Below are 55,155 nucleotides of genomic sequence, written 5' to 3'. Positions count from 1 at the left end.
GTGCCTGGGCGGCGCAGGCCGTGGTCGGGCCCCACGCTGCGGCGTAACGCAGCGTGGCGTGCTCGTGCCGGCCCGGCTCATCCTCCGCCTGCTTCATAAGCGGGATGACCATGTGGGGCTCTTTCGTTGTTCACCACTCGTGACCGATTGCCGCTCTTGCGGCTACCCGTGCACAGGCCACGTACACAGCCCCACACGATCCCGGCTGCCGCCGGGTGCGGGGCGCGGTCGGCGCGGAGGAGGGCGTCCGCCGGCCTACCACCGGTGCGGCCGGGACAGTGCGCCGGGTTGGGCGCGGCGGTAGCGGTCGTACACCTCTTCAAGCAGTTCGCCGCACGCGGCCCGCGCGAAGGCGCCGCGATGGAGGCCACCGGTCGGCCCGCTCGCGCACGGTGGTCACCATCCGGTTACCCAGTCACCGAAAAGTGCGTTCTTCCACGTCAGCGCCCACTCTCTTATGGTTGCCGAGTAACCGGAAGAGACCACGAAGGTCTGACATGAAAGGCGGACAGCATGACCATCACTCTCAGGAATCCCGAAGGACTGCCGAAGATCGACGTCTACCGCCAGGTGGCGATCGCCTCCGGTTCGCGGCTGGTCTTCGTCGCCGGGCAGGTCGCCTGGGACGCCGAGGGGACGACCGTCGGCAAGGGAGACCTCGCCGCGCAGGTCGAGCAGAGCTATCTCAACGTCGCCACCGCCCTGGCCGAAGCCGGGGGCTCCTTCGACGACGTGGCGAAGCTGACCTTCTACGTCGTCGACTGGAACCCCGACAAGATGCCCCAGCTCCTGGACGGCATCTCGCGGGCCACCGCGAGGCTCGGGGTCACTCCGGTCCCGCCGACCACACTGATCGGGGTCGCGGCACTGGACGTCCCCGAGCACCTGGTCGAGATCGAGGCGACCGCGGTCCTCGACTGACTGTGCCGGCCCTGAGCAACTGGCCCTCGGGGCCCGGTTGTTGCCCCGACCACGTCCCGGCATGATGGATGTCGTACGCCGTGAGTCACCACCGGCCGCCACCCCTCCGGGACGGCGCCCGGCCGGGGTCCATGTCGCGATATAGCGTTAGTCTTCTCGTCGCGTCGCTGCTCGCGTCGCACCAAGACGTCGGATGACGTTCGACAGGACCAGGACGGAAGCATGTCGGGAGAGATGTCGCCCACGCCGAAGGGCTCCGAGCTCGGGTCGCCGCCCGAGCTGCGAGCCTCCCACGCGGACCGGGACCGCGTGGTGGACGTGCTGCGCATCGCGGCGGGGGACGGCCTGCTGACCTCGGACGAGTTGGACGAGCGTCTGGAGGTCGCCCTGTCGGCACGGACCCTGGGCGAACTGTCCGCGCTCACCGCCGACCTGCCGAACGTGTCGGCCGAGGCGGAGGCCAAGGACGTCGTCCGGATCGAGCAGGTGCACAGCGGCGCGATCGAACGGGCGGGGCGCTGGGTGGTGCCGCGGAGAATGGAACTCGCGGTGTACTGGTGTGATGTGACGCTCGACTTCACCGAGGCCGTGATCACGCACGACACCTTGCGGATCGACCTGGAGACGGCGGGGAAGACCCTGACGCTGATCACGAGGCCGGGCGTCGTCGTCGACACCGACGGCCTGCGACTGGTCCACAGCAAGCTCACGTACCGTCGGGCTCCGGCTGACCAGGACGCTCCGGTCACCCTGCGCGTGGAGCTGGTCGGCCAGAAGGCGCACGGCCGCGTGGTGGTACGGCCGCCTCGGCGGACGTTCGGTCAGTGGCTGCTGCGCAGGCCCACGCCCCCTGCCGCGGGCGCTTGATCCGCTCCCGCCGGGGCGGCGGTCGGCGTCGGCGCGACGTCAGCGAGAAGCCGTACCGACCCAGCGGTGGTACGCGTCCATGTCGACGTTGCTGCCGCAGATGACGGTCACCACGTGCCGGCCGGCGAAGCGGTCCCGGTTCTCCAGAAGCGCCGCGACGCCGAGCGCCGCCGACGGTTCGACGACGAGGCCGGCGTGGTGGAGGAGCATCCGCAGGCCGGCGACGATCGACGCCTCCTCGACCAGCAGCGCGTCGTCGGCGACCAGGAGGAGGTCGTCCAGGACGGCCGGGATGGGGTACCGGCCCGCGACGCCGTCGGCGATCGTGTCGGTCGAGTCGGTGGTGACCACGCGCCGGCTGTGCCAGGAGCGGGTCATCGCCGGCGCGCCCAGCGGCTGGACGCAGATCACCTCGGTCCCGGGCGCCAGGTCCTTGACCACGTGCCCCACACCGGTGGCGAGCGCCCCGCCGCCGAGTGCGATCAGGACGGCGTCGAACGACGGCTCGGCGTCCACGAGTTCCAGGCCGATGGTCGCCGCGCCCTCGCAGGTCTCGATGTCCAGGCTGTCCTCGACCAGCCGGACGCCCTGGTGCCGCGCGACGGCCGCCGCCCGCTCACGCGCCGACTCGTGGTCGCCGTCCACCAGTTCCAGCCTGGCGCCCAGCGCGCGGATGCGATCGAGCTTGGCCACGGTCGCGAAGCGCGATGCCACGACGGTGACGTCCAGCCCACGCCCACGGCCGGACCAGGCCAGCGCCTGGCCGAGATTGCCCGCGCTGGCGCACACCACGGCCCGCGGACCGTGCTCGGCGAGCCGGCTCGCGACCACCTCGGTGCCGCGTGCCTTGAAGCTGCGGACGGGGTTCGCCGTCTCCAGCTTGACGCTCACCGCGCAGCCGAGGTGCGGCTCCAGTGCCTCGCAGCGGTACAGCGGCGTGTCGAGGAACACCGGGTCGATCACCCGGCGGGCCGCCCGGATCCGGGCGGTGTCGAGGCGTGTCTGCCGCACGACGCATGAGCGTACCGGTGACGGCCGGGACGGCGACCGTCACCGATGTGCGGGCCGGGTCACAGCGTCGCGGTCGTCTGCTCCCCGGCCCCGCTGCCCGCGAGCCACTGGCTCCAGGAGAGGTTGAAGTCGGCGTAGCCGTTGTCGGCCGGGGCGTTGCCGCGGGGCGAGCCGGTGATGGTGACGGGGTCGCCCTGCTTGATCTGGCCGTAGAACCACTTGGCGTCCGCCATGGACAGGTGGACGCAGCCGTGCGAGCCGCGGGCGCTGCCGCTGCCCGGATAGGGGTCACCGGTCGAGTAGTGCACGTACGTGCCGGACTGGGTCAGGTGCACGTCCCAGGGCAGCGTCAGGTCGTAGTAGTTGGGGCTGCCCTTGTCGCAGCTGATGCCGACGCTGCAGGAGGTCATGTGGACCTTCTCCTGCTTGTCGATGACGGCCATGGTGCCGTCCCACGTCGGGTACTGGGCGCTGCCCGCGTTGATGGACAGGGTGCGCACCAGCTTCCCGTTGCGGGTCACCTTCATGGTGTGGCCGGTGACGGAGACGTCCGCGCGGACGTCGTCGCCGATGGTGAAGGTGTGCGTGTAGCCGTGCACGCCGTAGCGTCCGTTGCCGTTGCTGACGCCCTTGAGGTCGGCGTCGATCTTCACCTTCGTACCCGAGGGCCAGAAGGTCTTGGGCCGCCAGTCGGCGCGTCGGTCGCCCATCCAGTGCCAGGCGCCGGCCACCGGCTGGGAGGCGCTGACCTTCATGTGCTTCTCGACCGTGGCCCGGGCCTTCTCCGCGACGGGGTTGGTGAAGATCACCGAGATCGGCATGGCCACGCCGACCGTGGTGCCCGTCTGGGGGGTGATGGTGTCCAGCAGCATCGGCGGGCCCGCGGGCTTCGTCGGCGTCGGCGAGGCACTCGCGCTCGCCTTCCCCGACGCCTTCGCGTCGGTGCCGCTCGCCTTGTCACCGCCGCCCGCGCCGCAGGCGCTCGCGCCCACGAGCGTCGCGACCGTGACGAGTGCGATCCCTATGCCACTTGTGCGCCGTCCCACGACCTGTCCCGTTCTCTCCAACTGCCCAGCCCCTGCGGGCCCCGACTCCTAGTCAGATGACTACGGCATGCGTCGCAGTTGCGTGCGGTGGGCAGATTTTTGGTGATCCATATCACTCCTCGGTCCCGGATGTCACCTCTCCGATCAGCGCGCGGACGCGGCTCTCGATCTCGTCGCGGATGGGGCGTACGGCCTCCACGCCGCGCCCGGCCGGGTCGTCGAGCCGCCAGTCGAGGTACCGCTTGCCGGGGAAGACGGGGCAGGCGTCGCCGCATCCCATGGTGATGACGACGTCGGAGGCCTGGACGGCCCCGGTGGTGAGGATCTTCGGGGTCTGCGCGGAGATGTCGATGCCGACCTCGCTCATCGCCTCGACGACGGCGGGGTTGACGGCGTCGGCGGGGGCGGACCCGGCCGAACGGACCTCGACCCTCTCGCCCGCGAGGTGGGAGAGGAACGCGGCCGCCATCTGGGACCGGCCGGCGTTGTGCACACAGACGAACAGCACCGAGGGGCGAGGGACGGAAGTGCTCATGACGGGGCTTTCTCGGAAGGTGAAGTGAGGTCAGGACGAGGCGGGTTCGGCTTCCGCGGGCGGGACGGAGGCGGGCGACATTCCCGCGAAGGAGCCGATGCCGGTGATCGCCTCCCGCGTGAGCCGACGGCCGAGGGAGGACTTCACACCGTGGTCCCGGCGGGTTGCGGGATGGCCAGGAAGGCGGAGAGCCGGTCCAGGGCGCCGGGCAGCACCCAGTAGTACACCCAGGTGCCGCGTCGCTCGCAGTCGATGAGCCCGGCCTGCCGCAGCAGCTTGAGGTGGTGGGAGATCGTCGGCTGGGACAGGTCGAAGGCGGGGGTCAGCTCGCACACGCAGACCTCGCCGCCCTGACCGCGCGAGGCGATCATCGACATCAGCCGCAGTCGGACGGGATCACCGAGCGCCTTGAAGACCTTGGCCAGGTCGGCGGCCCGGTCCTCGTCCAGCGGCGCGGCGGACAGGCCGGCGCAGCAGGCGGCGTCCTGCCCGAGCACCCGGAGCTCTTGTTTCGACATTCCTCTATGTTGACGTCTTTCGAATCAAGGCGCAAGCTTGCATCAATGACCATCAATACAAGCCGTTCCGGGCCTGTGCTGAGGCCCGTCACCCGGGAGTGCGTCATGAGCGAGCAGTCCACCGACCTGCGCGAAACCGTCCGTCAGCGGTACGCGGCGGCAGCCACCGAGGTCGCCGAGGGCGGTAACGCGTGTTGCGGGCCCGAGCCCGTCGATGCCGACGAGAACTTCGGCTCGGCCCTGTACGCCGCCGACGAGCGCGAGACCCTGCCCGCCGAGGCCCTGGCCGCCTCCCTCGGCTGCGGCAACCCGACGGCCGTGGCCGAACTGCGCGAGGGCGAGCGCGTGCTCGATCTCGGTTCCGGCGGCGGGATCGACGTCCTGCTGTCCGCCCGCCGAGTCGGTCCGACCGGCAAGGCGTACGGGCTCGACATGACCGACGAGATGCTCGAACTCGCCCTGGCCAACGCCGCGAGGGCGGGCGCGACGAACGTGGAGTTCCTCAAGGGCACCATCGAGGCGATCCCCCTGCCCGCGGGCACCATCGACGTCGTCATCTCGAACTGCGTGATCAACCTGTCGGTCGACAAGCCCGCGGTGTTCGCGGAGACGTTCCGTGTCCTCAGGCCCGGCGGCCGGATCGGCGTCTCCGACGTCGTCGCCGACGACACGCTCACCGTGGAGCAGCGGGCCGAGCGCGGCGACCACGTCGGCTGCATCGCCGGCGCGCTGTCCTTCAGCGAGTACCGCGCGGGCCTGGAGTCCGCCGGGTTCTCGGACATCGAGATCACCCCGACGCACGCGGTCGCCGACGGCATGCACTCCGCCGTCGTCCGTGCCACCAAGCCCGCCGCCGTCACGGACGCCGCCGTCACCGTGAGCCGGGCCAAGAATGCCGCCGGGTGCGGGTGCGGATACGGGCACTGACATCGCCGTCAGGGCCTTCGTATGCGGCTCAGGTCCACGGCGAGATGCGCGTACGGCTCAGGTCCACGGCGTGGCCGTGGTCGGCCAGGGCGCGGGCAGATCCACGGTCGGGGCCGGCGGCGCCTCGTGGCAGGAGAAGCCGAGGCGGACCAGCGCCCTGCGGACCTCCCCCGCGGTGAAGTCACGACGGTCCTGCCGGGTGATCACCTCGCCGACCTGCATGACGGGGTAGGTGCGACGGCCGATGGTCACGGACACGCCGGTGACGTCCTCGGGCTTGATGCCCCGCATCGACTGCTCGACCTCGCTCTTGGTGAGGTCGAAGGGGTAACGGGCGATGACACAGCGCATGGTGCCTCCACAGGGCTGAGACGGAGCCGCCGGGCGGGCCGACGACGTACGGGCGGTCAGGGCAGATGGCGAGGACGCCCGGGGTGTGGCCGCGTTCGTCCGATCACGGGTGACGGGGCGCACGGGGAGATCAGGTCTCATCCGGTCCGTCGGGCCCGGGCGGGCTGCCCGGCTCGGCGGCGCCCGGAGGAGCGGGCGCGTCCCGGTGCGGCGGTGACCGGGCCGGGGAGCGTGACGGGCGTGCCGGAGGGCGCCCGGGCTCCGGTGATACGGCTGAGCTCGGCGTCGCCCGACCGGGTGCGGACGGTGCGCGCGGTGACGCCGGCGTCGGCCAGCAGGCGGCTCATCGCACGCCGTTGATGCCCGAGGACCATGGTGACGACGGTGCCGGACGCCCCGGCCCGTGCGGTACGGCCGCCGCGGTGCAGGTAGTCCTTGTGGTCGCCGGGCGGGTCGACGTTGACGACGAGGTCGAGATCGTCGACATGGATGCCGCGGGCCGCGACGTTGGTGGCGACCAGGGCCGTGACCTGGCCGTCCTTGAACTGGGCGAGCGTGCGGGTGCGCTGCGACTGGGACTTGCCGCCGTGCAGCGAGGCGGCACGCACCCCGACCGCCAGCAGCTTCTTCGCCAGTCGGTCCGCCGCGTGCTTGGTGTCGAGGAACAGCAGGACCCGCCCCTCGCGGGCCGCGATACGGGCCGCGGTGGCGTGCTTGTCCTCCTCCTCGACGTGCAGCACGTGGTGCTCCATCGTGGTGACCGCGCCCGCGGCGGGGTCGACCGAATGCACGACGGGGTCGTGCAGGTACCTCCGCACCAGGCGGTCGACGTCCCGGTCGAGGGTGGCTGAGAACAGCATCCGCTGGCCGTCGGCGGGCACCTGGTCGAGCAGGGCGGTGACCTGCGGCATGAATCCCATATCGGCCATCTGGTCGGCCTCGTCGAGGACGCTGACGGCGACCTGGTCCACACGGCAGTCGCCCCGGACGATGAGGTCCTTGAGCCGCCCGGGTGTCGCGACGACGACCTCGGCGCCGGCGCGCAGCGCGCTCGCCTGCCGGCCGATGGACAGACCGCCGACCACGGTCGTGAGCCGCAGCCGCAGCGCCCGGGCGTAGGGGGTGAGCGCGTCGGTGACCTGCTGTGCCAGTTCTCGGGTGGGGACCAGGACGAGGGCCAGCGGCCGGCGAGTCTCGGCCCGGCGACCGTGGATGCGGACGAGCAGGGCGAGCCCGAAGGCGAGCGTCTTGCCCGAACCGGTACGTCCACGGCCCAGCACGTCACGGCCTGCCAGCGAGTTCGGCAGGGTCGCCGCCTGGATGGGGAACGGCGCCGTCACCCCCTCGGCCAGCAGCGCGGCCCGCAGCGGCTCGGGCAGATCAAGGTCGGCGAAGGAGTCGGCAGGAGGCAGAGACGGGGTGGCGGCCGACGGCGCGGTCTCTTCGCCGGACGCGGCGGAACGAGACGTGATGGAGCGGCTCCTGCGGCCGCTCCGCCCGCTCTCGTCCGGACGGGAACGAGTGTTGCGGTGCGCCGGCTTCTCGCGCTGGGAGCGGGCGGCGTCATCACTCGTGCGACTTTTGCGGTTCATGCGGAACCTTCCTCGATGCGGCACGTGTCGAGGAATTCCGGGAGGCGGCGCGGTGCCGTACCGAGATTCGCAAGAATGGGCCTGCCCGGGTGCCGTGGATCTGGCGTGGTCTGCCGTGAAAATGCAACGAATCGGGGCCCGCACCCAGGGTGCGGGCCCCGATCACGTGGAACGCGACGCGTGTGTGTCAGGCGGGAACGATGTTCTCGGCCTGCGGGCCCTTCTGGCCCTGCGTGACGTCGAAGGTAACCTTCTGGCCTTCCTGAAGCTCGCGGAAGCCGCTGGTGGCGATGTTCGAGTAGTGGGCGAACACGTCAGCGCCGCCACCGTCCTGCTCGATGAAGCCGAAGCCCTTTTCCGCGTTGAACCACTTCACGGTGCCAGATGCCATATTGAATCTCCCTTTGGGGGCAGTGCCGGGTTCCGCACTTTACGGAATCCGAGTCGCCGCGATGATCACCCCTCCGGAAAGATCCGGAAAGCTCTGCAAAGAAACAAGTCTCTGGCAACCAAAACTGCAACCGTAGCCACGCTAACACAGGTGGAGCGGGGACACGTCCCGGGTTTTGGCGGGCATCCAGGTATTCTCACCCTGCCGCGACCCGCATTTCTGTTCCGGCGGTACTAGATATTCGCGCCGTCCTCATCCAGCTTGCGGCGCAGCTCCCGGTTCAGCCGGAGGGCGTCGTCGAGCTGGTCCTCGAGGGAGACGATGCGGCAGGCGGCCTCGATGGGCGTGCCCTGGTCGACGAGTTCACGCGCGCGGGCTGCGGTGCGCAGCTGGCGGCGGGAGTACCGGCGGTGACCGCCTTCCGACCGCAAGGGAGCGATCAACTCGGCTTCACCGACGGCACGCAGGAAGGCGGGGGTGGTGCCGAGAACGTCGGCGGCGCGCCCCATGGTGTACGCGGGGTAGTCGTCGTCGTCGAGGTTCCCGGCGACAGGGGCGTTCTCAGCGGGCATAGCCGCCTTTCGTTTCGGGGGCTCCGAAGGAACCGGCACGGAGGGCCGAGGGAATCGGCGCCAGGTTCCTGGTACCCCCAACCCTAGTCCCGCAGCCCCGAAGATCTGGCTTCGCCGTGACAGATTTTCCCCACGAGGAGGAGCCGGCCGCTGACGCCCCGTCGGGGATCCTCCGGTCAGGTGAAGTGAAGCTGCTCGCGGGTCAGTCGGTGGACGGGGCGGTGGCGTACTCCTCGTCGGTGACGGGGGTCAGCCAGTGGACGACGTCGTGGTCGGTGTCGCTCTCGTTGATGGCGAGGTGGACCATGAGCCGGTCGGGCGCGGCGCCGTGCCAGTGCTCCTCGTCGGCCTCGAACAGGACGCGGTCGCCGGGCCGGATGACCTCGATCGGCCCGCCCCGGCGTCGGCACAGACCGACCCCCTCCGTCACGAACACGGTCTGGCCGAGCGGGTGCCGGTGCCAGTGGGTGCGCGCGCCGGGCATGAAGTGCACGAGGTTGGCGCTGACCCGGGACGGCTCCGGTGCGGCGGCGACGGCATCGATGTAGACGTCACCGGTGAACCAGTCGGCGGGACCCTTGGCGGTGGCGATCGAGCTGCGGGTGATCTGCAAGGCCGTTTCCTTCTGTGTGGTTCCTGCGCTGCGGTCGTTTCAGGGCTTGAGGAGGGTCTTGACGGCGCGGCGTTCGTCCATGGCCCGGTAGCCCTCGGCGACCTGGTCGAGCGGGAGGGTGAGGTCGAAGACCTTGCCCGGGTTGATCCGCCCCGTCAGGACGCGGTCGATGAGGTCGGGCAGGTAGCGGCGTACGGGGGCGGGGCCGCCGCGCAGGCCGACGTGGGAGAAGAACAGCTCCTGGCCGTCGACGGCGACCTCGTGGGGGACGCCGACGAAGCCGACGGTGCCGCCGGGCCGGGTGGAGTGCAGGGCCTGCCGCATCGACTGGGCGGTGCCCACACACTCCAGCACGCTGTCCGCGCCGATGCCGCCGGTGAGGTCCTTGACGCGGGCGACGCCTTCCTCACCGCGCTCGGTGACGATGTCGGTCGCACCGAACTCGCGGGCCAGCTTCTGCCGCGACTCGTGCCGGGACATGGCGATGATCCGCTCCGCGCCCATCTCCTTCGCGGCGATCACGGCGCACAGGCCGACCGCGCCGTCGCCGACGACCACCGCGGTGGAACCGGGCCCGACCTCGGCGGCGTCGGCCGCGTACCAGCCGGTGCCCATCACGTCGGACACGGCCAGCAGCCCCGGCCAGAACTCCTCGCCCGGTACCTCGCCGGTGGCGACCAGGGTGCCCTGGGCGTTGGGGATGCGCACGTACTCGGCCTGGCAGGTGCTCATGAACTCGCGGTTCAGGCAGTTGGACTGCCATCCGTTGCGGCAGTTGGCACAGACGTTGTCGGAGGTGGCGAAGGAACCGACGACGAACTGGCCCGGCCTGACCGCCGTGACCTCGCTGCCGACCTCCTCGACGAAGCCGACGTACTCGTGGCCCATGGGATGCGCCTCGTCGGTCGCGTCGAGGCCGCGCCAGGGCCACAGGTCGGAGCCGCACACACAGGTGACGGCCGTGCGGATGATCGCGTCCGTCGGCTTGAGGATCTTCGGGTCGTCCAGGGTCTCGAAGCGCACGTCGCCGGGGGCGTGGATCACTGCTCCGCGCATGGGGGATTCCTTACGTTCTCGATCGGGGGTGTGGGCGGGCGCGCCGTTGACTTCGCGCGCCGCCGGGCCGGTCATCCCGGGGAGCGGCGGTGCCGCTCGGGATCACCTCTGTCTCAGGTAACCGCGTATCCCGGCGGTGAGCGAGTTACCGGTGAAAGGTGTACCGGCAGTACATCCCTCGCGTGGCGGGCAGGCCGTACGGTCGAGGACATGGACAACCGTGAGGAGGTCCGCGAGTTCCTCACCTCGCGGCGAGCGAAGATCACCCCGGACCAGGCCGGCCTGCCCGCCGGTTCCCGGCGTCGTGTGCCCGGGCTGCGCAGGAGCGAGGTCGCCGCGCTGGCCGACATGAGCGTGGAGTACTACGCGAAGCTGGAGCGGGGGAACCTCGCCGGCGCCTCCCCCGCCGTCCTCGAGGCCGTGGCCCGCGCACTGCGACTGGACGACGCCGAGCGCGCCCATCTCCTGCACCTGGCGCAGGCCGCCGACGGCTCCGACGCGCTCACCCGCCCGCGTCGCCGTACCGCCGCCCGGCAGTGGACCCCGCACCGCAGCCTGCAGTGGACGCTCGACGCGATCACCGCGGGTCCGGCGATCGTGGGCAACGGCCGTATGGACATCCTGGCCGCCAACTCCCTCGCCCGCGCCTTCTACACCGACCTGTTCGCCAACCCGGACAACCAGCGGAACCTGGCCCGCTTCAACTTCCTCGACCCGGCCTCCCGCCGGTTCTACCCGGACTGGGAGCTGTTCGGGGACATGGCGGTGGCCATCCTGCGCCGTCGGAAGAGGGCCTACGCCTGCTCGCCTCCCTGGCGGCCACGGAAGCCGTCAGCCCGGCAGAGCGGCACCCCACCGCCTGAAACCCCGACCACCGGCGCCGCACGGGTCGACGTACCGCTACTTCCCCGAGGGCAAGCAGCAGTTGGCGGCGGAAGCCCGTCCATCGCGATCGACGAGTGATCGGACACCGGAGCGGACAAGGGGCTGATGACCAGGGCGGGGCGGTGGGCCGGGGTCACAGCAGGTCCGACCAGCCGCTCCAACCGCTCGTCGCCTTCGTCACGCGGCCCTTGAAGGTGCCCGTGCCGGTGCCGGCGTAGAAGTACAGGGCGCCTGAGGAGTTGGTGGCCATGAGGTCGGCCTTGCCGTCACCGTTGGCGTCCCCCGGCGAGAAGAGCTTCTTGTACTGCTGCCAGCCGCTGCCGATCTTGACGCGGGCCGAGAAGGGAGCGGACGCGCTGCCCGTGCCCGCGTAGCGCCACAGGGCGCCGGAGGAGTCGCGGGCAAGGAGGTCTGGGCGGCCGTCGCCGGTGATGTCGCCGCCGCCGACCAGGGCGTTGTACTGCTGCCAGCCGGTGCCCAGCTTCACCCGCCCGGCGACGGAGGTGCCGGAACCGTTGCCCGCGTAGAGGTAGAGCGTGCCGGTGCTGGTCACGGCCAGCAGGTCCCCCTTGCCGTCGCCCGTCACGTCGCCGGGGCCGACGATCCGGCTGTACGTCGTGGAGCCGGCGGCGATCAGCGGGTCGGTCAGGGCGTAGAACGCCGGGTTGGTCAGCTTGCCGTCGCTGACGGAGTGGACGACCAGGTCGCCCAGGCCGCTGTCGCGCAGGGAGGAGGCGTAGGCGAGGCGGGTGGAGGACGTCGGCCAGGACGAACCGATCAGCAGCTTGCCGCCCAGGTTGCCGGTGCCGGTGACCTGGTAGCTGTAGACGGACCCCGACGACGTACGGGCCATGATCCCGTACTTGCCGAAGTGCGGGGTCTCGCCCGCCCCCGCGAACTGCGTCACCGCGCCCCAGCCCTTGCTGCGGGCGGCGCGGGTCGCGAAGGTGCCGTTGCCGTTGCCCGCGTAGAACCAGAGGTTGCCGGAGTAGTCCCGGGCCAGCAGGTCGGCCTTGCCGTTGCCGTCCCAGTCGCCGCCTCCGACGATCTGGTTGTACGACCCCCACTCGGTCCTGGAGTCCTTGACCTTGGCGTTGAAGGTGCCGCCCTTCTTGCCCAGGTACCGGTAGAGGACGCCGGCCGGAGTACGGGCCAGCAGGTCGCCCACGCCGTCGCGGTTCAGGTCGCCGGCACCGATCAGTTCGTCGTACTGCTGCCAGCCGGTGCCGATCTTGACCCGGCTGCCGAAGGCCCCGGTGCCCAGGCCCGGACAGAAGTACAGGGTTCCGGAGGGTGTGCGGGCCAGCAGGTCGACCTTGCCGTCGCCGTTCATGTCACCCGGTGCGGCGATCTTGTTGTAGACCTGCCAGCCGGTGGCGACCGTTTTGCGTGAGCCCAGACCGCCGGGGACGCGGGCGAAGATGCCGTAGTGGAAGGACAGGACTCCACTGGAGCTCAGGGTGAGCACGTCCTGGACGCCGTCGCCGTCGAGGTCGCCCGGGGTCAGGACGTCCTTGACCTTGGAGACGTCCGCGTCGAGGGCCATGGTCTCGGCCGAACCGGTGTTGATGTACAACTGGCCCGCCACATTGCGGTAGACGAGGTCCGAGGTGCCGTCGCCGTCGAAGTCGCCGCGGGCCGGCCCGCTGGCGTCCGCGTCGGAGGGCAGCACCGTCAGCACACCGGCCACGAGCACGGCGGCGGTGCCGGCGAGCAGGGACGCCCTGACGGCGACGGGGCGCCGGTGTCTGTGGTTCCCGTCGCGCCGGGATCGAAGGGTGAACACGTTCTCTCCCGGAGGTCAGGCGGTGGTCGTCACGTCGGTGGGTGACACCTCGGTGGAGGTGCCGGTGGAGGTACCGGCGGGGCTCTCGGTCGGTGGTTCGGTCGTGTCCGTCGGGGTCGCCTGATCCGTCGGGCTCGAGGACGCGTCCGCGCTCTCGCTCGCCGGTGCCTGCGTCTGCGCGTCGACCCGGTGGACGCCCGGCACACCGTCGTCGACCCGGAAGGACGCTGCCGTACTGGTCGTACCGTTCTTGGTCAACACCGTTGAGACGGTTCGCAGTTGGGCGTCGATGCCGGTCGGGGTGATGTCGAGGAGGAGATAGCCGCGGCGCGCGTCGATCATCTTCCAGTGCGGGTTGTCCGCCAGCTTGGGCGCCCACTCGGCGGCGAAGGCCTCGAGGTCCTCGTCGCCGTTGCTGGAGATGGACGTGCCGACGAACTCCGCGCCGACGACCGTCGAACCCGGGTCGGAGTAGTCCAGTTTGAGGTCGCTGACGATGGTGCGGTGGCGGTCGCCGGAGAGCACCACGGGGTTGCGGACGTCCTGGAAGTCGGCGAGCAGGGCGTTGCGTTCGACCTGGTAGCCGTCCCAGGCGTCGTAGAGCCACTCCTTGCCCTCGCCGGCGAGGATGTCGGTCTCGGCCATCATCACCTGGGAGGCGACGAGGTTCCACCGCTTGCCGGAGGTGCGCATGCTGCCCACGAGCCAGTCGCGCTGGGTGTCGCCCATGATGACGCGGCCGCTCTCCATCGCGCCCTGCTGGGTGGTGGCCTGGTCGTCGCGGTACTGGCGGGTGTCCAGGACGTGCAGCCGGGCCAGGGACCCGAAGTCGAGCTTGCGGTACATCAGGACGTCCGGGCCGCTGGGCTTCTGCGCGGAGCGGATCGGCATGTGCTCGTAGAAGGCCTGGAAGGCGGCCGCCCTGCGGGCCAGGAACTTGTCGGTGGGCCAGGCCGCCGGGTCGTTCGGCACGTCGCCGGCCCAGTCGTTCTCGACCTCGTGGTCGTCGTAGACGACGACGAAGGGGGCGCCCGCGCGCATCGCCTGCAGGTCCGGGTCGGTGTTGTACTGCTCGTGGCGGGAGCGGTACTCGGCGAGGCTGACCGGCGCGGCCGAGCCCTCGTGCCGGCGTACCCGGTAGGAGAAGGCGGAGCTCTCGTAGATGTAGTCGCCGACGAACAGCACCAGGTCGGGCTTCTGGGCGCGCATGTCCTGGTAGGCGGTGAAGTAGCCGTGCTGCCAGTTCTGGCAGGAGGCGAGCGCGATCCGCAGCTTCTCGGGGGTGGTGCCGGCGGCGGGGGCCGTGCGGGTGCGGCCGGTGCGGGAGGTGTGGCCGAGCGCCTTGAACCGGTACCAGTAGTCGGTCGCCGGGGTGAGGCCCGTCACGTCGACGTGGACGCTGTGCGCGAGGCTGCTGCTCGCCGTCGCCGTACCACTCTTGACGATCTTGGTGAACCCGCTGTCCGAGGCCAGCTCCCAGGTCACCGGGACACTGGGCGGCAGGATGCCGGAGTTGCCCTGGTTGACGGGGGTCACCCGGGTCCACAGCACGATCGCGGTGGGCAGCGGGTCACCGGAGGCGACGCCCAGTTTGAAGACCGTGCCGGAGACCGACGCACCGGCACCGGCCGGTGCCGTCGAACCGCCCACCGAGGCCGAGGCGTTCCCGGTCAGGAGCTGTCCGCCCGCCACCGCCCCCGCGGCTCCCAGTGTGAGGGCCCCCGCGCCGAGAAAGCGCCTTCTGCGTATCCCCTCGGTGCCCGTGGCGTCGCTGCTCGACTGCACGCGCGTACCTTCCCCCCGTGGCGGTGCGCGCTCCGCAGCGCCGGTGAACGTGATCGGCGAGGATTCTATGCAATACGCTCACCCTTGCGAGTCCCGGGCCGTCAATCCGCTCGAAACCGTCCGTTCAACAGCGTCCGTCCGACAACAGGCAGGAGCCATGCGCCGACTACCGATCGCCGTCACCGTCCTGCTGCTCGTCGGGGCGGCGGGGTGCTCGTCGACGTCCTCCTCGTCGCCGTCCGGTGCGGCGGACCGTCCGGAAAGCGGTTCCGCTTCCAGGTCGCCGGGGTCGTCGAGTTCGTCGGGTACGGAGGCCAAGGGCCGGGCCGACAGCGGTGGTACGGCGCCCCCGTCGGCCGGGGTGCTCTTCGGAGCGGACTCCCTGCCGAGCCCCGCGGCCGACCACTGCCGCACGAAGGATCTCAAGGGCACGGCCGTCAGCACCGGTCAGGGCCGGGCCTCGGTCGTGATCACCAACAAGGGGGACGGCTCGTGCACGGTGCGCGGCTTCCCGTCCCTCATGTTCGTCGGGACGGCCGGCCGCGTGGAACTCCCGGTCGACTGGACCGGGTCGGCCGCCGAAGCGCCGAAGGTCAGCCTCTCCCCCGGTGATTCCGCTTCCGCCGCGCTCACCTTCACCGGCGTCGAGGACTGTGACGTCGTCGCGGGCGTCGACGTCGTCCCGCCCGGCGAGTCCCGCCCCCTCAGCCCGGCGTTCACCGGAGGCGGCGGGAAGAAGACGACCGTGCACATCTGCGACACGGGTGTCCGCGTGAAGGCGTTCACCGCGTCCTAGGACCGGCACGCTCCGTACGGATACGCGATCGCCGCGGGCGACGAACTCAGGTCGTCGCCCGCGGCGATGTGCGTCCTTTCGGCCGCGCCCTTCGAGGAGTGCTCAGTCGGCGGCCGGACCCTGGTTTCGGATCGGGACGAGATACGGGGTCAGGAGGTGGGAGTCGAGCAGGGACACGTCGGCCGTGCGGTCGGCGCGCGCGTAGCCGGCGAGCATGCGTTTGGTCAGGACGAGGGCTTCCGGCGAGCGCCTCAGCAGGGGGCGCGTCCACGCGCCGACTTTTTTGTCCAGTTGGTCGAGGGGCGCGATCTCGTGGACCAGGCCGATCCGGTGGGCCGTGTCCGCGTCGAACACGTCGCAGGTCAGCAGGAGTTCGCGGATCCTGGCGACGCCCGCCTCGGAGATCAGACGGCCCATGGCTCCGCCCCAGGCCGGCGGGAGGCCGAGGCCCACCTCCGGCATCCGGAAGCGGCAGGTGTCGGCGGCTGCCCGCAGGTCGCAGAAGGCGGCGAGCGCGAGACCGGCACCGATCACCTTGCCGTGCAGGCGGGCGATGGTGATCGCGTGGGTCGTCTCCAGGGCGTTGCACAGCCGGTGGGCCCGGTCCGTGATCCGCCGCAGTGCGGCGCCGGTCGGGTCCGTGGCCAGCGCCGTCTCGTATTCGGTGCGGTCGGCTCCCAGACAGAAGTCGTCCCCCTCGGAGGACAGCACCAGAACACGGATGTCGGGCCGCCCGTGGAGGTCGTCGAGAACGGCGATCAGGTCGTCCAGGACGGCGACGCCGAGCGTGTCGTCCTGCCGGGTGGGGTTGAGGCGTACGTGGAGCACCGGGCCGTCCTGGTCGACGGCCACGGTCTTGTGCGCGCGGGCGAGGAGGGTGTCGCCGGTCTCGTTCATGCGAAGGTGACGTCCAGGTTCAGCAGACGCCGGAACGCGACCCGGGGCGCCCAGGACGGGCGTCGTACCAGGGTGAGGCGGGGCAGGCGTCTGAGCAGGTGGTGGAGGAGGGTCTGCGCCTCCAGGCGGGCGAGGGGTGCGCCCAGGCAGTAGTGGATGCCGCCGCTGAAGGCGAGATGGTCGGGCCGCTCACGCCGGAGGTCGAACCGGTCCGGATCCGGATGCCGGGTCGGGTCCCGGTGTGCCGCGCCCACCATGAGGTGGATCATGTCGTCCTTGCGGACGGGGAATCCGCCGATCACGTTGTCGGTGGCGGCGATCCGGCTGATCACGTGCGTGGGCGGGTCGTGACGCAGGGTCTCTTCGACGAAGACGGGAACGAGGGAGGGGTCGGCGGCGAGCTGGTCCCAGCGCTCGGGATGCTCGACGAGCCGCAGGACCATCGTCGACAGCAGCGTCGAGGTGGTCTCGAGTGCGGCGAGTAAGACGAAGAGGGCGATGAAATAGACGGCTTGGTCGGCCTTGTCGCGGTCGGGTTCGAGGGTGTCCCAGGTCTGGATCCACATCGACACGGGGTCCTCGCCGGGGCGTTCGCGCCGCTGGCGGACCAAGTCGGTGAAGTAGGCGCGCAGTTCGGCCGTGGCCGCGTCGGAGAGCGCCAACTGGCTGGCTGTCGGCAGCAGTTCCTGGGTGAAGACCTGGTCGTGGGTCAGTTCACGCAGTCGGGGCCGGTCGGCGGCCGGGATCTCCAGCCAGTCGCCGATGGCGGCCACCGGGAGTTCCTCGCTGACGAGGGCAACGAAGTCCGCCTCCCCGTGGTGGAGTTGCTCGGCCAGGGAGGTCAGGAGCTGATCGGTCGCCTGACTGATCATCCGGCCGATCCGCTGCATGGCGGTGCGGCCGAACGTGCCGGCCGCCCTGCGTATTCGGGTGTGTTCAGGGGGATTGAGCGCGGGCATGGTGTTGCTCATCTCCCGCGAGGAGGGGGCGCTCCAGCGGGTGCGCGGGCCCTGGCTCTCGCGCCAGCGCTTGTCCGGCTCGAGCCACCCGCGGTCGCGCAGTACCTGGTCACACATGTCGAAGCCGGTCACGAGCAGGCCGCCCCACGGCGCCGGGGTGACCGGGCCCATGGAGCGGAGTTGCGCATAGAGGGGGAAGGGGTCGGCCTGCCCCTTCGCCGTGCGGAGACGGGAGAAGAGGGCGACGGCCGAACGGCGGTCGTGCGACGGGTGTGCGTCAACCACCATGATGACGGCTCCTTTTTCTGGGGAATCAGCCGCCATACGTACCCATGGGTAAATTGAACCATCCACTAAACCGAGTTAAGTGAGGGTTACCTTCGTCACTTGTGTTCGTCAATTCCCTTGGTCATTCCCCTCTGGTCCATGCCAGGAATCGGCTGAACAGGCCCCGGGGCTGCGCGGGGGCCTTGGGTGCCTGAGGCGTCGGCGTGGCGGTCCGCTGGGGAGTGGCCGCGGTGGGCTGAGCCGTGTGGGCACGCGCCGGATCGGCGGCGGCCGCCGCGCGCAGGGTCCGCGGCGTGAAGCGGACCGGCAGGGTCACCAGGGAGCGGCTCCAGGGGGTCGGTGCCCAGGTCAGGTCCTTGAACGGGACCCGCATCTCGATGTCCGGCAGCCGGTTGAGCAGGGACTCGACGGCGGTGACCGCGATCATGAAGGCGGGGTCCTTCGCGGGGCACGCGTGCGGGCCCGCCCCGAAGGCCAAGTGCGCCTTGGTGCTGAGCTGTTCGCGATGCTGCGCCAGCTTCGGGTCGGTGTTGGCAGCCGCGAAGGAGATCAGGATGGGGTCGCCCGCCTTGAGCACCCGGCCGCCCAACTCGACGTCGTGGGTGGCGTAGTGGCCCGCGTAGTTGGCGATCGGCGCGTAGTTCCACAGAGTCCGGGCGACGGCGTCCTCGACGGGCAGCGCTGCCTGGCCGTCCTCGCTGAGGAACAGCGCGGCGCTGGTGCCGATGGCGGCGGCCAGCGGCGCGGTGCCGCCGGACAGCAGAGTGACCAGCTGGTGCAGCACCTCCTCGTCGGTCAGCTGCGCCGGGTGCTCCATCAGCTTCGTCGTCAGGTCGTAACCGGGCCTGCGGTGCTTGAGGGCGATCAGCTCCGCGAGCGCCCCGCCCAGCACCTCGTCCGCGCCGGGGGTCCCCTCGAAGATGCCGCTGATGCCGACGATCACCCGGTCGCCGAGTTCCGGCGGGCAGCCGAACAGATCGCTGAAGACCAGCAGGGGCAGCGGCTGGGCGTAGGCGGCCATCAACTCGGCCCGGCCGCGCGGCTCGGCGCCGAACTGGCTGATCAGGTAGTCGGCGGACTGCTGGGTCTGCCGTACGAGCTTGAGTTCGTTGACGGTGGCGAGACTGTCGACGACCGCCTGGCGCAGACGGGCGTGCGCCGCTCCGTCGCTGAACAGAGCGTTGGGCCGGTATCCCATCATGGGCAGCGCCGGGCTGTCCTCGGGCACACGCCCCTCGTTCAGCGCGTTCCAGCGGCGCGAGTCACGGACGAAGGAGCCGGGGTTCTGCAGGATGTACAGGGCGGCGTCGTAGCTGGTGACCAGCTCGACCTCGACCTCGGGCGCGATCTCCACGGCGGCACTGGGGCCGAGGGAGCGCAGGTAGGTGTAGGTGGCTTCGGGGTCGGAGCCGAACTGGGGGCCGTACAGCGGGACCTTGCCGTGGGCGGGGCACCCGGGCGGTATCTCCTGCGCGTCGTGCTGCTGGTGCATGGCGGGGCTCCTAGGCGAGAAGGGACTTCAGGTGCTGCACGAGGGTGATGAGGGCCTGGGCCGCCGAGTGCTGGTCGCGCACGTCGCAGGCCACGACCGGGGTGTCCGCGGGCAGGTTCAGCGCCTCGCGGACCTCGTCGAGCGGATACGTGGTGGTGCCCTCGAAGTGGTTGACGCCGATGGCGTAGGTCAGGCCGAACCGTTCGACCAGGTCCAGCACGGGGAAGGACTCGTCCAACCGCTGGGGGTCGACGATGACCAGCGCGCCCAGCGCGCCCCGGGAGAGTTCCTCCCACATCTCCTTGAAGCGCTCCTGTCCGGGCGTTCCGAAGATGTAGAGGACCAGCTCCTCGCTGAGGGTGAGCCGGCCGAAGTCCATGGCGACGGTGGTGGTCGTCTTGTCGGGGGTGCGGGAGAGGTCGTCGAAGCCCACGCTGGCCTCGGTGATCTCTTCCTCCGTCTGCAGGGGTTCGATCTCGGAGATGTTGCCGATGTAGGTCGTCTTGCCGACTCCGAAGGGCCCCACGACGAGGATCTTCACCGAGCGCAGGACGTCTGGATCCAGGTACACGGGCTACGCTCCGAATCGGGATTTCAGGCCATCGAGGACGGCACCGAGCAGTTCTCGGTCGAGGGGATCGGCGCGCGGCACGGGCTTTCTGACGAGGACGAGACCGCTCTCCTCCAGCTGTGCCAGGAGAATGCGCACGACACCCAGGGGCAGGTGCGTATGGCCGGCCACCTCGGCCACGGACAGGAAGCCGTCGGCGACCAGGTCCATGATCACCTGGCCTTCCGGCGACAGCGTGCGGGCCGCGGCGCCGCCCTCCTTGCGCGCGGTCACGAGAGCGGTGCGCTCGTACTCCTGGTCCGGAGGCAGAGCACGCCCGTTCGTGATCACGAACAGTGGCACTAATGAGGACGTCAGTTCCAGATGCGGCTCCTGCCCGTACTCGTCAGACATCGCTGCGCACCCCCTCCCGCGGCATCCGGTACTCGCCCAGCCGGGCCACCGCCTGGTGCAGGCGAGTGGTGAACTCCTCGATGTCGGTGTCGTGTTCGGCGGCCGCGGCCAGCAAGGAGCCGCCGCTGGCCGCGATCAGGAAGATCCAGCCGTGCTGGAACTCGATGACCGTCTGCCGCCACCCGGCGTCGTCTTGAACGCCCGCGAACCGGGACGTCACACGGCTGTAGGCGTGAATGCCCGTCATGGCCGCGGAGATGGTGTCCACGAGATCCCGGCTGATGCCCGAAGTCGCCCCGCGGGGCAGGCCGTTGACTCCGAGGAGCACGGCGTGCCGGGCCCCGCGCACGTCCGCGATCACCTCGTCGAGGTCGTCGAGGACCAGTCCCGAACGGTCGGCGCCCGCGTCCCGGGCCGTGCCGGCCGCGCCCTGGGGCGGCTCCTCCGCCTCCACCCGCGGCGGCGCGGTCAGGTTGTTTCCCAGCCGGGCGACGAGCCGGTGCATACGGAAGGAGATCTGCTGGATGTCGACGTCGGGTTCCGCGGCGGCGGCCAGGTAGGCCCCCTGCCCCGCCCCGATCAGGAAGATCCACCCGTGGGAGAACTCAATGATCGTCTGGTGCCACTGCGGGTCCTCCACCGGCTCGATGAAGTGCGCCGTGGCCCGGCTGAGCGACTGCATCCCGGCCATGGCGGCGGAGATGGTCTCGACATCCCTCTCCAGCAGGCCGTCGGTGGCCCCGCGGGGGATGCCGTCCGCGGAGAGCAGGACGACGTGACGTGCCTTGGGCACATTGGTCACGATGTCCGTGAGCATCCACGACAGGTCGGTGGTCATGCGTCTTGGGACCCTTCGCTGGACGCGGAGTCGAGGTTGCGGCCCGAGAGCGTGCCTCGCTGCAGGGCACCGAGGGCGCCCAGACTGCGGCCGGAGGCGCGGCCCGCGTCCTGGCCCGCCCGGGACGGCGCACGCCCGTCCTGACCCGAGACGCCCGCGACGGGAGTCTGCCGACTGGTCCGCTTGGGCAGCCCGTGCACCGTGCGGGGCCTGTCACCGGTCCCGCCGTCGGCCCCGCGGACGATGCTCACCGGAGCGGCCTGGTCGACCGGGGAGGGCTGCTCCTCCGTCCACAGCTCCTCGGGCAGCAGCACCACGGCACGGACTCCGCCGTAGCGGGAGACACCGGTGACGTCCACCCGGAAGCCGTGCTGGCGGGCGAGGAGGCCGATCAGGGGGAAACCGAACTTCGGCTGGGTGCCCAGCTGCGACAGACGCGGGACGAAGTCACCGGACAGCAGGGCGGTGGCCCGCTGCCGGTCCTCGTCGTTCATGCCGACGCCGGCGTCGTCGATGATGATGCACAGGTTGCGCTGGACGCGCTGGAAGGTCACCTCGATCGGCGCGTCCTGCTGCGAGAAGCTCGCCGCGTTGTCCAGCAGTTCGGCCACCGCGAGGGAGACCGGCGAGACCGCGGACGCCTTCAGCGCGAAACCGGTCTGCTGCATGATCTCGACGCGGCGGAAGCTGCGGATCTGCGACTGCGCGCTGCGCACCACGTCGTAGACGCTCGCGGCCCGGTTGCGGCGGCCGACCGGCGCACCGCACAGCACGGCGATGCCCTGCGACTTGCGCTGCATCTGCGCGTTGGCGTGGGTCACTTCCAGCAGGTCGCCGAGCACCGCGTGACCGCCGTACTTGCGCTGGAGTTCCTCCAGGACCGCCATCTGCTCGGCGGCCAGACCCTGCAGGAAGCGGGCCGAACCCTTCAGTACCGCCTTGGTGCTCTCCTCGGAGGCCTCCTCGGCCTCCCGGATCGTGCCATCGAACTCCTGCTGGTACTTCTGCAAGGCGGCCTGAACAGACAGCACTTGGGTCTGGGCGGCGTTGAGCTGGCTCGTCAGCGATGCCTCGGTCTGTCGCTTTCTCTCCCCCAGGGCCCTGTTGCGGACGACGAGCACCACGATCACCGCGACGGATATCACCGTCACCGCAACCAGGCACCACGCAAGCACGTCTCGACTCATGGAAACCTTTCCCGACGCATGAAATGCAGACGTAGACGGATGCACTCCCCCGCGAGTACGCACCCGCGACACACACAGCGCCTGCCCGAGCGCGGTGGCGCGGAGAGCAGGCTGACCTCAAGTCAGCGCCTGAAGTGAGTGGATCAAGGTCGCAGATGCGGGGATGCTACCACCGGAAGGCACGCGTCCAAGAGCCGCCCTCCCCTTCCTGCGCAACTTCAACACGCCGTCTAATAGGCCAAGTTGGGGGAGGCGGAGCATGCTGCGGGAATGTGCCGACGCCACCGGGCAACGTTCACGGAGAATTCACCCGGCAACGTCAGGTCGATCACCCGTATTGATCAGCGGTGAGGAGCCGTTCCGGTGCCGAAGATCTTGACCGGTCCTTTCGCCTCCGGGCCGGGGCGATGTGCGAGTCTGGCAAGGGTGGCACGGGCCCAGGAACGGGATGGTGAAGATCCAATGCGCGAGGCGTACCACAAGGAACTGGAGACGATCACCGAGGCACTGGTCGAGATAGCGAACCTGGTCGGTTCCGCCATGGGGCGCGCCACCGGTGCCCTGCTGGACACCGATCTGCAGCTGGCGGAGCAGGTGATCTCCACCGAGGAGCGGATCGAGGAGCTGCAGCGGGACCTGGAGGAACGGGCGATCGCGGTGCTGGCGCGCCAGCAGCCGGTCGCCACGGACCTGCGGATGGTGGTGACCTCGCTGCGGATGAGCGCGGACCTGGAGCGCTGCGGTGTACTGGCCCAGCATGTCGCCACGGTGGCCCGCCGCCGTCATCCCGCGCACGCCGTGCCGCAGGATCTTCGTCCCACGATCCTGGAGATGGGCCAGCTCGCCCAGCGGCTGATGGCCCAGGCCGCCGACGTGCTGATCACCCAGGACGTCGAGGCGGCCCTGCGGCTCGAGCAGGACGACGACCGCATGGACGAGCTGCACCGCATGATCTTCCACCACCTGATGGACGAGCGCTGGCACCACGGCGTCGAGACGGCCGTCGACGTCACCCTGGTCGGCCGCTACTACGAACGCTTCGCCGACCACGCCGTCTCCGTCGCCCGCCGCGTGGTCTACCTCGTCACGGGCGAAAGCGCCGACGACTACCTCCCCGACACGCCTCTGATCACCTGACCCCTCGATCAAGTCCCCCTCAGGGCAGGGATGTTCGAGATTGCGCGCCGCTGCGGGTCCGAGGACGTTACCGTTCGGTAGACAGACGTTCCGGGAGGTGGCCCATGACGTTCGACCGTGCCGCAGGACTGGCGGAGTCCGCACGGGCGCTGGCCGCCGGTGAGGTGACCTCCCGTGCGCTCGTCGAGCGGGCACTGGCACGGATCGACGCGACTCAGTCCTCCCTCAACACCTTTCGGGTCGTCCGCGGCGAGGCCGCCCTCACCGAAGCGGACGCCGCGGACCGGGAGTTGGCCGCCGGCGTCCGCAAACCCCTGCTCGGCGTGCCCGTCGCCGTCAAGGACGACATGGATGTGGCCGGCGAGCCGACCGCCTTCGGGTGCGAGGGGCAGTTCCCGCCGGTGGCCCAGGACGGGGAGGCGGTACGGCGGCTGCGGGCCGCCGGGGCCGTCGTCGTCGGCAAGACCAACACCTGCGAGTTCGGGCAGTGGCCCTTCACCGAGGGCCCCGCGTTCGGCGCCACCCGCAACCCGTGGAATCCGGAGCACACCCCGGGCGGCTCCTCCGGAGGTTCGGCCGCCGCCGTCGCCGCCGGACTCGTGCCCGCCGCACTGGGCTCCGACGGCGCAGGATCCGTCCGCATCCCCGCCTCCTGGACCCACCTGATCGGCATCAAGCCCCAGCGCGGCCGCATCTCCACCTGGCCCCGCGGCGAGTCCTTCCAGGGCATCACCGTCAACGGCACCCTCGCCCGTACCGTCGCCGACGCGGCCCTGCTGCTCGACGCGGCGAGCGGCAACCACGACCTCGACCCCCACCGCCCGGCCCGCATCGACGCCTCCGAGGCGGTCGGCCGCGATCCCGGCCGGCTGCGCATCGCGCTCGCCCTCAAGCCGCCGTTCACCGCGCTGCCGGCCCGCCTGCAGCCGGAGGTACGCCGACGCGTCGTCCAACTCGCTGAAAAACTCGGCTCCTTGGGGCACCTGGTGGAAGAGGCCGACCCGCCGTACGGCCAGATCGGGCTGACCTTCATCCCCCGCGCGACCGTCGGCCTCGCCGAACGCGTCCGCGAGGCCCCCTTCCCCGCCCTCCTCGACCGGCGCACCCGCGACGCCGCGCGGCTGGGTCGGCTGCTCGGTGGGGCACCGCTGCGGATGGCGCGGCAGCAGGAGGCGGTTCTGCACCGTCGTATCGGCGCGTTCTTCCGCTCGTACGACGTCGTCCTCGCGCCCACCACGGCCGCTCCCCCGCCGCGCATCGGCGCGATGCTGCCGCTCAGCGGGCTCGCCACCGACCGCGCGATGATCGCCGCCTGCCCCTACGCCTGGCCGTGGAACGTGCTGGGCTGGCCCGGCGTCAACGTCCCGGCCGGCTTCGTCGACGGACTGCCCGTCGGCGCCCAACTCCTGGGCCCCGCGGGCAGCGAGCCGCTGTTGATCTCCCTCGCGGCGCAGGCGGAGGCCGAGTTGCGCTGGCACGAGGCGTGGCCGCCGCCGCAGGTCGTCACCGACTCACCGGCGGCGTAGGCGGGGCGGGCCCGTACCCTGTGACCATGGACGATGCGTCGATGGTCGGGCTCATGGGGCGGGTCACCGGCACGGTCGGGCCCGGGCTCGTCGGCGAGGTGATCGTACGGGTGCGCGGCGGGGCCGAGCACTTCCTCGCGTATCCGGCGACCGGGACGGCGCGCATCGAGCGGGGCACGGTGGTGGTGGTGGTGGAGTACCTGCCGCCGCGGACGGTCTACGTGACCGAGGCGTACGACGGCTGAGCCGTCCTCTTACCTCACGTGAGCCCGTTTCCGCGCAGGTGAGAGCCTGTTCAAGGGGCCCTGCGTCAAGAAAACGACAAGGATTCGCAGGCGTCTTCACCCCGGCGCCGCGCGGGAGCACACTCCCTTCGTTCGGTGCCGAGAGGGCACCATGCAAAGGGGGCGTATGCCGATGGTTGTCGGCGTCGTTGCGGGAGTGGTGGTCGCCGCCATTCTCGTTCTGGTCGGTCTGTTCAAGGCGATGTGGCGCGTCGCGGAACCCAACGAGGCGCTGGTCATCTCCGGCTCCAAGCACCGTACCGAGGGCTTGGAGGAGGGCATGGGATTCCGCATCGTCACCGGGCGGGGCACCTTGGTGCTGCCCGGGGTGCAGGCGGTGCGCAAGCTCTCCCTCGATCTGAACGAGACCGAACTGCACGTGGACTGCGTGACCCACCAGGGCATTCCGCTCAAGGTGCGGGGCGTGGTCATCTTCAAGGTGGGCGACGACTTCGTGTCGATCGCCAACGCCTCCCGGCGGTTCCTGGACCAGCAGAAGCTGATGGCGGAGCGGGTGCACAACGTGTTCGCCGGTCATCTGCGGTCCATCGTCGGCGGGTTGACGGTCGAGGACATGATCCGCGACCGGGAGAAGCTCACCGCGCAGACCCGGGCCGCCTGCGGCACGGAGATGGAGAAGCTGGGGCTCATCGTCGACTCCCTGCAGATCCATGAGATCGAGGACCCGACCGGGTACATCCAGAACCTGGCCATGCCGCACGCCGCGGCCGTCCAGCGGGACGCGCGCATCGCGCAGGCGGAGGCGAACCGGCTGGCCACCGAGGCCGAGCAGCAGTCGTTCGCGCGGATGGCCGAGGCGACCCGGGACAGTGAGATCCTGCAGGCCGGCTACCAGGCCGAGCGGGACAAGGCGGCCGCGAAGGCGCGGCAGGCCGGTCCGCTGGCGGACGCGGCCGCACGGCAGGAGGTCGTCGTCCAGGAGACACGGGTCGCCGAACTCGAGGCGCACCGGCGGGAGCAGCAGCTGCAGGCGGACGTCCGCAAGCCGGCGGACGCGAAGGCGTACGAGAAGCGCACGCTGGCCGAGGCCGAGCGTGACGCGCGGATCTCGGCGGCGCAGGCCAAGGCGAAGGAGACGGAACTCGCGGCGGCGGCCGAGGCGACCCGGGTCAAGACGGCCGCGGGGGCCGAGGCCGAGGCGACCAAGACCCGGGGTTCCGCCACGGCGGCCGCCACGCGGGCCACCGGTGAGGCCGAGGCGGCGGCCGCGCAGGCGAGGGGTCTGGCCGACGCCGAGGCGACCAAGGCCAAGGGTCTCGCCGAGGCGGAGGCCATCAAGGCGCGGGCCGCCGCCCTCGCCGAGAACCAGGAGGCCGTCGTCGCGCAGCAACTCGCCGAGAACTGGCCGGAGATCGTGAAGGCGGGCGCGTCCGCCTTCGGCAGCGTCGACAACATGGTGGTGCTCAACGGGGCCGACGGCATGGCCGACATGCTCGCCAAGGCACTGACCATGGGCGGTACGGGCCTTGGCCTCGCCCGCCAGCTGCTCGCCTCGATGAATCAGAACTCCCAGCCCGCGAACGGCACTTCCCCGTCCCTGAACGGCATCGCCGCACCGCCGTCGCAGAAGGTGGCGGTGGAGAAGGAGGGTTAGCGGACGGGGGTCCGCACAGCACACCCCGGGGGTCCTCGGCTTCGAGGGCCCCCGGTCCGTTGCGCCGCCGGTGCTCGCGGTTCGTGCCCCGTGTGCATCACGCGCCCTCTTGTCCGCAGCCGTCGGACCCGGCGAGCATCGCCCTGTATCCGGTCACGCGGTCACGGCCGCGACTCGAGGAGGACGCCCGATGTTCGAGTCCCTGAAGAACCTCAAGGACAAGGCGGAGGACATTGCCGAAGCGCATGGCGAGGTCATCGGAGAAGGGCTGGAGAAGGCGGGCGACATCATCGACGACCGCACGGACGGCAAGTACGGCGACCAGATCGACACCGGCGTGGACAAGGCCAAGGATCTGGTGGAGCGGCTGCGCGAACAGGCCGCGGAGGAGTCCTCCGGCTGAAACCTGCCCACGCCCCCCGTACGGACAGACCTTAAGGTGCGTGCGTGACTGCGTTTACCGATGAGAACGTTCCCGGCCGCTTCGGCGCCAGTGCCACCACCGAGGCCGATCCGCGCCGGGTGGGCACGGTGCGTACCGAGTACTCCCCCGCGCATGACGGCGACCCCGACCCCGGCGAGATCGTGTGGACGTGGGTGCCGTTCGAGGAGAACGACGGCCGCGGCAAGGACCGCCCCGTCCTGGTCGTCGCCCGCGAGGCCACCGGCACCCTGCTCGCCGTCCAGCTGTCCAGCAAGCGGCACGACGGCGACCGCGAGTGGGTCGCGATCGGCAGCGGGCCCTGGGACCGCTCGGGGCGTGACTCATGGGTCGACGTGGACCGGGTGCTGCGCCTGCACGAGGAGGGAATGCGCCGCGAGGCCTGCGCGCTGGACCGGGGCCGGTTCAACCTGGTGCGGCAGCGGCTCGCGGAACGGTACGGGTGGAGCTGACCCTGCCGCCTGCCTCACACCGTCACGAGGCCACTCCCAGGGCGATGTCATGCGGATCGGCCAGGACCGCTGAGGAAACTCGCCGACGCTGAACAAACTCGCCGACTCGGGAACTCCGCCCGTCCTTCGTCCGTCTAGCCGGGTGAGTCCCCCGCAGCATCCCCCGTCTGCGGGGGACTCGCCGGCCTACGGCTGGAGCTGGCGCTGCGGGAACGCCCGTACGAACGCCGCTCGGACCGTCTGACCGGCCGTGCGGTCCAGGATGCCGAACGTGACGTGCTCGAAGGTCTCGGCGAAGCGGCCGCCCGGGCCGAGCAGCGCGCGGAAGGCCCCGGCCACCTGCGCCGGGTCGTTCTGGAAGACTCCGCAGCCCCAGGCGCCCAGCACCAGGCGGCGGTAGCCCTGGGCCGCGGCCGTCTCCAGCACCCGCTCGGCGCGAGTCGTCAGGGCCTGCGGCAAGTCGGCGGCCCGCTCGGGCGTCGTACGGCGGACCACGCCGGCGTTCGGGGCCGCCGCCGTGAGGAAGCCGGCGGTGAACGGCTCGTCGAGCAGGCGGCCGCGGTCGTCGCGGAAGACGGGGACGGCCGGTGAGTGGATGACACGGTCCGTGTAGAACGGGTCGCGGTGGGCGCGGTGGTGTGCGTAGAACTCCGGCGCCTGAAGCAGGCACGTGTAGAGCGCGGAGGCGCGGCACAGGGCCTCCTCCTGGGCCTGCGCGCCGTTCAGGAAGCCGCCGCCGGGGTTGCGGGCCGAGGCGAAGTTCAGCACCGCGACCTCGCCGCCGACACGGCGGGCGGCCTCCAGGCTGCTCTCGCCGGTGACCTCGAAGAACGTCCCGGCGGGAACGGCCTGCGGTGTCCGTATCGGATCGGGCCCGTACATGGCCGTACCGGCTCGGGCCGCCGCGACCGCCGCCGCGATGGACACCTCGTGTCCGTCGGGCGCGCGATAGGTGCCCGCCGCGACGATCCGCTCGGTCTCGTGTGCGATGCCGCGCAGGCGCGCGCTCATGGCGCCACCCCCGTCGGCGCCGTGCGCGCGCGCCGTGCGCGCTCCCCCGTCGTGCTCATGCACGCATCCTGGGTGATGCTGGACATGCGGTGCAACAGAGTTTTCCGCACTCGTGAACACCCAGGAAAACCGCAGAAAACACCCGGATCGAGGAGATTACCGAGTCGGAACGTGCCGGTACGCACCCTTGTGCGAATCGGCGCGAGGGTTTTGGGTGGGACGGGTGTCGCCGTCCGGGAGCCCCGGCGCCCCGGTCGACGGCACGGTGGAACCTCAGAAGGGATCCGACATGTCCGATTCAGCGACCGACTGCAGCGACTGTACGGAGCCTCGCACCGCCCTCACCGAAGCCGAGGTGGAGGCCCTGGTACGGGGCATATGTTTCAAGACCGGTCCGCCCCGAGGCGTCGGGGTCGAACTGGAATGGCTCGTCCACGAGCTGCGCGACCCGCGGCTCCCCGTGACACACGAACGACTCCGAGCGGCCTACGCCGCCCTGCGGACCGTGCACCTGAGGTCGGCGCTCACCACAGAGCCCGGCGGCCAGCTGGAGCTGAGCTCGCCGCCCGCCGCCTCCCTGACGGAGTGCATCGGTACCGTATCCGCCGACCTCGACGCCGTCCGTACGGCGCTCGCCGGGCACGGTCTCGGTCTGGTCGGCATCGGACACGACCCCTGGCACTCCCCGCGCCGGTTCCTGCACGAGCCGCGCTACGACGCCATGGAGACCTGCCTGGACCGCACCGGTCCGGCCGGCCGCCGCATGATGTGCACCTCGGCGTCGGTGCAGGTGTGCCTGGACGCCGGGTACGAGGAGCCCGGCCCCCTCGGTCACGGCCGGCGCTGGTGGCTGGCGCACCAGCTGGGCGCGGTCCTGGTGGCCGCCTTCGCCAACTCGCCGCTGGCCGACCGCGAGCCCACGGGCTGGCGCTCCACCCGGCAACTGACCTGGATGGAGATCGGCACCGGCCGGGCGGGCGGCCCCCCGCTGGAGGGCGATCCGCGTGCCGCCTGGGCCCGGCACGTCCTGGACTCACCGGTGATGTGCGTACGGCGCGAGGGCGCGCCCTGGGACGTTCCGGAGGGGCTGACCTTCCGGGAGTGGACCAGGTCGCGCACGCCCGGACCCACCCGCGCCGATCTGGACTACCACATCACGACCCTGTTCCCGCCGGTCAGACCACGCGGTTTCCTGGAGCTGCGCATGATCGACGCGCAGCCCGGCGAGGACGGCTGGATCGTCCCGCTCGCCGTGACCACGGCGCTCTTCGACGACCCCTGGGCCGCCGAGACCGCCTACCGCACGGTGAAACCCCTGGCCGAGCGGGCCATGGCGCTGCCCGCGCCGCACAACCCGCTGTGGCTGGACGCGGCCCGCTCGGGTCTCGCCGACCCCGAGCTGCACGAGGCGGCCGTCACCTGTTTCGCCGCGGCGATCGAGGCACTGCCCCGGATCGGCGCCACCCCCGAGGTCACGGCCGCCGTCACGGCGTACCGGGACCGTTATGTCGTTCACGGCCGCACCCCGGCCGACGAGCTGCTCGACCGTGTGTACGACACGGCCGGGCGCACCCACGGGAAGGACCTCCGCACATGACCGACCCCGCCATCGACGCCGAGACGCTCCGTGAGCGGGCCCTGACCACCCTGACCACCGCGCGCGCCCGCACCACGCTGCTGACCAGCTGCGTCGAGGAGCCCGACCTCACGGCCCAGCACTCGCCGCTGATGTCCCCGCTGGTGTGGGACCTCGCCCACATAGGCAACCAGGAGGAGCTGTGGCTGCTGCGGGGCGTCGCCGGCCGGGAGGCGATGCGCCCCGAGATCGACGGCCTGTACGACGCCTTCGAGCACCCGCGCTCGGAGCGGCCCTCGCTGCCGCTGCTGCCGCCGGCCGAGGCCCGCGCCTACGCGGCCGAGGTGCGCGGGCGGGTGATGGACGTGCTGGAGCGCGCCGACTTCCACGGCACCCGGCTGACGGAGGCGGGCTTCGCCTTCGGGATGATCGCCCAGCACGAACAGCAGCACGACGAGACGATGCTGATCACCCATCAGCTCCGCAAGGGCCCGCAGGCCCTGACGGCTCCCGACCCGGAGCCGGTTCCGCTGTCCACCGGCCCGGCCGAAGTCCTCGTCCCCGGCGGCCCGTTCACCATGGGCACCTCCAGCGAGCCATGGGCGCTGGACAACGAACGCCCCGCGCACCGGCGCGAGGTGGCTTCCTTCCACATCGACACCACACCGGTCACGAACGGCGCCTACCAGGCGTTCATCGACGACGGCGGCTACGACAACGAACGCTGGTGGACGGCGGAGGGCTGGGCGCACATCCGCGAACACTCCATCACGGCCCCGCTGTTCTGGCGCCGTGACGGCAAGCAGTGGCTGCGGCGCCGCTTCGGCGTCACCGAGGTCGTGCCGCCCGACGAGCCGGTCGTCCACGTGTGCTGGTACGAGGCCGACGCCTACGCCCGCTGGGCCGGGCGGCGGCTGCCCACCGAGGCCGAGTGGGAGAAGGCCGCCCGGCACGACCCGGCCGGGAACCGCTCGATGCGCTACCCGTGGGGCGACGCGGACCCTGCCCCGGAGCACGCCAACCTCGGTCAGCGGCATCTGCGCCCGGCCCCGGCGGGCAGCTACCCGGCCGGGGAATCACCCCTCGGCGTACGGCAGTTGATCGGTGACGTGTGGGAGTGGACGGCGAGCGACTTCCTGCCGTACCCGGGCTTCGAGGCGTTCCCGTACAAGGAGTACTCGGAGGTGTTCTTCGGACCGGAGTACAAGGTGCTGCGCGGCGGCTCGTTCGCCGTGGACCCGGTGGCCTGCCGGGGCACGTTCCGCAACTGGGACTACCCGATCCGGCGGCAGATCTTCTCCGGGTTCCGCACCGCCCGGTCCGCGGGAGACGTCTGATGTGCCGTCATCTGGCGTATCTGGGCCCCGAGGAGCCGCTGGGCCGGCTCCTCGTGGAGCCCGCGCACAGCCTGTACCGCCAGTCGTGGGAGCCCCGGCGGCAGCGGTACGGGACGGTCAACGCCGATGGTTTCGGAGTGGGCTGGTATGCCGAGGGCGATCCGGTGCCGGCCCGTTACCGGCGTGCCGGACCCATCTGGGCGGACCTGTCCTTCGCGGACCTCGCGCGGGTGATCCGCACCGGCGCGCTGCTGGCCGCCGTACGCGACGCGACCCTGTCGGGCGCCGACGCGGAGGCCGCGGCGGCCCCCTTCGCCACCGGGCCCTGGCTGTTCAGCCACAACGGTGCCGTCAAGGGCTGGCCGCGGTCGCTCGCACCGCTGGTGGAGAGCCTGCCCGCGGTCGACGTGCTGTCCCTGGAGGCCCGCAACGACTCGGCGCTCGTGTGGGCGCTGGTCCTGGCCCGGCTGCGGGCCGGCGACGAGGAGGGGCAGGCGCTGGCCGACACCGTGCTGGAGGTCGCCGAGGCGGCCCCCGGTTCCCGGCTCAACCTGCTGCTCACCAACGGCGAGACCATCACCGCCACCGCCTGGGGCGACACCCTCTGGTATCTCGCCTGCCCCGGCCGCAGCACCGTCGTGGCCTCCGAGCCCTACGACGACGATCCGCACTGGCAGGAGGTCCCCGACCGCACCCTGCTCGCGGCGAGCCGCACCGACGTGCTGCTCACCCCCCTCAAAGAGCCGAGCGAGGCCTTGGCCACCGCACCGTCGAAGGAGCCCCGTACGTGAGTCCGTTCCTTCTCACCCGCACCCTGCCCGAGGACGCCACCGACGCCGCCCTGCGCGCCGACGTCCAGCAGGGCCTGACCGGCACGCCGAAGACCCTGCCGCCGAAGTGGTTCTACGACGCCCACGGCAGCGAGCTCTTCGAGCAGATCACCGAGCTGCCGGAGTACTACCCCACCCGCGCCGAACGCGAGATCCTCGTCGCCCGCGCCGGTGAGATCGCCGCGGCGACCGGGGCCCGTACGCTCGTCGAACTGGGCTCCGGCTCCTCGGAGAAGACCCGGTACATCATCGAGGCGCTCGGCGACCTGCACACGTACGTCCCCGTGGACGTCAGCGAGAGCGCGCTCACGCAGGCCGGGCACGCGCTCATCGCCGAACGCCCCGGGCTCCAGGTCCACGCTCTCATCGCCGACTTCACGGCGGGTCTGGCCCTGCCGGACACGCCGGGTCCCCGGCTGATCGCCTTCCTGGGCGGGACGATCGGCAACCTGCTGCCGGTCGAGCGGGCAGCGTTCTTCGCCGCGATCCGCTCCCTGCTCTCCCCCGGTGACGCGCTGCTGCTCGGCACGGACCTGGTCAAGGACGAGAAGGTGCTGGTGCGGGCGTACGACGACGCGGCCGGGGTGACGGCGGCCTTCAACAAGAACGTCCTGACCGTCGTCAACCGGGAACTGCACGCCGACTTCGATCCCGGCGCCTTCGACCACGTGGCCCTGTGGGACCGGGAGAACGAGTGGATCGAGATGCGGCTGCGCTCCCGTACCACCCAGACGGTGAAGATCCCGGCGCTGGATCTCGCCGTCGACTTCGCGCAGGACGAGGAGCTGCGCACGGAGGTGTCGGCGAAGTTCCGCAAGGAGGGCGTGCGCGCCGAACTGGCCTCCGCCGGGCTGGATCTGGAGCACTGGTGGACGGACGACGAAGGGCGGTTCGCGTTGTCGCTGAGCGTGGTGCGCTGACCGCCTGACTCCTCAGTCCAGGCGGTTCAGGACCGCCGTGATGCGCCGGGAGGCCTTGCGGGCCTCGGTCGCCGGGTCCGCGCCGGTGAGCACCCGCGTCATGTAGTGCTTGATCGGGTTGTCCTCCTCGACCGCGCCCCACTGCGGGGTGGCGGGGGTCGCCCGGCCCCGTGCGGCGCCGGCCGCCATGGCCGCGACCCCCTCCTCACCGGCGACGTGCCGGGCGAGGGACCTCTTGTTGGGGACGTAGTTCATGGCGCGCGCCAGCTCGGTGTCCCATCTGGCGCCGGTGAGCGCGGCGACGACGGCCACCGCACCGTCCCGTTCGCGGGTGTTGTTCGGTACGACGAGGTCGGAGCCGCCGATGAAGACGGCACCGGGCCGCCCGGCGACCTTGCCCGGCACCGGGAAGAAGCCCAGCTTGCCCTGCAGGCCGGGGTTCTGCTGGACGACGGTGCGGGCCAGACCGGGCAGCGCGATGATCTGTGCGACCCGCCCCTTGGCGAACACGCCGGCCTGGGGCGGGTGTTCCTCGTCGGCGCCGGTCGGACCGTGGCCGAGTGCCTGCAGGCGCCGGTAGAAGTCCATGCCGCGCAGGGCGGCCGGGGTGTCCAGCGAGCCCCGCCAGCCGGCGCCGTCGCTGTCCCCGTCGTCCGCCAGGCCGCCCCCCTCCTCCCAGATGAAGCCGGCCAGGGTGTACCAGTCCTGTCCCGCGAGGTAAATGCCCTGTATGCCACCGGAGTTGAGGCGTTCGGTGACGGTGAGCCACTCGTCGTGCGTGCGGGGCGGGGAGGTGATGCCGGCCTTCGCGAAGAGGTCCTTGCGGTAGATGACGACACGGTTGGCCGCGTACCAGGGGATGCCGTACTGGTGGGACATGAGCTGCCCCGGCTCGGCGAGGCCGGGCAGCCAGTCGCGGCCGCCCCAGTGCAGGGCCGACTCCAGTGTCAGGTCCAGCAGCCGGTCGTCCTCGACGTACTGCGGGACCTGGGTGTTGCCGACCTCGATGACGTCGGGACCGGCGCCCGAGTCGTCGTCGAGCGCGCGCTGGACCTTCTGGCCGATGCCGCTCCACTGCTGGATGCGGATGTCCAGGCGCAGGTGGCTGTTGTCGCGCTCGAAGGCCTCGGTGAAGCGGTGCAGGAAGTCCTGCGAGGCGCTGTCCTTCATCAGCCACACGGTGACGGTGCGTCTGCCTTCCCCGCCCGGCATGAGTCCGCACCCGCCGAGCAGACCGAGGGAGGCGAGGGAGAGCAGGCTTCGACGTCTCACGGAGGGTCCTGTTCTGTCTGACGGACAGGGCGAAGGTCCCGGCGTGGGGGGACGAGCGGTAGCTCGTACGGGCGTGCTCGGGAGTTTGGTATGGACCAATACCGGGCGTCAAGGGGCGCCGGGCCGAGCAACCGGACGTCTCGCGCTCCGCCGCAGCTTGGGGCACGGTGGAGTGACGCGCGACACACGTGACGCTCCGGTCATCAGGGGCGTACGGAGAGGAGCACCCGCATGTCGAACCACACCTACCGGGTCACCGAGATCGTCGGCACCTCGCCGGACGGCGTCGACCAGGCCATCCGCAACGGCATCAGCCGGGCGTCCCGGACGCTGCGCAATCTGGACTGGTTCGAGGTGGTGCAGGTACGCGGCCAGATCGAGGAGGGAGAGATCGCGCACTGGCAGGTGGGCCTGAAGGTGGGCTTCCGGCTCGACGAGTCCGACTGACGGACCGCTTCACAGGCCTTCCCCGAACCTCAGGTACGCCCCTCCCCCTCCTGCGCCTTCCTCAGCGCCGCGGAGGGGGCGGTCCAGCGCGCCCGTACGACCCGGAACCCGGCCCGTTCCGCGTCCTCGCACACCAGCTCGTCGTCGTCCACGAACACACCGATCTCCCGGGTACGGGCGAGACGGCGGAGGATCTCCAGCTTGGTGCGCCGGGCCGGCCTGCGGTCGTCGTTGCGCCGCATGAACACCCGTCCGTCCGGCAGCCCTTGCGCCGTCAGCCAAGCGAGCGTGTCCCGGCGGCAGCGCTCGGGCCGCCCCGTCAGATAGAGCACCTCGCACTCCTTCGCGCTCTCCAGCACCAGCGCGATGCCCTCCGCGATCGGCGGGTCCTGCGGCGCGGCGGCGAAGAAGGCGTCCCAGTCCCGCGGCCTGCGCTCCAGGAAGCGCTGACGGTGGGCGGTGTCGGCGAGGGTGTTGTCCAGGTCGAAGACGGCGAGGGGACGATCACTGCTGTCGGTCACGTCCCCACCTTAGGCAGACACCTTCCACCACTCACTCACGCCCACGCGGGACCGGCCCGCTCAGGCGTCCGGAAACCCGTCGAGCAGCAGCTGGGCGGCCACCTTCGCTCCGTCCGTGCGGACCCTGGCGGCCACGGACCTCGCGCGGTCCTGCGTCTGTGGGGTCAGTGCCGTCCTAAGGGCGGCGGAGAGGGACTCGACGGTCGGTGTCGGGCCGTCGTGCGCGGCGCCGATGCCCAGTTCGGCGACGCGCGCGGCCCAGCGCGGCTGGTCCACGATCTGGGGGACGATCACCTGGGGCGCCCCGGCCCGGGCGGCCGTCTGCGTGGTTCCCGCGCCTCCGTGGTGCACGACGGCCGCGACCCGGCCGAACAGGGCCTGATGGTTGGCCTCGCCCAGGACGAAGCAGTCGTCCCGGTCGTCGACCGAGGCCAGGCCGGCCCAGCCGCGGGAGAGCAGCAGACGCCGGCCGTGGGCGCGCACCGCCTCGACGGCGACCTGGGGAAGGTCAGGCGAGGAGTGCATGGCCATGCTGCCGAAGCCGACGTAGACCGGCGGTTCGCCGGCGTCGAGGAAGGTCTCCAGGTCGGGCGGGAGCGGGCGGTCGTCCGGCAGGAACCACGCGCCGGTCTGGACGAGTTCGAGGTTGGTCAGGTCCTTCCACGGAGCCAGCAGCGGGTCCGCGGCCAGCAGCGCCGGGCCGGTCAGGGCGTAGTCCCGGACGCTGTCGAGCGGCGGCAGACCGATCGCGGCGCGGTGGCGGTTCTCCACCTCGCCGTACAACTGGTTGACCCGTTGGCCGTCCTGCTCCCACAGCACCTCGAGGTCGGTCTCGTCATCCGGGGAGGGCGTGCCCGGCCGCGCCCCCGGGCGGAAGTGCTTCGACGGCAGCCCGAAGGGGTGGAAGCAGGCGAACGCGTACCGGACGCCGAGCTTCTCGGCCACCGACCGTGCCCCCGACGGCATCAGGCCGGTCGCCAGCAGGACGTCGCATCCCTCGGCCGCCGTGGTGAGCGTCTCGAACCGAGCGGCCACCAACTCGGGCGCGAGCTGGAAGGCGGCCGCCGCCCCCGGCGGCTTCGGACGGGTCACGATGGAACGCACCGTCGGCCCGAGCGGCACCAGCGGTACGCCGGCACGGTCCAGCACCTGTGCGAACTCCTCGTCCGCGGGCACGCACACCCGCACTTCCGCACCGAGTTCGCGCAAGGCCACCGCGAGTCCCGCCAGCGGCTCCACGTCCCCACGCGACCCCCACGCCGTCAGCACCACACGCATGTCAACCTCCCCGTTTCCGCAGGTCCTGGTCCCGGCAGGCGATTCTGCGGCCCATGGGGGGCCTTGCCGCAAGTCCCCCGGTGCGCTATACGTCGATGTCATCTCCGAGCGTCGGGGCAGGGGCAGGGGCAGGAATCCTGGGGTCCGTCAGGTGTTGAAGCTTGTATGAGCTCCCTGATCGCCCGGACCCGTTTCTCCGTTCTCGACCGTTCCCGGACCCGTGAGGGGCACACCGGCGCGGAGGCGCTGCGGGACACCGTGCGGCTGGCGCGGGAACTGGAGGGACTCGGGTATCACCGTTTCTGGGTGTCGGAGCACCATGGCGTGCCCGGGGTCGCCGGTTCCGCGCCGACCGTGCTGGCCTCCGCCGTCGCGGCGGCGACTCGGACCATACGGGTCGGCACCGGTGGTGTGATGCTGCCCAATCATCAACCCCTCGTGGTGGCCGAGCAGTTCGGGGTGCTGGAATCACTGTTCCCGGGCCGGATCGACATGGGGCTGGGGCGGTCCGTGGGCTTCACCGACGGGGTGCGCAGGGCGCTGGGCCGCGACAAGGGGGACGCCGAGGACTTCGCCGGCCAACTGCAGGAACTGCTCGGCTGGTTCACCGGAACGTCCCCCACCGGCGTGCACGCGCGCCCCGCCGAGGGGCTGTCCGTGCCGCCCTTCGTGCTGGCGATGGGCGAGGGCGCCGCGATCGCCGCCCGCGCCGGTCTGCCGATGGTCATCGGCGACCTCCGGAACAGGGAGAAGATGCGGCGCGGCATCGATCACTACCGGGAACGGTTCCGCCCCTCCCCCTGGGCCCGGGAGCCGTACGTCGTCATCTCGGGCACGATCGCGGTGGCCGGCACGCCGGAGGAGGCGCGGCGGCTGCTGATCCCGGAGGCCTGGTCGATGGCGTACTCGCGCACGCACGGCACGTTCCCGCCGCTGCCGCCGGCCGAGCGCGTCGAGGCGCTGACGATGACGGAGAGGGAACGCGGTTTCTACGAGTCCGGGCTCACCGGCCAGCTCGCCGGGACCGAGGAGCAGGTCGCCCATGAGCTGGAGACACTGCTGAAGGAGACGGGAGCCCAGGAGGTCCTGGTCACGACGAGCACGTACGACCGGTCGGCACTGCTGGAGTCGTACCGCCGGCTGGCCGGGATCTTCACCGAGCGGTGAGGCTCAGTGGCCTCGGCCTGGGCGGAACGCCCCTGCGCCCGCCTGCCTGGCTCAGCGGTGCGCGGGGGCGCCCGGGGTTTCGTTCGGCAGGGTGACGACGCCGCCGATCTCCTCGGGTACGTGGGCCAGTTCGGCGAGGAGCGTGAGTCTGTTGAGCAGGTCGTAGCCCTCGAGCACCAGCATGGGATCGCCCTCGTACGACTCGAGGTTGAGCACCGCGGCCTGCACGTTGCTCACCTCGGTGACCAGCATGGGTACGCCCGAGTGGCCGAGGACGCGTGCCGCGCCCGCGCGCTGGTACAAGAGCGGCATCAACCGGTACCCGCTGCCGTTGTCGATCGTCTCCAGGTCACTGTCGCTGAGCCGCAGAAGCTGCGTGCGCGCGTGGCTCGTGACGCGTTCGAGGGTGCTCAGGTCCTCGTCGGAGATCGCGAAGGCCCGTAACGCCGCTTTCCGCGTTTCGCCGAAGGCCTCTTCGCGTCTCTCACGTCTGCCGAACATCGGCATGGTGCGGAACTCCCCTCGCATGAGACAGCGCTCTCTGCGAGAGCCGTCTCCCCGAGCCAAGATATTTGAATCGTGACACCGCAGGCCAGGTGCCATGGGCGAATATGACCGCGTTCGAGCAAGGCACGGGCCGTCGCGTGCGTCGATCGCATAGAATCACGGAGTTTGTCCCGTCCTGGTCGACGTCCGTACGGAGTCCCCGCATGCCGAGCCCACATGACCCGTACGTCCGTGTGCGCGGAGCCAGGGAGCACAACCTCAAGGGCGTGGACGTCGACATTCCCCGGGACGTGGTGGCGGTGTTCACCGGGGTGTCCGGTTCGGGGAAGTCCTCGCTGGCGTTCGGCACGATCTACGCCGAGGCCCAGCGGCGTTACTTCGAGTCGGTCGCCCCGTACGCCCGCCGGCTGATCCACCAGGTGGGCGCGCCCGAGGTCGGCGAGATCACGGGGCTGCCGCCGGCGGTCTCGCTCGAACAGCGCCGCTCGGCGCCGACCTCCCGCTCCTCCGTCGGCACGGTCACCAACCTCTCCAACTCGCTGCGCATGCTCTTCTCCCGCGCCGGCGACTACCCGCCGGGCGCCGAGCGCCTGGACTCCGACTCCTTCTCCCCCAACACGGCCGTCGGAGCCTGCCCGGAGTGTCATGGACTGGGCCGGGTGCACCGTACGACCGAGCGGTCACTCGTCCCCGATCCGTCGCTGTCGATCCGCGAAGGTGCCATCGCCGCGTGGCCCGGCGCCTGGCAGGGCAAGAACCTGCGGGACATCCTCGACGCGCTCGGCTACGACGTGGACCGGCCCTGGCGTGAACTGCCCGCCGAGCAGCGGGAGTGGATCCTGTTCACCGAGGAACAGCCGGTCGTCACCGTGCACCCGGTGCGGGACGCGGACCGTATCCAACGGCCGTACCAGGGCACGTACATGAGCGCCCACCGGTACGTCATGAAGACCTTCTCGGACTCCAGGAGCGCGACCCTGCGCGCCCGGGCGGAGCGCTTCCTGACCAGCGCTCCGTGTCAGGTCTGCGGTGGCAGCAGGCTGCGGCCCGAGGCGCTGGCGGTCACCTTCGGCGGCCGTACGATCGCCGAACTGGCCGCGCTGCCGCTGACGGACCTCGCCGACCAGCTGGTGGCCACCGACGAGACCGCCCGCGTCCTCACCGCCGACCTCAGGTCCCGTATCGCCCCGGTCCTCGAACTCGGCCTCGGCTACCTCAGCCTGGACCGCGCCACCCCGACCCTTTCCGCCGGAGAGCTCCAACGTCTGCGCCTGGCAACGCAGTTGCGCTCCGGACTGTTCGGTGTGGTGTACGTCCTGGACGAGCCGTCCGCCGGTCTGCACCCGGCGGACACCGAGGCGCTGCTCACCGTGCTGGATCGGCTGAAGGCGGCCGGCAACTCGGTGTTCGTGGTCGAGCACCACCTCGACGTCATGCGCGGTGCCGACTGGCTCGTCGACGTGGGCCCGCGCGCCGGTGACCACGGCGGCGAGGTGCTGCACAGCGGACCGGTGGCGGACCTGGCCGGGGTCGAGGGGTCGGCGACGGCCCGTTTCCTGTTCGACCGCTCCCCCGCCCCGGTACGTCAAGTACGTTCTGTCCGTGGGCAGTTGAAGGTCGGGCCGGTCACCCGGCACAACCTGCGCGGGGTGACGGCCGAGTTCCCGCTCGGGGTGTTCACCGCGGTCACCGGTGTGTCCGGGTCCGGCAAGTCCACGCTCATCGGCGAGATCACCGAGGACCTCGCGGGGGTGGGGCGGCTGGTCTCGGTCGACCAGAAGCCGATCGGTCGCACCCCGCGGTCCAACCTCGCCACGTACACCGGCCTGTTCGACGTCGTACGCAAGGTGTTCGCGGGCACCGACGCGGCACGCGAGCGGGGTTACGGGGTAGGGCGCTTCTCCTTCAATGTCTCGGGCGGGCGGTGCGAGACCTGTCAGGGCGAGGGGTTCGTGAGTGTGGAGCTGCTGTTCCTGCCGAGCACCTACGCGCCGTGCCCGGACTGCGGCGGGGCGCGCTACAACCCCGAGACGCTCGACGTGACGTACCGGGGGCTGAGCATCGCGCAGGTGCTGGATCTGACGGTGGAGAGCGCGGCGGAGTTCTTCGCCGACACCCCGGCCGTGGCGCGGAGTCTGAGCACCCTGCTGGACGTCGGGCTCGGCTATCTGCGACTCGGGCAGCCCGCCACCGAGTTGTCCGGCGGTGAGGCGCAACGCATCAAGCTGGCAGGCGAGTTGCAGCGCGGCCGTCGCGGTCACACCCTCTACCTCCTCGACGAGCCGACGACCGGACTCCACCCGGCCGACGTCGAGGTCCTGATGCGCCAGCTGCACGGCCTTGTCGACGCCGGGCACACGGTCGTCGTCGTCGAGCACGACATGTCGGTGGTCGCGGGCGCGGACTGGGTGATCGACCTCGGCCCCGGCGGCGGCGACGCGGGCGGCCACATCGTGGCGGCGGGGACGCCGGTGGAGGTGGCCCGCGCGGAGGCGAGCGCGACGGCGCCGTATCTGGCACGAGTACTGGGACCGTCCTAGGTGCGGCTCAGCGCCGGACGCGGCGGGTCCGCCGAGTCGACGAACGACACAAGCCTGCCGACCCCGCGACCCACCGCCGCGGCGCGCGACCGGTACGGCGGCCCGGGCCTGACCTGCCTCGTACCCTGTCCCCGTGTCAGCCTCCCGTCTCCACCGTGTCGCCGTCCTCGTGCTGGAGGGTGCCAAGCCGCTCGACGTCGGGATTCCCGCGCAGGTCTTCACGACACGGGCGAGCATGCCGTACGAGGTGCGGGTGTGCGGGGCGGCACCGGGGCTCGTCAACGGCGGTGACGGGCTGTCGTACTCCGTCGCCGACGGCCTCGACGCGCTCGCGTGGGCCGACATCGTGTTCATCCCCGGATACCGCTTCCCGGACCGCGAGGACCCGCCGCGGGCCGTCGTCGACGCGCTGATCGCCGCCCATGAGCGGGGCGCGCGGCTCGCGGCCATCTCCACCGGTGCCTTCGCCCTCGCCGCCACCGGACTGCTCGACGGCAGACGCGCGACCACGCACTGGCACTACACGCGGGCGCTCGCCGCGAAGCATCCGCGCGTCAAGGTCGACGAGAACGTGCTCTTCGTCGACGAGGGCAGCGTCCTCACCTCGGCCGGGGCCGCCTCCGGCATCGACCTGTGCCTGCACATCCTGCGCGGCGATCTCGGTGTGGCCGCCTCCAACCACGCCGCCCGGCGCCTGGTCGCCGCCCCCTACCGCAGCGGCGGTCAGGCGCAGTACGTGCCGCGCAGTGTGCCCGAGCCGCTGGGTGAGCGCTTCGCCGCCACCCGGGAGTGGGCGCTGCGCCGCCTCGACCAGCACCTGAGCCTCGACGTGCTGGCCCGGCACGCGGGGGTGTCGGCGCGCACGCTGTCCCGGCGCTTCGTCGAGGACACCGGTTACACACCGATGCAGTGGGTGATGCGCGCCCGCATCGACATGGCCCGTGAGCTGCTGGAACGCTCACAGCGCAGCGTCGAGCAGATCGCCGCCGACGTGGGGCTCGGTACGGGGGCGAACCTGCGGCTGCACTTCCAGCGCATCCTCGGCACCACGCCCAGCGAGTACCGGCACACCTTCGCACGGGGCGAGTGACCCCTCGCGGCCGGCCTGGCGGGATCCTTTTGAACCATGGCGATCGCGCCGCTGTCCCCGGCGGACACCGCGAGCGACCCTGGGGGCGAACCCAAGGGACGACTTCAAAGGTGGAACACCCCTCATGACGCGCATCGCCATCAACGGATTCGGCCGCATCGGACGCAACGTGCTGCGCGCCCTGCTCGAACGCGACAGCACTCTCGAGATCGTCGCCGTCAACGACCTCACCGAGCCCACAGCTCTCGCGCGCCTGCTCGCCTACGACAGCACGGCCGGCCGCCTCGGCCGCCCGGTCAGCGTCGACGGGGACACCCTCGTCGTGGACGGCCGGTGCATCCGGGTGCTGGCCGAGCGCGAGCCGGCCCAGCTGCCGTGGGCCGAGCTCGGTGTCGACATCGTGCTGGAGGCGACCGGCCGGTTCACCTCCGCCAAGGCCGCCCGCGCCCACCTCGACGCCGGCGCGCGCAAGGTGCTGGTCAGCGCGCCCTCGGACGGCGCGGACGTCACGCTCGCGTACGGCGTCAACACCGACGCCTACGACCGACAGCTGCACACCATCGTCTCCAACGCCTCCTGCACCACCAACGCGCTCGCTCCGCTCGCCGCGGTGCTCGACGAACTCGCCGGTATCGAGCACGGCTTCATGACGACCGTGCACGCCTACACGCAGGAGCAGAACCTGCAGGACGGGCCGCACCGCGACCCGCGCCGGGCACGGGCCGCGGGCGTCAACATCGTGCCGACCACGACCGGTGCCGCCAAGGCCATCGGTCTGGTGCTGCCGGGTCTCGACGGCAAGCTGTCGGGCGACTCGATCCGGGTGCCGGTGCCGGTCGGTTCGATCGTCGAGCTCAACACGACCGTCGCCCGCGACGTGACGCGCGAGGACGTGCTGGCGGCCTACCGTACGGCGGCCGAGGGGCCGCTCGCCGGGATCCTGGAGTACTCCGATGACCCGCTGGTCTCCTCCGACATCACCGGCAACCCCGCCTCCTCGATCTTCGACTCGGCGCTCACCCGCGTCGACGGCCGGCACGTCAAGGTGGTCGCCTGGTACGACAACGAGTGGGGCTTCTCCAACCGGGTGATCGACACGCTGGAGCTGCTCGCGGCCGGCTGACGACCCGTCAACACCCGTGTGTCCCTGCCCACCCCGTCCCCGAGGTGGGCAGGTTTTCTCACTCCCGCCCCGACGCCTTGCGGGCCACGCTCTCCAACTGCTGCCGGTACTCCACCCACCAAGCCCTGTCCCCCTTCGGCATGCTGGTGTTGTTCTCGTTCATCCCGACGGCTCCGTCGATGAGTTCGCGGATGATGTCGGCGTGGCCGGCGTGCCGGTGGGTGTCGGCGATGACGCGCACGATCGCGTGGTGCAGGGTCACCTCGTCGGCGCCGCTCGGCCACCAGGGCACCCTGCCGACCGCGTCCAGCTCCAGGGCCTCCAGCGTCGCGTCCGCGTGCGTCCACGCGCCGCGATAGCGGGCGACGATGTCCTCGCGCGACTCGTCGGCCCTGGCCCACATGTCGGCGTTGGCGTCCGCGCCCTCCCCGAAGAGGGGTTTCGGCAGATCGGAGGGCCGCCCGAACGTGTCGCCCAGATAACCGAGTTCGGCATGCGTCGCATGCTTCACCAGCCCGAGCAGATTGGTGCCGGTCGGCGTGAAGGGCCGACGGATGTCGTACTCCGACAGCCCTTCGAGCTTCCACAGCAGCGCGTCGCGGGCGTTCTGCAGATAGAAGTGAAGGTCGGCCTTGGGATCAGGTTCGATGGTCATGCGGTCAGTCTGTTCACGGAATGATCAATGTCCACCGAAATTGCCGCGCCCCACCGACCCGGCGGTGACATCTCCCCGCCGGCCGCGCGCAGCAGACGTCTCCGCCATGACGAACCTGATCCTGGCGTACGCGGAGCCGGTGATCCGCACCTGGTCGGCGACGTGAGCCGAGCGTGTGGTTACGGCGTCACCACCTTGCCGCCGAAGGTGACGGCGAGCTTGCCGTCCGAGGCGAAGGACCAGCCCAGTGCGCCGGAGTAGGAGGAGCAGCGGGAGCCGTTGGTGCCGGTCCAGAACTGGTTGGAGCTGTCGGCGCCGCCGACGGTCTTGTCGTTCGAGCCGCTGACGGAGAAGCGGCACGAGGTGTTGCCCCGGAACACCGAAGTCCCCGCGTCGAAGGAGAAGTTGCGCTGGGCGTTGTCGATGCTCGCGTTTCCGGTGACGGCCATCGTGCCCGGGTTGCTGTTGTAGGTGAACCCGTGATGGCCGTTGTGGTAGGCGATGTTGTGCTGGACGACGTGGTTGACGGCGATGTCGTCGCCGCCGAGCTTGTAGCCGTTGCGGTCGCCGTTGCCGTTCTGGCTGCCGTCGCTGAGGGTGCCGTTGTCGTAGGACAGGGAGTACTCGATGGTCACCGGCCCGATGGCGCCCGTGTCGGTCTTGGTGAAGAGGTCCCAGCCGTCGTCGATGTTGTTGTGGGAGACGTCGTAGCGGAAGACGTTCCCGGTGCCGGTGGTCAGCTTCGCCGCGAAACCGTCGGCGTCCTCACCGTCGGAGTCGGCGTTGTCGTGCGACTCCGAGCTGACGACGAGATTGTTCGACGGCCACTGCGAACTGGGCGTGGTGGAGGCGATCCGGCCCAGCTGCAGTCCCGTGTCGCGGTTGTACGCCGTCACCGTGCGCTCGACGACGTTGTTGCTGCCGCCGACGTAGATCCCGTTGTCGCCGGCGTGCTCGACGGTCAGCCCGTACAGGTGCCAGTAGTTGGCGTTCAGCTGGATGCCCCGGTTGGACGAACTCTCGCTCTGTGCCGAGAAGTCGAGCACGGGGGTCTCACCCGGGTAGGCGGACAGGGTGGTGCGGCCGCCGGAGGTGCCGTCCTTGCCGGCCGGGACGGTGACCGTGGAGGAGTAGTTGTACGTCCCGCCGCGCAGGTAGATCGTGCCGCCGGCGGTGATCCGGCTGATCGCCGAGGTGAGCGTGGTCGGCGCCGACTGGGTGCCGGCCGCGCTGTCGGTGCCGCGCGGCGAGACGTACAGCACGGTACCGGCCGCCGCGGAGGACACGGCGGTGGTGCCGGACAGGGCGACGAGGGTGCCGGCGATCAGGCTGACGCAGGCGAATACGGGTCTCACATTCATCGTTGCTCTCCAGGACGGTTGAGGCGTCTGACGGAGGTACGAAGAGACAGACGGACGGATAGAAGCGGGGAAAGCGCTTTCTCGCGGACCGTAAAACCGCTGACCTGAACCCGTCAATAGTCCGGTACTTGTTTCGTATTCACATAGATGGACGAGGGATGGACGATCGGCACGTCATCGGCCGTGCGCCGAGTTCCCGCACCTTTAACCCGTCCTCCACCCCCGCAGAACGATCTCCTGCCAGGGTCGCGACAGACTGGGGTAACCAGCGGTAACTTCAATCACTGGCTCATCGCAACCGCTTTCACTCCCCCAGGAGACACACCCCCATGCGCAGACTCCTCGCCTGCCTGGCGGCGGCAGCCGCCGCCCTCGGCGGGCTCACCATGGCGGCGCCCTCCGCGGCGGCCGCCGACTCGGGCAGCTTCAGCGTGCTCAGCTACAACGTCGCCGGCCTGCCGCAGAGCCTCTCCAGCGCGTCCACGCCCCGCGACACCAGCACCACGGCGATCGGCCAGCGGATCGCGCCGTACGACATCGTGCATGTCGAGGAGGACTTCAACTACCACGCGTACCTCTACGCCGGCGACACCGCGCACGCCTACCGCACGCCGACCAGCGGCGGCGCCGGCATCGGCAGCGGGCTCAACACCCTGTCGAAGATCCCGTACGACACGGACGACTTCGAGCGGGTGCACTGGAACTCCTGTCAGATCGACTCGGGTGACTGCCTGACCCCCAAGGGCTTCACCTTCATGCGCGAGCGCCTGGCCGAGGGCGTCTACGTCGACTTCTACAACCTGCACACCAACGCGGGCACCAATGACGGCGACGAGGCCTCCCGCGCCGACAACCTCAACCAGCTCACCGCCTTCATCAAGACGCACTCGGCGGGCAACGCCGTGGTGGTCATGGGCGACACCAACACCCGCTACACCCGCGCGGCCGACACCATCGCCGAGTTCGCCTCGTCCAACGGGCTCACCGACGCCTGGGTCCAGCTGATCCGCGGCGGCATCCCGCCGGCCAAGGGCAGTGACGCGCTGGTGTGCGACCAGTCCGGGGCCACCGTGCCCAACACCTGCGAGGTCGTCGACAAGGTCCTCTACCGGGGCAGCAAGCTCGTCTCGCTCAACGCGACCTCGTACAACAACGAGCACGCCAAGTTCCTCACCGACGACGGGCTCATGCTCTCCGACCACGACCCGATCACGGTCGGCTTCACCTGGTCGCGCAACTCCGCCTTCCAGCTCAGCGACCAGTTCGGCGGCCCGCACGGCGACTACTACAACGACATCGACAGCGTGCCGGCCGGCGCTCGCGCCACCACCATCGGCCTGCGCTCCGGCTCCCGCGTCGACCAGATGAACCTCACCCTGGCCACCGGCACGACGCTCGCCCACGGCGGCACCGGCGGGACCGCGTCCTCCCTGACCCTGGGCAGCGGCGAGTACGTCACGACCGCCTACCTGTGCCAGGGCTCGTACAACGACCACACCCGCGTCTTCTACGCCAAGTTCACCACCAACCTGGGCCGCACCCTGGCCGGTGGCACGACGACCTCCGACTGCGTGACCCGCACCGCGCCGTCCGGCTGGCAGATCGCCGGGTTCCACGGTCGCTCGGGCGACGAGGTCGACAAGATCGGCTTCATCTACACCCAGCGCTGACAGGGCCGGCGTCCGGAGCGGTAGGTGCACCCGCCGCCCCGGACGCCGCCTCGCCAGGCGTCATCCCATGGTGAGCATCCCGGCGACGAGGTCCCGGGGCAGGCCGTGGGTGTCGTGGAGGTAGCCGTAGTCCTCGTCGGTCAGCGGCCGTTGGAACTCCGGCCGGGACAATACGCGCCGCCCGCGTTCGAGAAGCCGGGTGAACCTCCGTTCCTCGTCGAGGAGTTGCTCCCGCACGGCCTCGACACCACATGACTGGCGGAAGTGGTCCAGCGTGTGGCCGATCGGCTCCGGAGGCAGGTCGGCGAGAGTGCGGGTGGGATCGTCGCGCCGCAGGGTGGTGAGCACACGGCGGATCAGCCGCCGCAGGACGTGGCCACGGCCGGTGTTCGAGGGTCGTACTCCGTCGCCGAGGACCACGACGGCCGAGCGCAGGTGGTCGCAGACGAGGCGGAGCGACGGTTCGTCGTCCAGATGCCACAGCGAGGGCACGGTCCGCATCCACGGCTCGAACACGTCGGTCCCGTAGACGGAATCGTGCCCCTGCAGGACGGTCACCAGGCGTTCCAGGCCCATGCCGGTGTCGACGGCGGGCTGCCGCAGCGGCTCCAGGGTGCCGTCCTCGCGGCGGAGGTGGCGCATGTGGACGTGGTTCCAGATCTCCACCCAGCGCGGGTCGGTGGTCGGCGTGCCTTCGGGCGGGGTGCCGGGGCCACCGGTCCACACGAAGATCTCGGAGTCGGGTCCGCACGGGCCGACCGGGCCGTTGGACCACCAGTTGTCCTCGCCGGTCGTCTCGACGGGGACGCCCAACCGCCGCCAGGTGCGCAGGGAATGGGTGTCCGGGCCGACCTGGTCGTCGCCGCGGAAGACGGTGGCGTACAGCTGCTCGTGCGGGATGCCGAAGCCGTCCCGCAGCAGCTCGTACCCCCACCGCAGGCTCTGCGAGTGGCCGTAGTCGCCGAGGGACCACGAGCCGAGCATCTCGAACACCGTCAGATGCGTCGAGTCGCCGACCTCGTCGAGATCGGTCGTGCGCAGACAGCGCTGGACATTGACCAGGCGCCGCCCCTGCGGATGCGGACGGCCGAGCAGATGGGGGGTGAGCGGGTGCATGCCGGAGGTGGTGAACAGCACCGGGTCCGAGGGCGGCGGCAACAGTGTGCTGCCGGTGACGAGTTGGTGTCGGCGCTCCCGGTAGAAGTCGGTGAAGGTCCGAATCACCCGGTCCGTGTTCATGTTCATGTTGCTGCTGTTCATGGCGGTCTTCCTTCGGATCACGGGGACCGGAAAGAACCGCGCGAGAACACGGGAGTCACCTACGAGAACGCCCCGGCGGTCCGTTTCCGGCCGCCGGGGTGCGTGGTGAGATCAGGCGTCGGCAGCCGGCGAGCTGGTCGCTCGCGCGGCTGCGGTGCTGGTTCGCCCGATGACGTTCATGACCTCGACGCTAGCAGCTGCGTCGGGCCCGGACCTCGGAATTTCCTACCGCCTGCGGTGGGCATGGAGCGCATCTTGCAGGCGGGTGATGCGGGTGGTCAGGCCACCAGTGCCGCGTGGGTCCAGTCGGGCTGGGCTGTGGCTCCGGGCTGGGCCGCGCGGGCCAGGGAGCGGCGGTCGGGGTGGGTGCCGGGCGGGATGAGGGGCTGGACGTCGACCTCGGCCACCAGGCCGCGGGTGAGGACCACCCGCCACACCGAGGCCAGCAGGGAGTCGTCCCCGATGAAGGCCGGGGCCGTGCTCGCCGAGCCCTCGGTCATCCGGTAGCGCAGGTGGACGGGCTGGACGGGGACGGCCGCGTCGAGGGCGGCCTGGAAGACGGCCCGGCGGAAGCTGCCCTGGGCGCGGCCGCACCAGGTGCTGCCCTCGGGGAAGACCCCGACGGCCTGCCCGTCGCGCAGCGCGTCCGCGATGCGGGCGACCGTGCCGGGCAGGGCGCGCAGCCGGTTGCGGTCGATGAACAGCGCGCCGCGGGCCGCGACGGGACCCGCCACCGGCCAGTCCCGGATGTCGGACTTGGCGAGCATCCGGGCCGGACGGACGGCGGCGAGCAGCGGGATGTCCATCCAGGAGATGTGGTTGGCGACCAGCAGCAGACCACCGGTGGGGACGGTGGTGCCGGTGATCCGGACCCGGACCCCTGCGGCCCGTACGATCCACCGGCACCACCGCCTGACCCACTCGGCGGGGATCCTCCCGCCGAGCGGCGACAGCACGATCCCGGTGAGCATCAGGACCGTGACCGCCGCGAGCCGCAGCACGGCACGGGGTACGGCCGTGGCGGACGCCGTCGCCTCTATGCAGGCCCGTGGGGTGCAGGGCGCGCTGGGCTGCCAGACGCTCATCAGGCCGGCACGAGGGACAGGAAGTGCCGCAGATAGCGCGGGTTGACCCGGCGCATCGACAGCAGCACGTACAGGTCGGCGACCCCGAAGTCGGGGTCGTGGGCGGGCTCGGCGCACACCCAGGCGCCGAGGCGCAGATACCCGCGCAGGAGGGCCGGGAGTTCGGCCGGGGCGGCGGGGGCGGCGGCGTTCGGGACCCAGGGCAGCAGGGGCCGTACGCGGTACTCCTGCGGCGCCAGGTGCTTGGCCCGCACCCGGTCCCAGGTCGCGGAGGCGAGCGCGCCGCCGTCGGCGAGCGGGATGGAGCAGCAGCCGGCCAGCCACTCGTGGCCGCGGTCGACCATGTAGCGGGCGATGCCGGCCCAGATCAGGCCGATCACGGCGCCGTCGCGGTGGCCGGGGTGGACGCAGGAGCGGCCCACCTCGACCAGGCCCGGGCGGATCGCGTCGAGCGGGGTCAGGTCGAACTCGCTCTCGGAGTAGAGTCGTCCGGCGACCGCGGCCCGCTCGGGCGGCAGCAGCCGGTAGGTGCCGACGACCTGCCCGGTGGTCTCCTCGCGGACCAGCAGGTGGTCGCAGTAGGCGTCGAAGGCGTCGATGTCGTGGCCGGGCTGCGGGGAGGACAGCAGGGCACCCATCTCACCGGCGAACACCTCGTGCCGCAGCCGCTGCGCGGCGCGTACATCGGCCTCGTCGCGGGCCAGGGAGACGGTGTAGCGGGTGGGGGCCGCGGGCTTGGGGGGACGGTCGAGGGTCGTTACGCCGGTCATGGCTCTCTCCTGGTCACGGGCCGGGTCGGCGGAGCGGGGAGCAGACCCGTGGCGTGCGATCTGCCGCCCCTGTTCTTCCGATGCCGGCTGACCTTCGCGTGACGGGCGCAGAGAGCGTTGATGTGCGGTTGTTGAACGGCTCGGACGGTACCGGTCAGTTCGCCGGTGCGCAGTGCTCCAGCCATCTGCCGGTCTCCGCCCGGTCGAGCACGCGCTCCAGTACGCCGTCGACGACGGGGATGCCGGAGGGAGTTCCCTCGTTCCGCACCCATTCCCCGCCCGGGGCGGCGAGGTTGAAGGAGCCGGTCGTCGGCGCCTGGCCCGGCGCGTCACGGCGCCCGGCGACCTCCTGCGCCGAGGGTGCGTGACCGGGCACGTGCCCGCCGCCGACGAGGGCGTCGGCGAGGAGGGTGTGCAGCTGGACGTTGTCGCCGATGCCGGACATGCGCGGGGCGTAGCCGGTGCCGGTCAGGCGGTGCAGCACGATCAGGCGCTCGTCGTCGAGGACGAGCAGGGCGCAGTGGAGACACTTGAAGTCGTGTCCGGAGGCCTCCTGTACGGGGTGCAGCGCCCGCAGGAGATCCGTGCGCCGGGCGGCGCCCGGTCCGGTGCGGACGGCCGGGTGGTTGAGCATGGCCGCGGACGCCATCTCCCACTGCGGCAGCGTGGACCAGCCCATGGCCGTGTCCTGACCGACCCGTTGGAGGGCCTCCTCGTCCACCCCGGACAGGCGAGACGGGGCCGGGGAGCACCTCCCGGCCCCGCCCGTCCGCACCCTGAGGCGAACGTCTTTCTGCCCAGGTGGCCGCTACCTCTTCGCCACCTTCCGCGTGGCGCGCAGCCACTCCTTGTTCATGCTCGTGATGGACACCAGCGGGATGCCCTTGGGGCAGGCCGTGGCGCACTCCCCGGCCAGGGTGCAGCCGCCGAAGCCCTCCTCGTCCATCTGCGCCACCATGTCCAGCACCCGGGTCTCCCGCTCGGGCGCGCCCTGCGGCAGGACGCCCAGGTGGTTGACCTTGGCGGAGGTGAACAGCATCGCCGCGCCGTTGGGGCAGGCCGCCACGCAGGCGCCGCAGCCGATGCACTCGGCGTGCTCGAAGGCGAAGTCGGCGTCCGGCTTGGGCACCGGTGTGGCGTGCGCCTCGGGCGCGGAGCCGGTCGGCGCGGTGATGTAACCGCCGGCCTGGATGATCCGGTCGAAGGCCGAGCGGTCGACGACCAGGTCCCTGATCACCGGGAAGGCGGCGGCCCGCCACGGCTCGATGTCGATCGTGTCGCCGTCCTTGAAGGACCGCATGTGCAGCTGGCAGGTCGTGGTCCGCTCGGGTCCGTGCGCGTCGCCGTTGATGACGAGCGAGCACGCGCCGCAGATGCCCTCTCGGCAGTCGTGGTCGAAGGCGACCGGGTCTTCGCCGGCCAGGATGAGCTGTTCGTTGAGGACGTCGAGCATCTCCAGGAACGACATGTCGGAGGAGATGCCGTCCACCTCGTACGTGGACATGGCGCCTTCGGCGTCGGCGTCGCGCTGCCGCCAGACGCGCAGGGTGAGCTTCATGCGTAGCTCCGCTGGGTGGGATGGACGTACTCGAAGACCAGGTCTTCCTTGTGCAGGGTCGGAGCCTCGCCGGTGCCGGTGAACTCCCAGGCGGCCGCGTAGGCGAACTCGTCGTCCCTGCGGGCCGCTTCGCCGTCCGGGGTCTGAGACTCCTCGCGGAAGTGGCCGCCGCAGGACTCGGCGCGGTGCAGCGCGTCGAGGCACATCAGCTCGGCGAGCTCCAGGTAGTCGACGACGCGGTTCGCCTTCTCCAGCGACTGGTTGAACTCCTCGCCGGTACCGGGGACCTTGATGCGCCGCCAGAACTCCTCACGGATCTGCGGGATGCGCTCCAGGGCCTTGCGCAGACCGGCGTCCGTGCGGGCCATGCCGCAGAACTCCCACATCAGCTCCCCGACTTCGCGGTGGAACGAGTCGGGGGTGCGGTCGCCGTCGACCGACAGCAGCAGGTTGAGCCGGTCCTCGGTCTCCGCCAGCACTTCCTGGACCACCGGGTGCTGGTCGGTAACCGGCTCCTGGTGCGGGTTGCGGGCGAGGTAGTCGTTGATGGTGGCCGGGAGGACGAAGTAGCCGTCGGCCAGGCCCTGCATCAGCGCCGAGGCGCCCAGCCGGTTCGCCCCGTGGTCCGAGAAGTTGGCCTCACCGATCGCGAACAGGCCCGGGATCGTGGTCTGCAGGTCGTAGTCGACCCACAGCCCGCCCATCGTGTAGTGCACCGCCGGGTAGATGCGCATCGGCACCTCGTACGGATCCTCGTCGGTGATCCGCTGGTACATGTCGAAGAGGTTGCCGTACTTGGCCTCGACGGCCTTTCGCCCCATCCGCCTGATCGCGTCGGCGAAGTCCAGGTACACGCCCTGCCCGCCGGGGCCCACCCCGCGTCCCTCGTCGCACACGTTCTTCGCGGCCCGGGAGGCGATGTCGCGCGGGACCAGGTTGCCGAAGGAGGGGTAGATGCGCTCCAGGTAGTAGTCGCGCTCGTCCTCGGGGATCCGGTTCGGCGGCCGGTCGTCGCCCTTGGCCCTGGGTACCCAGATCCGTCCGTCGTTGCGCAGCGACTCGCTCATCAGCGTCAGCTTGGACTGGTGGTCGCCGGTGCGCGGGATGCAGGTGGGGTGGATCTGGGTGAAGCAGGGGTTGGCGAAGTAGGCGCCGCGGCGGTGCGCCCGCCAGATGGCCGTCGCGTTGGAGTTCATGGCGTTCGTCGACAGGTAGAAGACGTTGCCGTAACCGCCGCTGGCCAGCACGACGGCGTCCGCGAAGTACGTGGAGATCTTCCCGGTGATCAGGTCCCGGGCGACGATGCCGCGCGCCCGCCCGTCGACGACGATCAGGTCGAGCATCTCGGTGCGCGGGTGCATCTCGACGTTGCCCGCCGCGATCTGCCGGCTGAGGGCCTGGTAGGCGCCGAGCAGCAGCTGCTGGCCCGTCTGGCCGCGGGCGTAGAAGGTGCGCGAGACCTGGACGCCGCCGAAGGAGCGGGTGTCGAGCAGGCCGCCGTACTCGCGGGCGAAGGGCACGCCCTGTGCCACGCACTGGTCGATGATCTCGACGGAGATCTGCGCGAGCCGGTGGACGTTGGACTCGCGGGCCCGGAAGTCGCCGCCCTTGACGGTGTCGTAGAAGAGCCGGTGGACGGAGTCGCCGTCGTTGCGGTAGTTCTTCGCCGCGTTGATGCCTCCTTGCGCGGCGATGGAGTGGGCGCGGCGCGGTGAGTCCTGGTAGCAGAACTGGACGACGTGGTAGCCCTGTTCGGCGAGGGTCGCGCCGGCGGAGCCGCCCGCGAGGCCGGTGCCCACGACGATCACCGTGTGCTTGCGCCGGTTGGCCGGGTTGACCAGCTTGGCCTCGAAACGGCGCTTGTCCCAGCGCTCGTTGATCGGCCCGGCGGGCGCCTTGGTGTCGGCGACGGGTTCGCCGGTGACGTAGTCGGTGTAGGTCATGTCAGCTCACCACTCCGGTCATGACGCCCACGGGTACGGCGATGAAACCGGCCGTGAGCAGCAGCGCGAGGACGTTGGCGACGGCCTTCAGGGCGCGGTCGCGGCTGCGGCTGCCGGCGCCGAGGGTCTGGGCGGCGCTCCAGAAGCCGTGCCGCACGTGCAGCCCGAGCGCCAGCATCGCGACGATGTAGATGACGTCGCCGTACCAGGTGGAGAAGGTGTCCACGACGTTCTGGTACGGGTGGCCCGGCTGGAAGCCGCCGGAGTGCACGGTGCCGGTGGTCAGGTCCAGGATGTGCCAGACGATGAACAGGCCGAGGATGATCCCGCCCCAGCGCATGGTCCGGGTCGCGTAGGTGGCCCTCGGCTTTTTGTGCACGTACTTGCTGGGCCGCGCCCTGATGTCGCGGCGGCTGAGCTGGTAGGCGGAGACGGCGTGCGCGACGACGGCGACCACGAGGACGACGCGGATCAGCCAGAGCGTCCACTCGTAGTGCATGAACGGTTCGCCGATGGTGCGCAGCCAGTGCGCGTAGTGGTTGAACTCGCCCGCGCCGAAGAAGATCTTCAGGTTTCCGATCATGTGGACGACCAGGTACAGCAGCATGATCAGGCCGCTGACCGCCATCACGGTCTTCTTGCCGACGGAGGAGTCCCACACGGTGCGTGCCATGGACGGCCGTCGGTCCGTCCGCGTTGCCAGAGCCATGCCTCCAGACGCTAGGGCCGAACGGCCCCATCGGTCCAAGACATGGTCCGGCTCGTTTCGATAGGCGGAGCCTATGCTGGGTGGATGCAGTTCCAGCAGCTCCAGTACTTCGTGGCGGTCGCGGAGACCCGGCATTTCACCCGGGCCGCCGAGGCGGTCCATGTCGCCCAGCCGTCCCTGTCCCAGCAGATCAGGGCGCTGGAGCGGGAGCTCGGCGCGGATCTGTTCCAGCGGGCGCGGGGCAACATCACGCTCACCGACGCGGGCGAGGCGCTGCTGCCACTCGCCCGGCGCATCCTGGCCGACGCGGACACCGCCCGGCACGAGGTGCAGGAGCTGGCCCAACTCCGGGGCGGCCGTGTGCGGTTGGGGGCGACGCCGAGCCTGTGCACCGGTCTGCTGCCGGATGTGCTGCGCGCCTTCCACGACCGCTATCCCGGCATCCGGCTGCTGATCGAGGAGGGCGGCTCGCACGATCTGGTACGGCTCCTGGCGCGGGGCGCGCTGGATCTCGCGCTGGTGGTGCTGCCGCTGCCGACGCCCTCCCCCGCCCTGACCACGGTCGAGCTGCTGCGCGAGGACCTGGTCGTGGTCTCCTCCCCGGAGGCGCCCGCGCCCGGTGGCCCGGGCCGCCGTACGGTCCGTGTCCCCGATCTGGAGGGCGAGCGCCTGGTGATGTTCCGGCACGGGTACGACCTGCGCGAACTCACCGTGGCCGCGTGCCGTGCGGAGGGGTTCGAGCCGGTGTTCGCGGTGGAGGGCGGGGAGATGGACGCGGTGCTGGGGTTCGTC

Annotated in this window: 55 protein-coding genes and 1 pseudogene (1 of these 56 only partly in view); 22 read left to right on the top strand and 34 right to left on the bottom strand. The window is 70.9% G+C overall.

Translation table 11 applies throughout. The features are described 5' to 3' along the window. A protein-coding gene (locus tag GRC12_RS05160; protein WP_208777781.1) for an ATP-binding protein crosses the window boundary here: on the bottom strand, nt 1-112 show its start. 413 nt of this gene lie to the left of the window's left edge; 112 of the gene's 525 nt are visible here — the first part of the coding sequence; its start codon is at nt 110-112; its stop codon lies off the left edge, out of view. Between the two features lie 401 nt (nt 113-513). Between GRC12_RS05160 and GRC12_RS05155 the strand changes: the two genes are divergently transcribed. After that, complete coding sequence (locus GRC12_RS05155) at nt 514-921, top strand: RidA family protein (RefSeq protein ID WP_208777779.1); 408 nt, start codon at nt 514-516, stop codon at nt 919-921. A gap of 222 nt (nt 922-1,143) precedes the next feature. Then, nucleotides 1,144-1,788, top strand: coding sequence for a DUF1707 SHOCT-like domain-containing protein (locus GRC12_RS05150; RefSeq protein ID WP_208777777.1), 645 nt, complete (start codon nt 1,144-1,146; stop codon nt 1,786-1,788). Between the two features lie 39 nt (nt 1,789-1,827). On the opposite strand, the gene GRC12_RS05145 is transcribed toward GRC12_RS05150, so the two are convergent. The 4 genes from GRC12_RS05145 to GRC12_RS05130 all read right to left on the bottom strand — a co-directional run bounded on the left by GRC12_RS05145 (nt 1,828) and on the right by GRC12_RS05130 (nt 4,898). Further along, nucleotides 1,828-2,799 carry a threonine ammonia-lyase gene (locus GRC12_RS05145; RefSeq protein ID WP_208777775.1) on the bottom strand — a complete coding sequence of 324 codons (972 nt, stop codon included), beginning with the start codon at nt 2,797-2,799 and terminating at the stop codon, nt 1,828-1,830. 59 nt (nt 2,800-2,858) lie between these two features. Then, nucleotides 2,859-3,845, bottom strand: a complete 987-nt coding sequence (locus tag GRC12_RS05140) for a L,D-transpeptidase (RefSeq protein WP_208777773.1) — start codon at nt 3,843-3,845, stop codon at nt 2,859-2,861. 112 nt (nt 3,846-3,957) lie between these two features. Beyond that, nucleotides 3,958-4,380, bottom strand: coding sequence for an arsenate reductase ArsC (locus tag GRC12_RS05135; protein WP_208777770.1), 423 nt, complete (start codon nt 4,378-4,380; stop codon nt 3,958-3,960). 143 nt (nt 4,381-4,523) lie between these two features. Then, nucleotides 4,524-4,898: an ArsR/SmtB family transcription factor gene (locus GRC12_RS05130; protein ID WP_208777768.1), complete on the bottom strand. Its 375-nt coding sequence runs from the start codon at nt 4,896-4,898 to the stop codon at nt 4,524-4,526. 105 nt (nt 4,899-5,003) lie between these two features. Here GRC12_RS05130 and arsM point away from each other — a divergent pair, with 105 nt between their 5' ends. After that, nucleotides 5,004-5,825, top strand: coding sequence for an arsenite methyltransferase (gene arsM, locus GRC12_RS05125; protein WP_208777766.1), 822 nt, complete (start codon nt 5,004-5,006; stop codon nt 5,823-5,825). Between the two features lie 57 nt (nt 5,826-5,882). Here the strand turns inward: arsM and GRC12_RS05120 are convergent, their stop codons facing one another. The 6 genes from GRC12_RS05120 to GRC12_RS05095 all read right to left on the bottom strand — a co-directional run bounded on the left by GRC12_RS05120 (nt 5,883) and on the right by GRC12_RS05095 (nt 10,400). Then, nucleotides 5,883-6,176, bottom strand: a complete 294-nt coding sequence (locus GRC12_RS05120; RefSeq protein ID WP_208777763.1) for an SCO5918 family protein — start codon at nt 6,174-6,176, stop codon at nt 5,883-5,885. A gap of 137 nt (nt 6,177-6,313) precedes the next feature. Beyond that, the gene (locus GRC12_RS05115; RefSeq protein WP_208777761.1) at nt 6,314-7,768 is read right to left on the bottom strand and encodes a DEAD/DEAH box helicase; all 1,455 of its coding nucleotides are present in this window, start codon (nt 7,766-7,768) and stop codon (nt 6,314-6,316) included. 187 nt (nt 7,769-7,955) lie between these two features. Further along, a complete protein-coding gene (locus GRC12_RS05110; protein WP_007383480.1) occupies nt 7,956-8,159 on the bottom strand; it encodes a cold-shock protein in 204 nt (67 codons plus the stop codon). 233 nt (nt 8,160-8,392) lie between these two features. After that, entirely contained in the window at nt 8,393-8,731 is a 339-nt protein-coding gene (locus GRC12_RS05105) for a helix-turn-helix domain-containing protein (RefSeq protein ID WP_208777759.1), read from the bottom strand. Nucleotides 8,732-8,933: 202 nt separating this feature from the next. After that, entirely contained in the window at nt 8,934-9,344 is a 411-nt protein-coding gene (locus GRC12_RS05100) for a (R)-mandelonitrile lyase (RefSeq protein ID WP_208777757.1), read from the bottom strand. 39 nt (nt 9,345-9,383) lie between these two features. Then, a complete protein-coding gene (locus GRC12_RS05095) occupies nt 9,384-10,400 on the bottom strand; it encodes a zinc-dependent alcohol dehydrogenase family protein (protein ID WP_208777755.1) in 1,017 nt (338 codons plus the stop codon). A 210-nt stretch (nt 10,401-10,610) separates the two neighbouring features. On the opposite strand from GRC12_RS05095, the pseudogene GRC12_RS05090 reads away from it, so the two are divergent. After that, a pseudogene (locus GRC12_RS05090) lies at nt 10,611-11,204 on the top strand (helix-turn-helix transcriptional regulator); the annotation flags it as partial. Nucleotides 11,205-11,418: 214 nt separating this feature from the next. On the opposite strand, the gene GRC12_RS05085 reads toward GRC12_RS05090, so the two are convergent. Further along, nucleotides 11,419-13,071: an FG-GAP repeat domain-containing protein gene (locus GRC12_RS05085; protein ID WP_208777752.1), complete on the bottom strand. Its 1,653-nt coding sequence runs from the start codon at nt 13,069-13,071 to the stop codon at nt 11,419-11,421. A gap of 15 nt (nt 13,072-13,086) precedes the next feature. After that, nucleotides 13,087-14,856, bottom strand: a complete 1,770-nt coding sequence (locus GRC12_RS05080) for an alkaline phosphatase D family protein (protein ID WP_308286476.1) — start codon at nt 14,854-14,856, stop codon at nt 13,087-13,089. Nucleotides 14,857-15,013: 157 nt separating this feature from the next. Here GRC12_RS05080 and GRC12_RS05075 point away from each other — a divergent pair, with 157 nt between their 5' ends. After that, nucleotides 15,014-15,652 (top strand): DUF4232 domain-containing protein, encoded by a 639-nt coding sequence (locus tag GRC12_RS05075; protein ID WP_208777750.1) that lies wholly within the window; start codon nt 15,014-15,016, stop codon nt 15,650-15,652. A gap of 102 nt (nt 15,653-15,754) precedes the next feature. On the opposite strand, the gene GRC12_RS05070 is transcribed toward GRC12_RS05075, so the two are convergent. From GRC12_RS05070 to GRC12_RS05040, 7 genes are all read right to left on the bottom strand, one after another. Then, a complete protein-coding gene (locus GRC12_RS05070) occupies nt 15,755-16,549 on the bottom strand; it encodes an enoyl-CoA hydratase/isomerase family protein (protein WP_208777748.1) in 795 nt (264 codons plus the stop codon). After that, the gene (locus tag GRC12_RS05065; protein ID WP_208777746.1) at nt 16,546-17,796 is read right to left on the bottom strand and encodes a cytochrome P450; all 1,251 of its coding nucleotides are present in this window, start codon (nt 17,794-17,796) and stop codon (nt 16,546-16,548) included. The genes GRC12_RS05070 and GRC12_RS05065 overlap by 4 nt, the downstream gene beginning before the upstream one ends. 121 nt (nt 17,797-17,917) lie before the next feature. After that, nucleotides 17,918-19,288: a cytochrome P450 gene (locus GRC12_RS05060; protein ID WP_208777744.1), complete on the bottom strand. Its 1,371-nt coding sequence runs from the start codon at nt 19,286-19,288 to the stop codon at nt 17,918-17,920. Between the two features lie 10 nt (nt 19,289-19,298). Next, nucleotides 19,299-19,859: a GTP-binding protein gene (locus GRC12_RS05055; RefSeq protein WP_208777742.1), complete on the bottom strand. Its 561-nt coding sequence runs from the start codon at nt 19,857-19,859 to the stop codon at nt 19,299-19,301. A 3-nt stretch (nt 19,860-19,862) separates the two neighbouring features. After that, the gene (locus tag GRC12_RS05050) at nt 19,863-20,252 is read right to left on the bottom strand and encodes a DUF742 domain-containing protein (protein WP_208777739.1); all 390 of its coding nucleotides are present in this window, start codon (nt 20,250-20,252) and stop codon (nt 19,863-19,865) included. Beyond that, complete coding sequence (locus GRC12_RS05045; protein WP_208777737.1) at nt 20,245-21,090, bottom strand: roadblock/LC7 domain-containing protein; 846 nt, start codon at nt 21,088-21,090, stop codon at nt 20,245-20,247. The genes GRC12_RS05050 and GRC12_RS05045 overlap by 8 nt, the downstream gene beginning before the upstream one ends. After that, a complete protein-coding gene (locus GRC12_RS05040) occupies nt 21,087-22,277 on the bottom strand; it encodes an ATP-binding protein (RefSeq protein WP_208777729.1) in 1,191 nt (396 codons plus the stop codon). Before GRC12_RS05040 ends, GRC12_RS05045 begins: the two co-directional genes overlap by 4 nt. Before the next feature lie 462 nt (nt 22,278-22,739). Here GRC12_RS05040 and phoU point away from each other — a divergent pair, with 462 nt between their 5' ends. From phoU to GRC12_RS05010, 6 genes are all read left to right on the top strand, one after another. After that, nucleotides 22,740-23,414 (top strand): phosphate signaling complex protein PhoU, encoded by a 675-nt coding sequence (gene phoU / locus GRC12_RS05035; protein ID WP_208777727.1) that lies wholly within the window; start codon nt 22,740-22,742, stop codon nt 23,412-23,414. Nucleotides 23,415-23,518: 104 nt separating this feature from the next. Then, a complete protein-coding gene (locus GRC12_RS05030; RefSeq protein ID WP_208777724.1) occupies nt 23,519-24,940 on the top strand; it encodes an amidase in 1,422 nt (473 codons plus the stop codon). Nucleotides 24,941-24,966: 26 nt separating this feature from the next. Continuing rightward, nucleotides 24,967-25,185, top strand: a complete 219-nt coding sequence (locus GRC12_RS05025; RefSeq protein WP_208777722.1) for a hypothetical protein — start codon at nt 24,967-24,969, stop codon at nt 25,183-25,185. A 166-nt stretch (nt 25,186-25,351) separates the two neighbouring features. Further along, entirely contained in the window at nt 25,352-26,839 is a 1,488-nt protein-coding gene (locus GRC12_RS05020) for an SPFH domain-containing protein (RefSeq protein WP_208777720.1), read from the top strand. Nucleotides 26,840-27,029: 190 nt separating this feature from the next. Continuing rightward, nucleotides 27,030-27,242: an antitoxin gene (locus GRC12_RS05015; RefSeq protein ID WP_208777718.1), complete on the top strand. Its 213-nt coding sequence runs from the start codon at nt 27,030-27,032 to the stop codon at nt 27,240-27,242. A 44-nt stretch (nt 27,243-27,286) separates the two neighbouring features. Next, nucleotides 27,287-27,733, top strand: a complete 447-nt coding sequence (locus GRC12_RS05010; RefSeq protein ID WP_208777716.1) for a type II toxin-antitoxin system PemK/MazF family toxin — start codon at nt 27,287-27,289, stop codon at nt 27,731-27,733. Between the two features lie 186 nt (nt 27,734-27,919). On the opposite strand, the gene GRC12_RS05005 is transcribed toward GRC12_RS05010, so the two are convergent. Beyond that, entirely contained in the window at nt 27,920-28,744 is an 825-nt protein-coding gene (locus GRC12_RS05005; protein WP_208777799.1) for a TIGR02452 family protein, read from the bottom strand. Between the two features lie 289 nt (nt 28,745-29,033). Between GRC12_RS05005 and egtA the strand changes: the two genes are divergently transcribed. Genes egtA through egtD form a run of 4 tightly spaced genes read left to right on the top strand, consistent with a single transcriptional unit; the run spans nt 29,034 to nt 33,407 of the window. Beyond that, nucleotides 29,034-30,341 carry an ergothioneine biosynthesis glutamate--cysteine ligase EgtA gene (gene egtA / locus GRC12_RS05000; protein ID WP_208777714.1) on the top strand — a complete coding sequence of 436 codons (1,308 nt, stop codon included), beginning with the start codon at nt 29,034-29,036 and terminating at the stop codon, nt 30,339-30,341. Then, a complete protein-coding gene (gene egtB / locus GRC12_RS04995; protein ID WP_208777712.1) occupies nt 30,338-31,657 on the top strand; it encodes an ergothioneine biosynthesis protein EgtB in 1,320 nt (439 codons plus the stop codon). The genes egtA and egtB overlap by 4 nt, the downstream gene beginning before the upstream one ends. Then, entirely contained in the window at nt 31,657-32,448 is a 792-nt protein-coding gene (gene egtC, locus GRC12_RS04990) for an ergothioneine biosynthesis protein EgtC (protein ID WP_208777709.1), read from the top strand. Before egtB ends, egtC begins: the two co-directional genes overlap by 1 nt. Then, on the top strand, nt 32,445-33,407 hold the full coding sequence (gene egtD, locus GRC12_RS04985; protein WP_208777707.1) for an L-histidine N(alpha)-methyltransferase: 963 nt from the start codon (nt 32,445-32,447) through the stop codon (nt 33,405-33,407). The genes egtC and egtD overlap by 4 nt, the downstream gene beginning before the upstream one ends. A 12-nt stretch (nt 33,408-33,419) precedes the next feature. Here egtD and GRC12_RS04980 read toward each other — a convergent pair whose 3' ends face one another. Then, nucleotides 33,420-34,619 carry an extracellular solute-binding protein gene (locus GRC12_RS04980; RefSeq protein ID WP_208777797.1) on the bottom strand — a complete coding sequence of 400 codons (1,200 nt, stop codon included), beginning with the start codon at nt 34,617-34,619 and terminating at the stop codon, nt 33,420-33,422. Nucleotides 34,620-34,910: 291 nt separating this feature from the next. Between GRC12_RS04980 and GRC12_RS04975 the strand changes: the two genes are divergently transcribed. Further along, nucleotides 34,911-35,126 (top strand): dodecin, encoded by a 216-nt coding sequence (locus GRC12_RS04975; RefSeq protein WP_208777705.1) that lies wholly within the window; start codon nt 34,911-34,913, stop codon nt 35,124-35,126. A gap of 29 nt (nt 35,127-35,155) precedes the next feature. Here GRC12_RS04975 and GRC12_RS04970 read toward each other — a convergent pair whose 3' ends face one another. Together GRC12_RS04970 and GRC12_RS04965 are read right to left on the bottom strand one after the other, a co-directional pair. Further along, entirely contained in the window at nt 35,156-35,647 is a 492-nt protein-coding gene (locus GRC12_RS04970; protein ID WP_208777702.1) for a phosphatase domain-containing protein, read from the bottom strand. A 60-nt stretch (nt 35,648-35,707) separates the two neighbouring features. After that, nucleotides 35,708-36,925, bottom strand: a complete 1,218-nt coding sequence (locus tag GRC12_RS04965) for a glycosyltransferase (RefSeq protein WP_208777700.1) — start codon at nt 36,923-36,925, stop codon at nt 35,708-35,710. Nucleotides 36,926-37,090: 165 nt separating this feature from the next. Here GRC12_RS04965 and GRC12_RS04960 point away from each other — a divergent pair, with 165 nt between their 5' ends. Then, a complete protein-coding gene (locus tag GRC12_RS04960; RefSeq protein WP_208777698.1) occupies nt 37,091-38,092 on the top strand; it encodes an LLM class flavin-dependent oxidoreductase in 1,002 nt (333 codons plus the stop codon). A gap of 51 nt (nt 38,093-38,143) precedes the next feature. Here GRC12_RS04960 and GRC12_RS04955 read toward each other — a convergent pair whose 3' ends face one another. Continuing rightward, complete coding sequence (locus GRC12_RS04955; RefSeq protein WP_208777696.1) at nt 38,144-38,620, bottom strand: hypothetical protein; 477 nt, start codon at nt 38,618-38,620, stop codon at nt 38,144-38,146. A gap of 182 nt (nt 38,621-38,802) precedes the next feature. On the opposite strand from GRC12_RS04955, the gene GRC12_RS04950 reads away from it, so the two are divergent. The 3 genes from GRC12_RS04950 to gap all read left to right on the top strand — a co-directional run bounded on the left by GRC12_RS04950 (nt 38,803) and on the right by gap (nt 43,352). Beyond that, nucleotides 38,803-41,139, top strand: coding sequence for an ATP-binding cassette domain-containing protein (locus tag GRC12_RS04950; protein ID WP_208777695.1), 2,337 nt, complete (start codon nt 38,803-38,805; stop codon nt 41,137-41,139). A 133-nt stretch (nt 41,140-41,272) separates the two neighbouring features. Beyond that, entirely contained in the window at nt 41,273-42,229 is a 957-nt protein-coding gene (locus GRC12_RS04945) for a GlxA family transcriptional regulator (protein WP_208777693.1), read from the top strand. Between the two features lie 124 nt (nt 42,230-42,353). Next, a complete protein-coding gene (gap, locus tag GRC12_RS04940; protein WP_208777691.1) occupies nt 42,354-43,352 on the top strand; it encodes a type I glyceraldehyde-3-phosphate dehydrogenase in 999 nt (332 codons plus the stop codon). A gap of 58 nt (nt 43,353-43,410) precedes the next feature. On the opposite strand, the gene GRC12_RS04935 is transcribed toward gap, so the two are convergent. Both GRC12_RS04935 and GRC12_RS04930 read right to left on the bottom strand, forming a co-directional pair. Beyond that, nucleotides 43,411-44,007, bottom strand: a complete 597-nt coding sequence (locus tag GRC12_RS04935; RefSeq protein WP_208777689.1) for a DinB family protein — start codon at nt 44,005-44,007, stop codon at nt 43,411-43,413. A gap of 179 nt (nt 44,008-44,186) precedes the next feature. Next, nucleotides 44,187-45,368: a right-handed parallel beta-helix repeat-containing protein gene (locus tag GRC12_RS04930; RefSeq protein WP_208777687.1), complete on the bottom strand. Its 1,182-nt coding sequence runs from the start codon at nt 45,366-45,368 to the stop codon at nt 44,187-44,189. Nucleotides 45,369-45,697: 329 nt separating this feature from the next. Here GRC12_RS04930 and GRC12_RS04925 point away from each other — a divergent pair, with 329 nt between their 5' ends. Beyond that, nucleotides 45,698-47,038 (top strand): jacalin-like lectin, encoded by a 1,341-nt coding sequence (locus GRC12_RS04925; protein WP_208777685.1) that lies wholly within the window; start codon nt 45,698-45,700, stop codon nt 47,036-47,038. A gap of 60 nt (nt 47,039-47,098) precedes the next feature. Here GRC12_RS04925 and GRC12_RS04920 read toward each other — a convergent pair whose 3' ends face one another. The 7 genes from GRC12_RS04920 to GRC12_RS04890 form a co-directional block, all read right to left on the bottom strand. Then, nucleotides 47,099-48,277: an alanine--tRNA ligase-related protein gene (locus GRC12_RS04920; protein ID WP_208777795.1), complete on the bottom strand. Its 1,179-nt coding sequence runs from the start codon at nt 48,275-48,277 to the stop codon at nt 47,099-47,101. Between the two features lie 299 nt (nt 48,278-48,576). After that, on the bottom strand, nt 48,577-49,383 hold the full coding sequence (locus tag GRC12_RS04915) for a lysophospholipid acyltransferase family protein (RefSeq protein ID WP_208777683.1): 807 nt from the start codon (nt 49,381-49,383) through the stop codon (nt 48,577-48,579). Further along, entirely contained in the window at nt 49,383-50,153 is a 771-nt protein-coding gene (locus GRC12_RS04910) for a GNAT family N-acetyltransferase (RefSeq protein WP_208777681.1), read from the bottom strand. Before GRC12_RS04910 ends, GRC12_RS04915 begins: the two co-directional genes overlap by 1 nt. Before the next feature lie 154 nt (nt 50,154-50,307). Beyond that, nucleotides 50,308-50,874: a hypothetical protein gene (locus GRC12_RS04905; RefSeq protein WP_308286475.1), complete on the bottom strand. Its 567-nt coding sequence runs from the start codon at nt 50,872-50,874 to the stop codon at nt 50,308-50,310. An 87-nt stretch (nt 50,875-50,961) separates the two neighbouring features. Then, nucleotides 50,962-51,711 carry a succinate dehydrogenase/fumarate reductase iron-sulfur subunit gene (locus GRC12_RS04900; protein WP_208777679.1) on the bottom strand — a complete coding sequence of 250 codons (750 nt, stop codon included), beginning with the start codon at nt 51,709-51,711 and terminating at the stop codon, nt 50,962-50,964. Further along, nucleotides 51,708-53,654 (bottom strand): fumarate reductase/succinate dehydrogenase flavoprotein subunit, encoded by a 1,947-nt coding sequence (locus tag GRC12_RS04895; protein WP_208777677.1) that lies wholly within the window; start codon nt 53,652-53,654, stop codon nt 51,708-51,710. The genes GRC12_RS04900 and GRC12_RS04895 overlap by 4 nt, the downstream gene beginning before the upstream one ends. A gap of 1 nt (nt 53,655) precedes the next feature. After that, on the bottom strand, nt 53,656-54,327 hold the full coding sequence (locus tag GRC12_RS04890) for a succinate dehydrogenase (protein ID WP_208777676.1): 672 nt from the start codon (nt 54,325-54,327) through the stop codon (nt 53,656-53,658). Between the two features lie 120 nt (nt 54,328-54,447). Here GRC12_RS04890 and GRC12_RS04885 point away from each other — a divergent pair. Next, nucleotides 54,448-55,155: LysR family transcriptional regulator (locus GRC12_RS04885; RefSeq protein WP_208777674.1), on the top strand; the 708-nt coding region annotated here is incomplete at its 3' end.

The organism is Streptomyces griseorubiginosus (assembly GCF_017614965.1).
Lineage (GTDB): Bacteria > Actinomycetota > Actinomycetes > Streptomycetales > Streptomycetaceae > Streptomyces > Streptomyces griseorubiginosus_B.
Note: the sequence above shows the minus strand (reverse complement) of the source record. Positions and strands in the feature narration are given on the sequence as shown.

Bases quoted from the DNA above. Each gene is read 5' to 3' on its own strand.
- GRC12_RS05030 (WP_208777724.1), top strand. From the start codon at position 23,519: ATGACGTTCGACCGTGCCGCAGGACTGGCGGAGTCCGCACGGGCGCTG.
- GRC12_RS04955 (WP_208777696.1), bottom strand. From the start codon at position 38,620: ATGCGAGGGGAGTTCCGCACCATGCCGATGTTCGGCAGACGTGAGAGA.
- GRC12_RS04895 (WP_208777677.1), bottom strand. From the start codon at position 53,654: ATGACCTACACCGACTACGTCACCGGCGAACCCGTCGCCGACACCAAG.
- GRC12_RS05060 (WP_208777744.1), bottom strand. From the start codon at position 19,288: ATGCACCAGCAGCACGACGCGCAGGAGATACCGCCCGGGTGCCCCGCC.
- GRC12_RS04910 (WP_208777681.1), bottom strand. From the start codon at position 50,153: ATGACCGGCGTAACGACCCTCGACCGTCCCCCCAAGCCCGCGGCCCCC.
- phoU (WP_208777727.1), top strand. From the start codon at position 22,740: ATGCGCGAGGCGTACCACAAGGAACTGGAGACGATCACCGAGGCACTG.
- GRC12_RS05095 (WP_208777755.1), bottom strand. From the start codon at position 10,400: ATGCGCGGAGCAGTGATCCACGCCCCCGGCGACGTGCGCTTCGAGACC.
- GRC12_RS05135 (WP_208777770.1), bottom strand. From the start codon at position 4,380: ATGAGCACTTCCGTCCCTCGCCCCTCGGTGCTGTTCGTCTGTGTGCAC.
- GRC12_RS04915 (WP_208777683.1), bottom strand. From the start codon at position 49,383: ATGAGCGTCTGGCAGCCCAGCGCGCCCTGCACCCCACGGGCCTGCATA.
- GRC12_RS05150 (WP_208777777.1), top strand. From the start codon at position 1,144: ATGTCGGGAGAGATGTCGCCCACGCCGAAGGGCTCCGAGCTCGGGTCG.
- egtB (WP_208777712.1), top strand. From the start codon at position 30,338: ATGACCGACCCCGCCATCGACGCCGAGACGCTCCGTGAGCGGGCCCTG.
- GRC12_RS04920 (WP_208777795.1), bottom strand. From the start codon at position 48,277: ATGAACACGGACCGGGTGATTCGGACCTTCACCGACTTCTACCGGGAG.
- GRC12_RS05025 (WP_208777722.1), top strand. From the start codon at position 24,967: ATGGACGATGCGTCGATGGTCGGGCTCATGGGGCGGGTCACCGGCACG.
- GRC12_RS04950 (WP_208777695.1), top strand. From the start codon at position 38,803: ATGCCGAGCCCACATGACCCGTACGTCCGTGTGCGCGGAGCCAGGGAG.
- GRC12_RS05075 (WP_208777750.1), top strand. From the start codon at position 15,014: ATGCGCCGACTACCGATCGCCGTCACCGTCCTGCTGCTCGTCGGGGCG.
- GRC12_RS05045 (WP_208777737.1), bottom strand. From the start codon at position 21,090: ATGACCACCGACCTGTCGTGGATGCTCACGGACATCGTGACCAATGTG.
- GRC12_RS04900 (WP_208777679.1), bottom strand. From the start codon at position 51,711: ATGAAGCTCACCCTGCGCGTCTGGCGGCAGCGCGACGCCGACGCCGAA.
- GRC12_RS05105 (WP_208777759.1), bottom strand. From the start codon at position 8,731: ATGCCCGCTGAGAACGCCCCTGTCGCCGGGAACCTCGACGACGACGAC.
- GRC12_RS05065 (WP_208777746.1), bottom strand. From the start codon at position 17,796: ATGGTGGTTGACGCACACCCGTCGCACGACCGCCGTTCGGCCGTCGCC.
- arsM (WP_208777766.1), top strand. From the start codon at position 5,004: ATGAGCGAGCAGTCCACCGACCTGCGCGAAACCGTCCGTCAGCGGTAC.
- GRC12_RS04935 (WP_208777689.1), bottom strand. From the start codon at position 44,007: ATGACCATCGAACCTGATCCCAAGGCCGACCTTCACTTCTATCTGCAG.
- GRC12_RS04975 (WP_208777705.1), top strand. From the start codon at position 34,911: ATGTCGAACCACACCTACCGGGTCACCGAGATCGTCGGCACCTCGCCG.
- GRC12_RS04930 (WP_208777687.1), bottom strand. From the start codon at position 45,368: ATGAATGTGAGACCCGTATTCGCCTGCGTCAGCCTGATCGCCGGCACC.
- egtA (WP_208777714.1), top strand. From the start codon at position 29,034: ATGTCCGATTCAGCGACCGACTGCAGCGACTGTACGGAGCCTCGCACC.
- GRC12_RS05155 (WP_208777779.1), top strand. From the start codon at position 514: ATGACCATCACTCTCAGGAATCCCGAAGGACTGCCGAAGATCGACGTC.
- GRC12_RS05005 (WP_208777799.1), bottom strand. From the start codon at position 28,744: ATGAGCGCGCGCCTGCGCGGCATCGCACACGAGACCGAGCGGATCGTC.
- GRC12_RS04980 (WP_208777797.1), bottom strand. From the start codon at position 34,619: ATGCCGGGCGGGGAAGGCAGACGCACCGTCACCGTGTGGCTGATGAAG.
- egtC (WP_208777709.1), top strand. From the start codon at position 31,657: ATGTGCCGTCATCTGGCGTATCTGGGCCCCGAGGAGCCGCTGGGCCGG.
- GRC12_RS05040 (WP_208777729.1), bottom strand. From the start codon at position 22,277: ATGAGTCGAGACGTGCTTGCGTGGTGCCTGGTTGCGGTGACGGTGATA.
- GRC12_RS04960 (WP_208777698.1), top strand. From the start codon at position 37,091: ATGAGCTCCCTGATCGCCCGGACCCGTTTCTCCGTTCTCGACCGTTCC.
- GRC12_RS05115 (WP_208777761.1), bottom strand. From the start codon at position 7,768: ATGAACCGCAAAAGTCGCACGAGTGATGACGCCGCCCGCTCCCAGCGC.
- GRC12_RS05020 (WP_208777720.1), top strand. From the start codon at position 25,352: ATGCCGATGGTTGTCGGCGTCGTTGCGGGAGTGGTGGTCGCCGCCATT.
- GRC12_RS05120 (WP_208777763.1), bottom strand. From the start codon at position 6,176: ATGCGCTGTGTCATCGCCCGTTACCCCTTCGACCTCACCAAGAGCGAG.
- GRC12_RS04890 (WP_208777676.1), bottom strand. From the start codon at position 54,327: ATGGCACGCACCGTGTGGGACTCCTCCGTCGGCAAGAAGACCGTGATG.
- GRC12_RS05110 (WP_007383480.1), bottom strand. From the start codon at position 8,159: ATGGCATCTGGCACCGTGAAGTGGTTCAACGCGGAAAAGGGCTTCGGC.
- gap (WP_208777691.1), top strand. From the start codon at position 42,354: ATGACGCGCATCGCCATCAACGGATTCGGCCGCATCGGACGCAACGTG.
- GRC12_RS05050 (WP_208777739.1), bottom strand. From the start codon at position 20,252: ATGTCTGACGAGTACGGGCAGGAGCCGCATCTGGAACTGACGTCCTCA.
- GRC12_RS05015 (WP_208777718.1), top strand. From the start codon at position 27,030: ATGTTCGAGTCCCTGAAGAACCTCAAGGACAAGGCGGAGGACATTGCC.
- GRC12_RS04965 (WP_208777700.1), bottom strand. From the start codon at position 36,925: ATGCGTGTGGTGCTGACGGCGTGGGGGTCGCGTGGGGACGTGGAGCCG.
- GRC12_RS05070 (WP_208777748.1), bottom strand. From the start codon at position 16,549: ATGAACGAGACCGGCGACACCCTCCTCGCCCGCGCGCACAAGACCGTG.
- GRC12_RS05130 (WP_208777768.1), bottom strand. From the start codon at position 4,898: ATGTCGAAACAAGAGCTCCGGGTGCTCGGGCAGGACGCCGCCTGCTGC.
- GRC12_RS04925 (WP_208777685.1), top strand. From the start codon at position 45,698: ATGCGCAGACTCCTCGCCTGCCTGGCGGCGGCAGCCGCCGCCCTCGGC.